This window comes from Iodobacter fluviatilis (genome assembly GCF_900451195.1).
Taxonomy (GTDB): domain Bacteria; phylum Pseudomonadota; class Gammaproteobacteria; order Burkholderiales; family Chitinibacteraceae; genus Iodobacter; species Iodobacter fluviatilis.
This window is the reverse complement of the sequence record NZ_UGHR01000001.1, coordinates 115,344-173,014: the sequence shown is the minus strand read 5'-3', so window position 1 is coordinate 173,014 and position 57,671 is coordinate 115,344. Positions and strand designations below refer to the sequence as shown.

At 50.5% G+C, this 57,671-nt stretch carries 46 protein-coding genes (2 of these 46 cut by a window edge); 21 read left to right on the top strand and 25 right to left on the bottom strand.

Annotated elements, in window-relative coordinates; translation table 11 throughout:
* The 8 genes from DYD62_RS00730 to DYD62_RS00695 form a co-directional block, all read right to left on the bottom strand.
* Positions 1 to 392, bottom strand: partial view of a type I restriction endonuclease subunit R gene (locus DYD62_RS00730; protein ID WP_115225617.1) — the start only. The gene continues 2,845 nt to the left of window position 1, outside the view; only the first 392 of its 3,237 coding nucleotides appear in the window; the start codon lies at positions 390 to 392; the stop codon falls past the left edge of the window.
* A 151-nt stretch (positions 393 to 543) separates the two neighbouring features.
* Complete coding sequence (locus DYD62_RS00725) at positions 544 to 1,218, bottom strand: DUF6933 domain-containing protein (RefSeq protein ID WP_115225616.1); 675 nt, start codon at positions 1,216 to 1,218, stop codon at positions 544 to 546.
* Between the two features lie 242 nt (positions 1,219 to 1,460).
* Positions 1,461 to 1,970 carry a hypothetical protein gene (locus DYD62_RS00720; protein WP_115225615.1) on the bottom strand — a complete coding sequence of 170 codons (510 nt, stop codon included), beginning with the start codon at positions 1,968 to 1,970 and terminating at the stop codon, positions 1,461 to 1,463.
* Positions 1,967 to 2,668, bottom strand: a complete 702-nt coding sequence (locus tag DYD62_RS00715) for a DUF3800 domain-containing protein (protein WP_115225614.1) — start codon at positions 2,666 to 2,668, stop codon at positions 1,967 to 1,969. The genes DYD62_RS00720 and DYD62_RS00715 overlap by 4 nt, the downstream gene beginning before the upstream one ends.
* Positions 2,665 to 4,131, bottom strand: a complete 1,467-nt coding sequence (locus DYD62_RS00710) for a restriction endonuclease subunit S (RefSeq protein WP_115225613.1) — start codon at positions 4,129 to 4,131, stop codon at positions 2,665 to 2,667. Before DYD62_RS00710 ends, DYD62_RS00715 begins: the two co-directional genes overlap by 4 nt.
* Positions 4,121 to 5,818 (bottom strand): class I SAM-dependent DNA methyltransferase, encoded by a 1,698-nt coding sequence (locus DYD62_RS00705; RefSeq protein ID WP_115225612.1) that lies wholly within the window; start codon positions 5,816 to 5,818, stop codon positions 4,121 to 4,123. The genes DYD62_RS00710 and DYD62_RS00705 overlap by 11 nt, the downstream gene beginning before the upstream one ends.
* A 195-nt stretch (positions 5,819 to 6,013) precedes the next feature.
* Positions 6,014 to 6,517 carry a single-stranded DNA-binding protein gene (ssb, locus tag DYD62_RS00700; protein WP_115225611.1) on the bottom strand — a complete coding sequence of 168 codons (504 nt, stop codon included), beginning with the start codon at positions 6,515 to 6,517 and terminating at the stop codon, positions 6,014 to 6,016.
* A gap of 22 nt (positions 6,518 to 6,539) precedes the next feature.
* Positions 6,540 to 7,928, bottom strand: coding sequence for an MFS transporter (locus DYD62_RS00695; protein WP_115225610.1), 1,389 nt, complete (start codon positions 7,926 to 7,928; stop codon positions 6,540 to 6,542).
* Between the two features lie 185 nt (positions 7,929 to 8,113).
* On the opposite strand from DYD62_RS00695, the gene uvrA reads away from it, so the two are divergent.
* The gene (gene uvrA, locus DYD62_RS00690; RefSeq protein ID WP_115225609.1) at positions 8,114 to 10,975 is read left to right on the top strand and encodes an excinuclease ABC subunit UvrA; all 2,862 of its coding nucleotides are present in this window, start codon (positions 8,114 to 8,116) and stop codon (positions 10,973 to 10,975) included.
* A gap of 96 nt (positions 10,976 to 11,071) precedes the next feature.
* Here the strand turns inward: uvrA and DYD62_RS00685 are convergent, their stop codons facing one another.
* The 3 genes from DYD62_RS00685 to DYD62_RS00675 form a co-directional block, all read right to left on the bottom strand.
* Positions 11,072 to 12,985, bottom strand: coding sequence for a type IV pilus assembly protein FimV (locus DYD62_RS00685; protein ID WP_115225608.1), 1,914 nt, complete (start codon positions 12,983 to 12,985; stop codon positions 11,072 to 11,074).
* A gap of 8 nt (positions 12,986 to 12,993) precedes the next feature.
* Positions 12,994 to 14,130 (bottom strand): PilT/PilU family type 4a pilus ATPase, encoded by a 1,137-nt coding sequence (locus DYD62_RS00680; protein ID WP_099397903.1) that lies wholly within the window; start codon positions 14,128 to 14,130, stop codon positions 12,994 to 12,996.
* Between the two features lie 224 nt (positions 14,131 to 14,354).
* Positions 14,355 to 15,395, bottom strand: coding sequence for a type IV pilus twitching motility protein PilT (locus DYD62_RS00675; RefSeq protein ID WP_099397904.1), 1,041 nt, complete (start codon positions 15,393 to 15,395; stop codon positions 14,355 to 14,357).
* Between the two features lie 275 nt (positions 15,396 to 15,670).
* Between DYD62_RS00675 and DYD62_RS00670 the strand changes: the two genes are divergently transcribed.
* From DYD62_RS00670 to DYD62_RS00660, 3 genes are all read left to right on the top strand, one after another.
* Positions 15,671 to 16,381, top strand: coding sequence for a YggS family pyridoxal phosphate-dependent enzyme (locus tag DYD62_RS00670; RefSeq protein WP_115225607.1), 711 nt, complete (start codon positions 15,671 to 15,673; stop codon positions 16,379 to 16,381).
* A 101-nt stretch (positions 16,382 to 16,482) separates the two neighbouring features.
* Complete coding sequence (gene proC / locus DYD62_RS00665; protein ID WP_115228164.1) at positions 16,483 to 17,301, top strand: pyrroline-5-carboxylate reductase; 819 nt, start codon at positions 16,483 to 16,485, stop codon at positions 17,299 to 17,301.
* Positions 17,302 to 17,310: 9 nt separating this feature from the next.
* Positions 17,311 to 17,904: a YggT family protein gene (locus tag DYD62_RS00660; RefSeq protein WP_115225606.1), complete on the top strand. Its 594-nt coding sequence runs from the start codon at positions 17,311 to 17,313 to the stop codon at positions 17,902 to 17,904.
* Positions 17,905 to 17,957: 53 nt separating this feature from the next.
* Here DYD62_RS00660 and DYD62_RS00655 read toward each other — a convergent pair whose 3' ends face one another.
* Positions 17,958 to 18,395, bottom strand: coding sequence for an FxsA family protein (locus tag DYD62_RS00655; protein WP_115225605.1), 438 nt, complete (start codon positions 18,393 to 18,395; stop codon positions 17,958 to 17,960).
* Between DYD62_RS00655 and cutA the strand changes: the two genes are divergently transcribed.
* Genes cutA through DYD62_RS00640 form a run of 3 tightly spaced genes read left to right on the top strand, consistent with a single transcriptional unit; the run spans position 18,394 to position 20,716 of the window.
* Positions 18,394 to 18,723, top strand: coding sequence for a divalent-cation tolerance protein CutA (gene cutA / locus DYD62_RS00650; protein ID WP_115225604.1), 330 nt, complete (start codon positions 18,394 to 18,396; stop codon positions 18,721 to 18,723). The genes DYD62_RS00655 and cutA overlap by 2 nt on opposite strands.
* Positions 18,720 to 20,252, top strand: coding sequence for a protein-disulfide reductase DsbD (gene dsbD / locus DYD62_RS00645; protein ID WP_115225603.1), 1,533 nt, complete (start codon positions 18,720 to 18,722; stop codon positions 20,250 to 20,252). The genes cutA and dsbD overlap by 4 nt, the downstream gene beginning before the upstream one ends.
* Positions 20,249 to 20,716 carry a TlpA family protein disulfide reductase gene (locus DYD62_RS00640; protein ID WP_115225602.1) on the top strand — a complete coding sequence of 156 codons (468 nt, stop codon included), beginning with the start codon at positions 20,249 to 20,251 and terminating at the stop codon, positions 20,714 to 20,716. The genes dsbD and DYD62_RS00640 overlap by 4 nt, the downstream gene beginning before the upstream one ends.
* 53 nt (positions 20,717 to 20,769) lie before the next feature.
* Here DYD62_RS00640 and DYD62_RS00635 read toward each other — a convergent pair whose 3' ends face one another.
* Positions 20,770 to 21,075: an ArsR/SmtB family transcription factor gene (locus DYD62_RS00635; protein ID WP_046352391.1), complete on the bottom strand. Its 306-nt coding sequence runs from the start codon at positions 21,073 to 21,075 to the stop codon at positions 20,770 to 20,772.
* Between the two features lie 190 nt (positions 21,076 to 21,265).
* On the opposite strand from DYD62_RS00635, the gene gpmI reads away from it, so the two are divergent.
* The 6 genes from gpmI to trpS all read left to right on the top strand — a co-directional run bounded on the left by gpmI (position 21,266) and on the right by trpS (position 28,597).
* The gene (gene gpmI / locus DYD62_RS00630; RefSeq protein WP_115225601.1) at positions 21,266 to 22,804 is read left to right on the top strand and encodes a 2,3-bisphosphoglycerate-independent phosphoglycerate mutase; all 1,539 of its coding nucleotides are present in this window, start codon (positions 21,266 to 21,268) and stop codon (positions 22,802 to 22,804) included.
* A 257-nt stretch (positions 22,805 to 23,061) separates the two neighbouring features.
* A complete protein-coding gene (locus DYD62_RS00625) occupies positions 23,062 to 24,345 on the top strand; it encodes a murein hydrolase activator EnvC family protein (protein ID WP_165928569.1) in 1,284 nt (427 codons plus the stop codon).
* 45 nt (positions 24,346 to 24,390) lie between these two features.
* Positions 24,391 to 25,854, top strand: coding sequence for a S41 family peptidase (locus DYD62_RS00620; RefSeq protein ID WP_115225599.1), 1,464 nt, complete (start codon positions 24,391 to 24,393; stop codon positions 25,852 to 25,854).
* 106 nt (positions 25,855 to 25,960) lie between these two features.
* The gene (locus tag DYD62_RS00615; protein WP_115225598.1) at positions 25,961 to 26,362 is read left to right on the top strand and encodes a hypothetical protein; all 402 of its coding nucleotides are present in this window, start codon (positions 25,961 to 25,963) and stop codon (positions 26,360 to 26,362) included.
* Between the two features lie 187 nt (positions 26,363 to 26,549).
* A complete protein-coding gene (locus DYD62_RS00610) occupies positions 26,550 to 27,347 on the top strand; it encodes a HesA/MoeB/ThiF family protein (RefSeq protein ID WP_207916253.1) in 798 nt (265 codons plus the stop codon).
* Between the two features lie 251 nt (positions 27,348 to 27,598).
* Positions 27,599 to 28,597 (top strand): tryptophan--tRNA ligase, encoded by a 999-nt coding sequence (gene trpS / locus DYD62_RS00605; protein WP_115225597.1) that lies wholly within the window; start codon positions 27,599 to 27,601, stop codon positions 28,595 to 28,597.
* Positions 28,598 to 28,773: 176 nt separating this feature from the next.
* On the opposite strand, the gene DYD62_RS00600 is transcribed toward trpS, so the two are convergent.
* The 6 genes from DYD62_RS00600 to ppc form a co-directional block, all read right to left on the bottom strand.
* Complete coding sequence (locus DYD62_RS00600) at positions 28,774 to 29,535, bottom strand: TatD family hydrolase (RefSeq protein WP_115225596.1); 762 nt, start codon at positions 29,533 to 29,535, stop codon at positions 28,774 to 28,776.
* Positions 29,536 to 29,806: 271 nt separating this feature from the next.
* Positions 29,807 to 30,823 (bottom strand): UDP-N-acetylmuramate dehydrogenase, encoded by a 1,017-nt coding sequence (gene murB / locus DYD62_RS00595; RefSeq protein WP_165928568.1) that lies wholly within the window; start codon positions 30,821 to 30,823, stop codon positions 29,807 to 29,809.
* A 128-nt stretch (positions 30,824 to 30,951) separates the two neighbouring features.
* The gene (locus DYD62_RS00590; RefSeq protein WP_233702850.1) at positions 30,952 to 32,892 is read right to left on the bottom strand and encodes a glycosyl hydrolase family 18 protein; all 1,941 of its coding nucleotides are present in this window, start codon (positions 32,890 to 32,892) and stop codon (positions 30,952 to 30,954) included.
* Between the two features lie 761 nt (positions 32,893 to 33,653).
* Positions 33,654 to 34,145 (bottom strand): hypothetical protein, encoded by a 492-nt coding sequence (locus DYD62_RS00585; RefSeq protein WP_115225595.1) that lies wholly within the window; start codon positions 34,143 to 34,145, stop codon positions 33,654 to 33,656.
* A 114-nt stretch (positions 34,146 to 34,259) separates the two neighbouring features.
* On the bottom strand, positions 34,260 to 34,604 hold the full coding sequence (locus DYD62_RS00580; RefSeq protein ID WP_115225594.1) for a hypothetical protein: 345 nt from the start codon (positions 34,602 to 34,604) through the stop codon (positions 34,260 to 34,262).
* 337 nt (positions 34,605 to 34,941) lie between these two features.
* Entirely contained in the window at positions 34,942 to 37,719 is a 2,778-nt protein-coding gene (gene ppc, locus DYD62_RS00570) for a phosphoenolpyruvate carboxylase (RefSeq protein WP_115225592.1), read from the bottom strand.
* 411 nt (positions 37,720 to 38,130) lie between these two features.
* Between ppc and DYD62_RS00565 the strand changes: the two genes are divergently transcribed.
* Positions 38,131 to 38,973: a PhzF family phenazine biosynthesis protein gene (locus DYD62_RS00565; RefSeq protein ID WP_115225591.1), complete on the top strand. Its 843-nt coding sequence runs from the start codon at positions 38,131 to 38,133 to the stop codon at positions 38,971 to 38,973.
* 145 nt (positions 38,974 to 39,118) lie between these two features.
* On the opposite strand, the gene ubiB is transcribed toward DYD62_RS00565, so the two are convergent.
* From ubiB to DYD62_RS00540, 4 genes are all read right to left on the bottom strand, one after another.
* The gene (gene ubiB / locus DYD62_RS00560; protein ID WP_115225590.1) at positions 39,119 to 40,633 is read right to left on the bottom strand and encodes a ubiquinone biosynthesis regulatory protein kinase UbiB; all 1,515 of its coding nucleotides are present in this window, start codon (positions 40,631 to 40,633) and stop codon (positions 39,119 to 39,121) included.
* A gap of 410 nt (positions 40,634 to 41,043) precedes the next feature.
* The gene (locus DYD62_RS00550; RefSeq protein WP_115225588.1) at positions 41,044 to 41,595 is read right to left on the bottom strand and encodes a ubiquinone biosynthesis accessory factor UbiJ; all 552 of its coding nucleotides are present in this window, start codon (positions 41,593 to 41,595) and stop codon (positions 41,044 to 41,046) included.
* Positions 41,595 to 42,332 carry a bifunctional demethylmenaquinone methyltransferase/2-methoxy-6-polyprenyl-1,4-benzoquinol methylase UbiE gene (ubiE, locus tag DYD62_RS00545; RefSeq protein WP_115225587.1) on the bottom strand — a complete coding sequence of 246 codons (738 nt, stop codon included), beginning with the start codon at positions 42,330 to 42,332 and terminating at the stop codon, positions 41,595 to 41,597. Before ubiE ends, DYD62_RS00550 begins: the two co-directional genes overlap by 1 nt.
* 75 nt (positions 42,333 to 42,407) lie before the next feature.
* Positions 42,408 to 42,782 (bottom strand): gamma-butyrobetaine hydroxylase family protein, encoded by a 375-nt coding sequence (locus DYD62_RS00540; protein WP_115225586.1) that lies wholly within the window; start codon positions 42,780 to 42,782, stop codon positions 42,408 to 42,410.
* A 215-nt stretch (positions 42,783 to 42,997) separates the two neighbouring features.
* Here DYD62_RS00540 and phoB point away from each other — a divergent pair, with 215 nt between their 5' ends.
* From phoB to DYD62_RS00520, 4 genes are all read left to right on the top strand, one after another.
* Positions 42,998 to 43,690, top strand: coding sequence for a phosphate regulon transcriptional regulator PhoB (gene phoB, locus DYD62_RS00535; RefSeq protein ID WP_046352408.1), 693 nt, complete (start codon positions 42,998 to 43,000; stop codon positions 43,688 to 43,690).
* Between the two features lie 151 nt (positions 43,691 to 43,841).
* A complete protein-coding gene (phoR, locus tag DYD62_RS00530; protein WP_115225585.1) occupies positions 43,842 to 45,131 on the top strand; it encodes a phosphate regulon sensor histidine kinase PhoR in 1,290 nt (429 codons plus the stop codon).
* Positions 45,132 to 45,523: 392 nt separating this feature from the next.
* The gene (gene tal / locus DYD62_RS00525; protein WP_115225584.1) at positions 45,524 to 46,603 is read left to right on the top strand and encodes a transaldolase; all 1,080 of its coding nucleotides are present in this window, start codon (positions 45,524 to 45,526) and stop codon (positions 46,601 to 46,603) included.
* A gap of 149 nt (positions 46,604 to 46,752) precedes the next feature.
* Complete coding sequence (locus DYD62_RS00520; RefSeq protein ID WP_115225583.1) at positions 46,753 to 47,253, top strand: metal-dependent hydrolase; 501 nt, start codon at positions 46,753 to 46,755, stop codon at positions 47,251 to 47,253.
* A gap of 65 nt (positions 47,254 to 47,318) precedes the next feature.
* Here the strand turns inward: DYD62_RS00520 and DYD62_RS00515 are convergent, their stop codons facing one another.
* A complete protein-coding gene (locus DYD62_RS00515) occupies positions 47,319 to 47,765 on the bottom strand; it encodes a hypothetical protein (RefSeq protein WP_132038585.1) in 447 nt (148 codons plus the stop codon).
* A gap of 203 nt (positions 47,766 to 47,968) precedes the next feature.
* On the opposite strand from DYD62_RS00515, the gene DYD62_RS00510 reads away from it, so the two are divergent.
* The 3 genes from DYD62_RS00510 to pbpC all read left to right on the top strand — a co-directional run bounded on the left by DYD62_RS00510 (position 47,969) and on the right by pbpC (position 57,591).
* Positions 47,969 to 53,764 carry an alpha-2-macroglobulin family protein gene (locus tag DYD62_RS00510; RefSeq protein WP_207916251.1) on the top strand — a complete coding sequence of 1,932 codons (5,796 nt, stop codon included), beginning with the start codon at positions 47,969 to 47,971 and terminating at the stop codon, positions 53,762 to 53,764.
* A 416-nt stretch (positions 53,765 to 54,180) separates the two neighbouring features.
* The gene (locus tag DYD62_RS00505) at positions 54,181 to 54,771 is read left to right on the top strand and encodes an IMPACT family protein (RefSeq protein ID WP_115225581.1); all 591 of its coding nucleotides are present in this window, start codon (positions 54,181 to 54,183) and stop codon (positions 54,769 to 54,771) included.
* A 474-nt stretch (positions 54,772 to 55,245) separates the two neighbouring features.
* A complete protein-coding gene (gene pbpC, locus DYD62_RS00500) occupies positions 55,246 to 57,591 on the top strand; it encodes a penicillin-binding protein 1C (protein ID WP_207916249.1) in 2,346 nt (781 codons plus the stop codon).
* A 31-nt stretch (positions 57,592 to 57,622) separates the two neighbouring features.
* Here the strand turns inward: pbpC and DYD62_RS00495 are convergent, their stop codons facing one another.
* Positions 57,623 to 57,671 carry the 3' portion of a type I secretion system permease/ATPase gene (locus tag DYD62_RS00495; RefSeq protein ID WP_115225580.1) on the bottom strand. It continues 2,084 nt past the right edge of the window, so the window shows 49 of its 2,133 coding nt (coding positions 2,085-2,133); its start codon lies off the right edge, out of view; the stop codon is at positions 57,623 to 57,625.

Sequence of the window (57,671 nt, the reverse complement as noted above, 5' to 3'; positions counted from 1 at the left end):
CCCGCGAGGGAGAGGGCACGGGGTGAGGGGGCGTCTTTTTCATCACCGCCCCAATCAATCAGCCGCACAAAATCACCACGCGTTTCGCCGTCCTTCTGGTATTGCACCGGCACGCCATTGACCAGCAGGCTGTGAAAGTAGCGATTGGCTGACAACAGCGATGGGATTCCCAAATCCAATACTTGCTGCACCGCATCGGTCTGCGCAACTAGCGGAATTTGTGGGTTCAAACGCGAGATTGCCGAACGAAGCCGTTCAATCAGCACGGGCTGCACATAATCGGCGCGCTCAGGGGTAATCCCATCCGGCGCAATATCATAGCCACAGAGATGGCGATAACCTGTTTCAACGAGCCAGCTCAGTGCTTCTTGTTCTAATTGGTCTTCGGTCATTCACGCCTCCCAGCGTTTCCCGATTTGGGCAGCAGCCTGCAGCCTAAATTGCCACCTAATATGTCGAAATAAATCGTTAAAATCGACACATCAAAAAAACGCGTTTAAAAATCACGCAAAAATCGACACGTTCATCCAGTCACGAAGGCGCTCAGCCTTCATCCGCAATGAAGTTTTCCGCAAAAATGGCCGATTTGGCACGATGCAGTTGGGTAAAACGCTGCATCAATTCCTCGCACTGCGCTGATGTTGCCCCAGCATACTCACGCACCCATGAGCAGAAAAAAGCTTCAAATGGCCAAAAATAAGCACCACCGCGCACACTGCGTAGCGTGTTATTGGTCTTCATATCAAAGCTTGCCGCTTCATCCTCGGGATTGGGCAGGCAACCATGAGTATGAAAGGCATAGTCACAATCACGCGCCACTTCATTGATATGCGTTTGCGCGCTGCGGTCAACGCCAGCCACAAAGCAATATCGCTGGCCACGCTGCAAAATTTGCTTAATCGCCGCATCCGCCTCAGCAGCATTCAGCCAATTCACATCTTGGTTAATCCACAGCAGCAAATTCACCAGCCGCTCGTAAAACTGCTTCAGCAGTGTTTCACCATCGCCTTTTTTGATGCCCCAGAACACCATAGAAAAACGCGTTTCGCGTTCCATCACGATAAACACATTCTGCCGCGCCAACTTAATCGCATGCACCTGCCACACCCACGGCCCCGCCGCCTCGGGAACGGGCGCAGCCTCCAGCCACGACTTCACCAAACCCTTTTGGGTCGTTTCTAGCGCCTCAGCGGCGGCTTTTGAGCAATAAAATTGCATGTTTAACTCCGACTCCAACAACTCGACGACATTCATGTCGTCGAGTTAAGTTAATCCATTGATTTAATATGTATTTACGGAACAAAACTAAGCGTAAAGACTCAAACAAAAAAGTTGGCAAAGTTCACTAGTAGTCAACTTATGTTGACAAGGTATCTAAGAGCATCTATCTTTGTCATCAGTCTCATCCACCAAGTGTGGAAGGAGCATCAGAAGCCCTTACGTAGCAATGCATCGGGGCTTCAGTCATTTCTAGCGGCCCAAAAAGCATCTCGTTCTTTGGCAAACGTAGCAATACGGTGCGGCTTCAAGCAATACGCCGTTTTCAATAAGTAATACTTTGGGCCATCCTGAGTATCGCGCTTCGCCAGTACGATGGCAAAATCACATTCTTCGGCCCAAATCACAACGTGAGTGTCTCTTCCACGTTTGTTTTCCCACCATGAAAAGCCATCGTTTCCAACATTCTGAATAAGCCAAGCCACCCAACGAATCCGCGCGCAACGGTCTAAATCAGGAATGCGGTCGTCTTCATTCCGGTTCTTCTTATCTGGCGCTTCAGAAATCAGATGCCAGAAACTAAAACCCTTTCCTCGAGTATCGGGGCGAAATTGCGCGCGTATCGGTACGCCTTGAAACACTAAGCCAGCATGAACTACGGTATCCAGATAAATCTGATACAAGTCATTCTCATAGCGCGCCCAGTCACCACCGTAATGATTAAAGGGCAATAAATCAGGAGGCAAACTCAAGCTTGTGGCCTCCAGACAAATACATTGAATTTTTCTGCGCGTACCAAAGAACTTTGCAGTAGGTTTAGTCCAGATTGCTCCCTTATCCGCGCAATGACGGCCAACTTAGCAGGGCTTTCAGTCAAACCTCGATGCACATAGCCCAATGCACCAATCAACAAATCAGCCAGCTGCAGCAACAGAACATCGTGCGAATGCACCAGCTCAATCGACTCAATCACGGCTCTGTCAAAATCATAATTGGCATTGCACAGCACATCATGCAATTTGCCAACTTTGGCTTGGCCTTGCGTATCCTTGATATCCAGAAAAATGCGATATCGCTCTTCGGGGCTAATCAGGCGATTAAGCAAGTGATACCACATCTTGTAATAAAACTCGTCGTGACTTTGGCCAAATTTGTCATGCTGCAAACACGATTTATCCGGCACCACCAAACCACGAAAATGCAACAAGGGCTGCGCAAAAAACAGGTCAATCACTGCCAGATAAAAATCCAGTTTGCTTGGGGACACCTTCACCCATTTGATTTCAAAGTTCGGAGCAAGACCATACTGCTTTTTTAACGCTTTCAACTCACGCGCCAACATTTGCCGATGGGATGCCGGACACCAAACAGCCCCCAGCACCATCGCCTTGGCTGCATCGTTTTCCAGATGGCACGACTCATCGCAGTAGACATGAAATAGCTCATTCATACGACGGCCTCCATCAGTAGCGCTTCGGCTTCGGGCAGGCGGAGCTGGCCGGAGATTAGGCGCGGCAACAAGGTGTCGCGCAGGGTGGCGAGGGTTTGGGCTTGCTGACTATTGGTAAAAATTGTTTCCCGTATCGCTGCCGCCGTTTCATCAAACGCGTTGAAAACTGCATCGGATGGAATCACCACAGGCAAACGATATACGTTATTTCTATTCAGCCCCGGAACTGCCCCGTCGGTGTTCATATCGTGGAGCCCAAGTGTTTGCAGCAAATAAAAGCAGTAGCTCAATGGCTTGCTGGTTTTAACATAGAAAACTGTATCAATCGGAAAAAATGGGCGGTCTTCCCAATACAGGCTGCCGACGGTTCCTTTTCGCCCAACAATCACTGATGGTCCATTCACCAAGGCTTGATTATGTGACCCAGTAATGCCACCCGAACCATAAACGGGAATGTCGCCGTCGATTCGGTCTGTTGCCTTTAATGCCTTGCCATAAGCCAGCTCAAGTAAATCCTCGACTTTGCCAATGCTCCACCCCTCCGGCACCAAGCCTTGCGGGGAAGCGGTGAAGGTGGCGGGGAAGAGGGCTTGGAGTTCGAGCGGGAGCAGGCCGTCATTCCCGCGCAGGCGGGAATCCGGTGGCGCGGCTAGATTCCCGACACCATCACTCGGGAATGACGCGGTGTTGGCGATGGACTGGGCGTTGGCGTGGACGGGGTCGAAATCGACAAACCACGACTTAAACAGCGCCTGCGCCATCGACTCCAGTGTCGCATTGGTCTCGCGCAACAGCACAATACGGTCGTCGAGAGCGCGCAAAACAGTAGTTATTTTCTTTTGCTCAGCCAAGGGCGGAACTGTTACTGGAACGGAGGACAGAATCGAAGTATTCAAATTGGGCATGGTTGCGCCAACAGCGTGTCGAATCAGCCACTCTTTGGTTTCAGGTAATCGCAGGCAATATGAAATGAATTTTGCATCAGCTTTCGATTCATTCCCCAAGCGAACTTTCAAGCACCCCGTCCCACAAAGCCAGCCAACCTGATGTGGCTCAACCAATGCATTTCTAGTTACATCGCCTCGGCGGCTAAAAATAACATCACCAATTTGAAGCTTATGTTGAGCAAGTCGATCTGCGTCGGCCTGTTGAATTCTTGCAATGCCATCCTCAGAGATGCCACCTTCTGCGCCAATATTCGCAGGCATTACAACAGGAATTCCCACCTCTACATAATCAGAAGCATGAAGTTGACTACCAAATGGTCCAGTCTGAATTGCGCCTTTTTGTAATGCGCAAATTTCACCCAACGTCGTATCAATCCATTCAGCCCCGTAGGGCGCAATCACCGAAGGTATTTCGCCGCAAGCATTATCAATAAAATTGTTCAGAGCTATACCCTCACCCGGCGCATTGCCGCTGTGCGGCGAATGCGCCTTACCCGTTTGCAGTTCAGAACTCATACCCCAGCCCTCCCAGTTTCTGCCGGATTAGCTGGTCGAGTTCCGCGCCCTTAGCCATTTGCTCGCCGAGTTTTTCGGTGAGCGTGGTCATTTTGGTGGCGAAGGCCTCAAAGTTTTCTTCAATCTCTTCCGCGCCAACGTAGCGGCCGGGTGTGAGCACAAAGCCGTGTTCGGCGATTTCAGCGAGTTTCACGCTGCGGCAGAAGCCGGGGATGTCTTGGTATTCGGTGATGGGTTCAGCGGGCGCAGAAATACCCCCTGGCCCCCCTTTTGCAAAGGGGGGAACAGATGCCTCGGGCTCCCCAAGTGCAATAAGCGGAGCCGATGCAGTGGTTTTAGCTTCCCCCTTTAACAAAGGGGGATTGAGGGGGATTTCCTCTGGTATACCGCGCCACGCTTTGACTAGATTGGCGATGCGCTCAATACCCTCATCATCCAATTCGCATTGCACACGCGAGATCATTTTGCCGAGTTTGCGCGCGTCGATGAACAGCACTTCGCCTTGGCGCGTGGTTTTGTTTTTGGCTAAAAACCACAAGCAGGCAGGGATTTGGGTGTTGAAGAACAACTGGCCGGGCAGCGCAATCATCACTTCGACCACGTCGGCATCGACCATGGCGCGGCGAATGTCGCCCTCGCTATTCTGGTTGGACGACATCGAGCCATTGGCCAGCACAATGCCCGCGCGGCCATTCGATTTCAGGTGGTAGAGCATATGTTGCAGCCACGCGTAGTTGGCGTTGCCTTGCGGCGGCGTGCCGTACACCCAGCGCGAATCGCCTTCCAGACTGCCATGCCACCAGTCGCTGATATTGAACGGCGGGTTGGCAAGAATGTAGTCGGCGCGCAGGTCGGGGTGCTGATTTTTGGTGAAGGTGTCGCCCGGTTCCTTGCCAAGGTTGAAGTCGATGCCGCGAATGGCGAGGTTCATCGCCGCCAAGCGCCACGTGGTGGGGTTGGATTCCTGCCCGTAAATCGACACATCACCGAGCTTGCCGCCGTGTGCCTCAATGAATTTTTCCGATTGCACAAACATGCCACCCGAGCCGCAGCAGGGGTCGTAGACCTTGCCCTGATGCGGGTCGAGCACGGCGACCAGCGTTTTAACGATGGATTGCGGCGTGTAGAACTGCCCGCCCTTTTTGCCTTCGGCGCTGGCGAACTGGCCGAGAAAGTATTCATACACTTGCCCCAGAATATCGCGGGCTTTGCCTTGGTCTTCGCCAAAGCCGATCGTCGAAATCAAATCAACCAATTCGCCGAGCTTGCCATCAGGCAAGGGCGCTCTGGCATAGCGTTTATCTAAGATGCCTTTCAGGCTGGAGTTTTCTAGCTCCAAAATCGCCAGCGCGTCATCGATGCGTTTGCCGATATCGGCTTGCTTAGCATTGGCCCGCAAAGCTTCCCAGCGCGCGCCTTCGGGCACCCAAAATACATTCACTTCTTTGTAGTAATCGCGGTCTTCCAGCTCTTCAGCCAGTAATTCATCGTCGCTATCGTGCAGGAAGTAATCGTCGTTTTCATCCGCAAAGCGGCGCGTGAGCTCAGCGCGGCGGGCAGAGAAAGAATCGGAAATAAATTTTAGAAAAATCATGCCAAGTGCGATGTGTTTATATTCTGCCGCATCGACATTGGCACGCAGCTTATCCGCTGCCGACCAGAGGGTTTTTTGGATATCTTGGAGCATGTTTAATTATTCTTTATGTCTAGCGAAAGGTTGCGTCAGATTATAACTGGCAAAGCACAGTATGAAGCGAGGATCTACGAGGATTTAGACCGAATTCAAAAGCTTAATGACCCGATATCCATTTCCCATTGCTGAGAAAAAGAAAAACCCCTCAAAAGAGGGGTTGAAATTTTTACACTCAGGCAATACCGCGTATTAGAACGGAATATCATCCTCAAAATCATCAAAGCTCTTAGGCGCAGCTGCAGCCGGGGCGGGTGCCGGGCGGCGAGCTGGAGCTGGGGCGGCTTGTTGGTAGGCGGGTTGCTGGTTAAAGCCGCCGTCGTCGTAGCCAGTATCGGCTGGGCCACTGCTATTGCCGCTGCGCCCACCCAACATTTGCATTTGGTCGGCGATGATTTCGGTGGTGTAGCGGTCTTGGCCGGTGGTTTTGTCTTGCCATTTACGCGTTTGCAGACGGCCTTCGATATAAACTGACGAGCCTTTTTTCAGGTACTGCGCGGCGATTTCGGCCAGGCGGTTGTACATGGTGATATTGTGCCATTCGGTTTTTTCTTGCTTTTGACCGGTAGCTTTGTCTTTCCAGCTTTCGGTGGTGGCAATGCTGAAGTTACACACTGCGCCGCCCGATGGCAGGAAGCGGTTTTCAGGGTCTTTACCCAGATTGCCGATCAGAATTACTTTATTCAATGAAGCCATGGTTGATCTCTTGTTTTATCTTTTACGGGGCAGACGGGGTAGTCAAACCAGCCGTCTCTTCAATAAGTTGCCGCGCCGCAGCTTCGTCCCAGCCGGTTTGCAGGACTTTCAGCAAGGCCACGCGTTCATCAATTAACACGACGGCTTCTTTTACGCCGTCAATAGCCGCAAGTTTAACAGACAGTGCCTGCCCGTCGCCTGCCCAATTATCGCCGATGTGGAACATTTGTGTTTTTACGGGTAGCGGCGGCTGCATGCCTGCGGCAAAAAACAACCAGATCACCATCAGTGCCGCACACATTAAAAATACCCCGGTCACGCTGCCGTGCTGCTGATAGAGCCAGCCTGCAATCGCGGAACCTAAAAACATGCTCAGGGACTGGCAAGTGTTGTACACCCCCATCGCCGTGCCCTTGGCATCGCTCGGGGCAATTTTGGAAATCAGGCTAGGTTGAGTGGCTTCTAAAATATTAAACGCAATAAAGTACACCGATAACCAAACCACAATCATGGTCAGATCAGGCATATAGAGCGCCATACCCAGCTGGGCGAGCAGCATCAGGCTGATGGCAAAAATAAACACTTCTTTCAGGTGTTGTTTTTTTTCACCATAAATTACCGCAGGCACCATCAGCACAAAGCTGACCAGCACCACCGGCAAATAGACCCACCAATGATGCTCCAGACTAATTCCGCCCAGCTTAGTTAACAACAATGGCATCACGGTAAACATGGCCATTTGCGCCGCATGTAGGGCAAATACACCGTAATTCATACGTAAAAGCTGAGGGTGGCGCAATACAGCGGGCAAACGGGTGGCGCTGATTTCTGCATCAGAATGAAAGCGCGAAACAATCGGATCAGGAATAATTTGCCGCACGCCAATCATCGCAGCAATGGTCAGCAGCGCCGTCAGCAGGAAGATACCCGGCAAACCGATCCACGCTGCCAGGGTGGGTGCTGCCACCAAAGAAATCGCAAAGGTGCTGGCAATACTGCCGCCTATCATCGCCATGGCCTTGGTACGGTTTTCTTCGCGGGTTAAATCGGCCAAGAGCGCGGTAATCGCCGCCGAGATCGCGCCTGCACCCTGTACAGCACGGCCCACAATCAGCCAGGCCACATGATCGGCCATGGCACACATCACACTGCCAAGAGCAAACAGAGCAAGGCCAATATAAATCACTTTTTTGCGGCCAACCCGATCCGACCACATACCAAAAGGCAGTTGCAATAAGGCTTGCGTCAGGCCATAAGCACCAAACGCCAAGCCAACCATGGTGTGATTATCTCCTCCGGGGAGCTTGCCTGCGTAAACCGCAAACACAGGCAGAATAAGAAACATTCCCAGCATACGCAGGGCATAAAGCCCGGCTAAGCCAAGCGAAGCACGTAGTTCTATAGGATTCATGGCAGCAATTTAAAGTGGGCTCTGGCGTATTGGGATGACATCGTTACCTGACGCGCGGGCATAAAAACAAGTAAACAATCGCGTTTCGATACAAATGTAATGGTCAAGTAAATGCTTCCAACACACTTTCAACAGGAAAGTCCGGTATATTATCTGATTCCTCTTTACTGCAGATACCGGCCTTTATGTCGTACCGTCGTATCGAATCATCCGAAGCCCCGCAAATTCGCATTCGCGGCGCTCGCACACACAATTTAAAAAACGTTAATCTCGACCTGCCACGCGGCAGCTTAGTTGTGATTACAGGCCTTTCCGGCTCGGGTAAATCGTCTCTGGCGTTTGATACCCTGTATGCCGAAGGCCAGCGTCGCTATGTGGAATCGCTTTCTGCCTATGCACGGCAATTTTTACAATTGATGGAAAAACCCGATGTCGATTTGATCGAGGGTCTCAGCCCGGCGATCTCCATCGAGCAAAAAGCCACCAGTCATAATCCGCGCTCCACCGTGGGCACGGTGACGGAAATCCACGATTATCTGCGCCTCTTATTTGCCCGCGTCGGCACGCCATTTTGCCCCGAGCATAAGCAGCCTTTGCAATCGCAAACCGTCAGCCAGATGGTTGATCACGTCTTAGCACTGCCAGAAGAAACCAAACTCATGGTGCTAGCACCGGTTGTGGTCGGCAAAAAAGGCGAAAACGTCGATCTGTTTGACGAGCTGCGCGCGCAGGGCTTTGTGCGGGTACGCGTGGATGGCGAAATCTATGAGCTGGATGAAACGCCTAAGCTAGATAAAAACAAGAAACACACTATCGAAGTGGTAGTGGACCGGCTGAAAGTGCGCGAAGACGTAAAACAACGTCTTGCCGAATCCTTTGAAACCGCCCTTCGCCACGCCGAAGGCCGCGCCATTGCTTTAGAAATGGATAGCGGTAAAGAGCATTGGTTCTCGGCTAAGTTTGCCTGCCCGATTTGCAGCTACAGCCTGCCAGAGCTGGAACCTCGCCTGTTCTCATTTAACAACCCGATGGGTGCCTGCCCTAAGTGCGAAGGCCTCGGCCAGATCACTTTCTTTGATCCTAAGCGCGTAGTGGCTCACCCTGACTTAAGCTTGGCAGCCGGTGCGATTAAGGGCTGGGATAAGCGTAATCAGTTTTACTTCCAGATGCTGACCAGCATCAGCGAGCACTATGGCTTTGATGTCAGCGAAGCTTGGACAGAGCTGACCGCCGAAGTGCAACAAGCAGTGTTGCATGGCTCAGGCACTGAGGAAATTGCCTTCACCTATATGAACGAGCGCGGCAATAAAGTATCGCGCTCACATGCCTTTGAAGGGATTATCCCCAACCTAGAGCGCCGCTATGTCGAAACCGACTCGATGGCCGTGCGTGAAGAATTAGCCAAATACCAAAACAACCAGCCCTGCCCGCATTGCGAAGGCGCAAGGCTGCGTGTTGAAGCGCGTAATGTGCGTGTTGGCGAATGTAATCTGCACGAAGTCAGCCGCATGGCATTAAAAGACACGGCAGTTTACTTTGGCGCTTTAACCCTGACCGGCGCTAAAGCGCAAATTGCCGAAAAAATTGTAAAAGAGATTCGTGAGCGCTTGGGCTTTCTGGTCAATGTGGGCTTGGATTACCTTAGCCTTGATCGCAGCGCCGATACGCTATCAGGCGGCGAAGCACAGCGGATTCGCCTTGCTAGCCAGATTGGCTCTGGCCTAACCGGCGTGATGTATGTGCTGGACGAGCCATCCATTGGCCTGCATCAGCGCGATAACGACCGCTTGCTGGGCACGCTGCGCCATCTGCGCGACTTGGACAACACGGTGATTGTGGTTGAGCACGACGAAGACGCCATCCGTATGGCCGATTATCTGGTGGATATGGGCCCAGGCGCAGGTGTGCACGGTGGTGAAGTAGTGGCTGCGGGTACACCCGAAGACATCATGAACGAGCCACGCTCGATCACCGGGCAGTTTTTATCCGGCGCGCGACGCATTGCTATTCCTGAAGTGCGCCGCAGCCCTGATCCGGAAAAATGGCTGTCGCTGAAAGGCGCTTCAGGTAATAACCTGAAACAAGTTGAGCTGAAGCTGCCAGTAGGCCTATTTGTTTGCATTACCGGCGTATCCGGCTCGGGTAAATCCACCCTCATCAACGACACGCTGTATACCATTGCAGCGAAAGAGCTGAACGGTGCATCGGGTGAGCCCGCGCCATTTGAAAGCATCAGCGGGCTGGATCACTTTGATAAGGTGATTAATGTCGATCAATCGCCAATTGGCCGCACCCCGCGCTCTAATCCTGCCACCTATACCGGCATGTTTACGCCGATTCGTGAGCTGTTTGCCGGCGTGCCCACCAGCCGTGAGCGCGGTTACGGGCCTGGGCGATTCAGCTTTAACGTCAAAGGCGGCCGCTGCGAAGCGTGTCAGGGCGATGGCGTACTGAAGGTAGAGATGCACTTCCTGCCCGATGTGTACGTGCCTTGTGATGTCTGCCACGGCAAACGCTATAACCGCGAAACGCTGGAAGTGCTCTACAAAGGCAAAAACATCACCGAAGTATTGGGGATGACGGTTGAGCAGGCGCTGGCGTTTTTTGAAGCCGTGCCAACCGTCGCACGTAAGCTTAAAACGCTGACCGATGTGGGCTTGGATTACATCCGCTTAGGCCAGAGCGCCACCACACTGTCTGGCGGTGAAGCGCAGCGCGTCAAGCTGGCGCTGGAGCTATCCAAACGCGACACCGGCCGCACGCTATATATATTGGATGAGCCAACCACCGGCCTGCATTTCCACGATATCGACCAGCTGCTGGCGGTGCTGCATCGCCTGCGCGAGCACGGCAATACCGTGGTGGTGATTGAGCACAATCTGGATGTGGTCAAGACGGCAGACTGGGTCATCGATCTGGGGCCAGAAGGCGGCGCGGGAGGCGGGCGTATCTTAATGAGTGGCACGCCAGAAGAATTGGCTGCCTGCACAGAAAGCCATACCGGGCTGTATCTGGCTAAAACCTTAGCAGCACACCAAACGCTGTAGTGGCAGCCGTTGCTTAATTAAAAAACGGCTTAAGCATGCTTAAGCCGTTTTTTTTCATTTGAATCCTGCGGCAACCCTTTTCCGCATGAAGCGCCGTCAGATTTGTAATGGAATCAGCACGTCCAGCCACTTGATAGCAGTCTGCCTTTGTTCCATCGTGCCACGGTAAAGCAGCTGCTCCAGCGTCTGGCAGGCCGTGTGTATGTCCTGCTGCTCCAGATGCTCCACCACTAACTGTAAAACCGGGTCTTCGGTCTGAAAAAAGGATAAATCCAAACCGGATATCTCTGGCAGCCTGACTTCAAGCAAAGATAATGGATCCGGCACGTCTACAGAAAAATCAATTTGCTCCGGCACGCTGCGCCAAGGGTCTTGTTTATACTCAACCAGCTCACCGGTTGCAAAATCCACATGTTCAATTTTGCTTTCCGGTGATGCAAAGCTCATCCCCTCTTGGGCAAACATCAGCGGGCTGGCCGTTTCATCAAGCGACAAATATAGCGGGTTATCTGGATCTAAAGCCCTGCCCATGCCCTGCACTTGCTGCCACAGCCCATCGCTGGAAAACTGTAAGCGAAAGCCAACGGCCCTGTTTTGAAACTCCTGACGCATACCCTGAGTCACATACACATCAAACAGCATCATCCATAAAGCTAAGGAGCTTGGGTACTGCTCAATCTCACTTTTCAACAGATTAACTGCCTGTGTCACTAGGCCATGATCCAGCAGCATCTGCGCTTCTTCTGATACATTTTTGGGCTGCACCACATCGACATCATCCCGGCTCCAGTCTGAAGCGGCCTGAGAAAAATTGCTCATTGCCCCCATCAGCATGCTTCGGTCTGGCACCGCGTCCATAAACCGCTCACTCAGCGGTACGCCGCCCGCTCCAGAGCTGTATGCATTCTGCCCCAACGGAAAAACATCCATATCGGCCTGCGCAATCCGGCGCTGCCGCTGCAATAAATAAAGAGGGGGAATAAACAATAAGAGCAGCAGCCACCATGCACTTGGCCAGCTGAAGCGATTAATTCCGGAAAAAACAGGGGTGCTATCACTGGGGATTTCAGCTTGAGATCTGCCCTGGACCATGGCTAATTGTTTTTCCAGCTGGCTAATCTGATATTTAAACTGCAATAGCTGTGCGGCCTGATCATCGCTCTCCAAAAGCTGCAAGCGCTCCCTAGCACGCAAGTTTTCATCCGGACTTAAAGGTGTTTTTGTCTGGCTGGATAAAAGCGACTCGGATAAACGCAGCTGAAAGCCACCCTGCGCAAGGCGGGGCAAAGAAGGCGCGGTAATTTGTAAAGACTCTTTGGCTGGCACAAGCAATTGCGCTTCAGGCTCTGGCGGCCTCTCATCACTGACGGCCGCATTAGGTAGTAATCGCTTGCGATCAGGCAGTCTCACATCGGTATTCAGCGGCAAGCGGGCGTAAGTATTTTGTGCCAGATCCGGATTTAAGCGGTAAATCTCATCCACCATCCGGGCCCGGCTGGCCTTGTCCTGTGGAAAATAGGCGCGGGCAATCCGCTCTACTGAATCCCCCTCCTGGCTTTGCCAAACCCCTGAAAAGGCAGGCAAATTACGGCGTGGCGCAGGAGCAAGCGGCGCTAAATCAGCACTTTGCTTGCCACGATATTCACGTGGATCTAGCAAAACATTGTAATCACGCTGAAAACTTGCACTTTTTTCACTGGGGCAGCGTAAACGAATCGAGAAATTAAGCAGAGGCTCCTGCAAAGCCTCATCGCCTCTCAAGGTAAGCACACCACCATTTTCATTCGATTCAAACGATAATCGGGCACTAAAATGCGGAGTACCCGCTTCGTAAACAGGCAACAACCGAAAGCAATGAGTGCCCAGCTCCTCACTTTCGTTGGCAATAATATTAATCCGGGCATTAAAGCGCTCACCCAACGCAGATCTAAGCTGAATATCGCCCAGAACTGCAGCATGCGCGGGATGAGCAAGTAAACTTGAACAAATTAAAAATTGAATAAGTCGCATAAACGGGGTTAAACAATATCAAGATGATCAAGGCCAGAAAGAATATCAGTGTGTTTAGCCTCAGAACCTTGCAACTTAATACTCAAGCGCAAATCATTCACCGAATCAGCATTTCGCAAGGCATCTTCATAAGTGATTTTTCCGGCTTCATAATGATCAAACAAAGCCTGATCGAAGGTTTGCATCCCAAGCTCGCGTGATTTTTTCATAATTTCTTTGATTTCATGAACTTCACCTTTAAAAATCAGTTCTGAAATCAAGGGGCTGTTCAGCATCACTTCTACAGCGGCCACGCGGCCTTTGCCGGTACGGTGCGGAACCAAGCGCTGCGATACAAATGAGCGCAAGTTTAATGACAAATCCATCAGCAGCTGCTGACGGCGCTCTTCGGGGAAAAAGTTAATAATACGGTCTAGCGCCTGGTTGGCCGAGTTAGCATGCAAGGTAGCCATACAAAGGTGGCCTGTTTCAGCAAAAGCAATGGCGTAATCCATTGTTTCGCGATCACGAATCTCACCAATCAAAATCACATCCGGAGCCTGACGCAAAGTGTTTTTAAGCGCAGCCTGCCAAGAGTCGGTATCAACGCCCACTTCACGCTGGGTCACAATACAGTTTTTGTGCGCGTGCACATATTCAATCGGGTCTTCAATGGTAATGATGTGATCATAACCATGCTCATTTCGATGGCCAATCATGGCGGCCAGCGAGGTTGATTTACCCGATCCCGTACCGCCCACAAAAATCACCAACCCGCGTTTAGCCATGGCGATATCGCGCAGCACCGGCGGTAGGCCTAAATCGTCAAGGGAAGGAATTTCAGAATTAATGGTACGCAGCACCATGCCCACATGGCCTTGCTGCATAAATGCATTCACCCGGAAGCGGCCAAGCTGGCCGGGGCTGATGGCAAAATTACATTCTTTGCTCGCCTCAAAATCTTCAGCCTGGCGATCATTCATAATCGCCCGTGCTAATTCTTTACTGTGCTGAGCCGTTAAAATCTGATTGGAAACAGGCGTTACTTTCCCATCAATCTTCATCGCAGGCGGAAACTCAGAAGTAATAAACAAGTCTGAAGCGCCTTTGCCACGCATGTGCCGCAAAAGATCATGCATAAATTTTGCGGCCTGTTCTTTTTCCATTTTTCTTTTTCCGCTATGCGTTAACCAAAAGGCTGTGAAGTCATTTTATTAAACCAACGATATCTTACTTGATTAATAAGTAATGTGATTAAAAAAATCTGCTAAACACACCCAGAATCACATTTCAGCCAATTGCTTAACAGGTTTATGACTAAAAAAACAAGGCAATCATGATTTAAGTAAAGATCTCGCTTATACCACCATTGCCTCTGATCTGAATTAAATCAACCGCGGAAATTATCAGGAATCGCCGCTTTCATTCTTGCTTCTGGTAAAGAAATAATGTTGCGTTGCAATAAACCCTGCAGACACTGATCCAGTGTTTGCATACCAAATTGCGATCCGGTTTGAATTGCCGAATACATTTGTGCAATTTTATTTTCACGAATCAGGTTACGAATCGCAGGAATCCCAATCATCACTTCATGCGCAGCCACACGCCCGCCTTCTTTCTTTTTTAGCAGGGTTTGTGAAATAACCGCGCGCAGCGATTCAGATAACATCGAGCGCACCATTTCTTTTTCTGCGGCAGGAAATACGTCAACCACCCGGTCGATTGTTTTAGCAGCAGAAGACGTATGCAAGGTACCAAACACCAGATGCCCTGTTTCTGCGGCAGTCAGCGCCAAACGAATGGTTTCCAGATCGCGCATTTCCCCCACCAGAATCACATCCGGGTCTTCACGCAAAGCAGAGCGCAAAGCGTTAGAGAAGCTCATGGTATGCGGCCCCACTTCGCGCTGGTTAATCAGGCACTTTTGCGAGGTATGAACAAACTCGATCGGGTCTTCAACCGTTAAAATATGCCCGTATTCATTGGCATTGATATAGTTAATCATCGCCGCTAGGGTAGTTGATTTACCCGATCCGGTCGGGCCGGTAACCAGCACGAGGCCCCGCGGTGTTTCGGCAATTTCCTGGAAAATACGCGGGCAGCCCAGCTCTTCCAGTGTTTTGATATCTGATGGAATCACCCGGAAAACGGCACTTGCCCCGCGATTTTGCACAAAGGCATTCACCCGAAAACGCGCTAAACGCGGTATTTCAAAAGAAAAATCGCATTCTAGGGTATCTTCGTAAATCTTACGCTGGCCGTCGTTCATGATGTCGTACACCATATCGTGCACGTCTTTATGGCTGAGAGCTGGCGTATTAATCCGGCGAATATCCCCGTCTACCCGAATCATCGGAGGCAAACCAGAGGAGAGATGTAAGTCAGACGCCTTATTCTTTACGGTAAAAGCTAATAATTCTGAGATTTCCATTGTTTAATCCTGTCCGCATAATAGGTTTTCGCGTAATAATGCCCAAGCAGCCTGTCGGACTGAAGACTGATCTACTGCAGAAAAGCACGTTTTGGCCATATCTAGAGAATTTTTAAATTGAAGAAGCCCGGCTTCAAAAATTCTCTACATATCACCCGAACCAACGATTTCCTCTTTTATGAACGCTCACAAGAAGACCTGCTGACAAAATAGATGATTAAATCTGTTCAAGCCCCGTCTTATGCAAAAGCACACACAAGAGTTGATAACCCATTATGGCAACGATATTTACAGCATGGCAAGGTGTGCAAGAGCGCATTGCAAAAGCCGCCGCCGCCAGTCAGAGACAAAGCAGCACGATCAGCTTACTGGCCGTGAGTAAGACATTTCCTAGTGAAGCCATCAGATCACTGTATTTATATGGACAGCGCGCCTTTGGCGAAAATTATGTTCAAGAATTAATAGATAAACATGCAGCTTTAAGCGATTGTAATGAAATCATCTGGCACTTTATCGGTCCCTTACAGAGCAATAAAACCCGATCTGTGGCAGAGTTGGCAGATTGGGTGCACTCTGTTGATCGTTTCAAGATTGCTGAGCGGCTTTCTGCACAGCGTCCGGAACATTTGCCCGATTTAAATGTCTGCATTCAGGTCAATGTATCGGGTGAAGCCTCTAAATCTGGTGTTGCTCCTGCTGAATGCATGGAATTGGCGACAAAAATCTGTCAATTACCTCGTATAAAATTACGGGGTTTAATGTGTATTCCCGAACCTACACAAGACTTAACGCAGCTGGCAAAGCAGTTTACTCTTCTGCGAAATTTACAAAATCAGCTAATCACCGCAGGCATGGACACAGATACTTTATCGATGGGAATGTCCGGTGATTTAGAAACCGCCATTAGCGAGGGTTCTACCCTCGTGCGGGTTGGGACCGCATTATTCGGCGCCCGCAGCTACCCGGATAATTCATCATTACTTTAGTGTCTGATCTGTCTGAGTGCCGTATTTATATCTGCCCTCAGGCATCACCCAAGCAGACTAGGTAATGCATGATTTTTTGGGCTAACCAGTGTAAGGAATTTATGAAAATCACTTTTATCGGTGGCGGAAACATGGCCATCGCGATGATAGGCGGCATGATCAGACAGGGCTTTACAGCCGCTCAGATTCATGTGGTTGAGCCTGATGCAATCAAACGTGAGCAGCTGAACGCCGACTTTGGCGTGAGCTGCAGCGATCCGGAAACGGCGCTTCCTCAAAGCGAGGCCATTTTATTCGCAGTAAAACCACAGCAATTACAAGCTGTCGCCAAATCTGTGCGACAGCAAATCAATGGTGCACTCGTTATTTCTATTGCTGCAGGCATTAGGGTAGAAACACTATCGCAGTGGTTGGACGCTTATCCGCGCATTGTGCGTGTCATGCCCAATACACCGGCGCTGGTTCAGGAAGGGATGTCCGGGGCCTATGCCACCAGCGACGTAAATGCTGCCGACCGGGAATTAACCGAGCGCATGCTAGCTGCTATTGGCGAAATGGTTTGGGTAGAAAAAGAAAGCGATATCGATGGAATCACGGCAATTTCGGGCTCTGGCCCCGCCTATGTATTCTATTTTATGGAAGCCTTACAAGCGGCAGCCCGCGCTCAGGGCTTTGGCCCCGAAATTGCCCGTAAACTGGCCTACCAGACCTTTGCAGGAGCCGTAAAACTCGCACTGCAAAGCGAAGACGATGCTGCCACATTAAGGCAAAAAGTGACCTCCAAAGGCGGGACCACCGAGCGAGCTATTAATGCACTTGAAACCAGCCAAGTACGCACAACCATTATTGCAGCAGCTTCTGCCGCAGCGGCCCGCTCCCGCGAGTTGGGGGAAGAATCCACACGCAGTCTTGAAGTCTGAGGATTTACAATGCTTGCAAACACATTCAATTTTTTAATTCGTAATTTATCAGAATTTTTTATTCTGCTTTTGCTGGCCCGCTTTTTTTTGCAAGCCGCAAGGATTCCATTCAAGCACCCGCTCACTCAGTTTGTTTTATCGCTGACCAACTGGGCCGTCATCCCTGTTAGGCGTATCCTGCCCCCCTTTCGCGGGCTGGATAGCGCCAGCCTGATGCTCGCTTGGTTGGTGGCCCTGCTGATGCATGCTGTGCTACTGGCCTTATCTCCATGGCCTTTTGACTTTACTGCACCGTTTTCGCTGTTTTCACTGGCACTAGCAGCCCTGCTTGAAATCTGCAAGATGTCGTTATATCTGCTGTTTGCTACTGTAATCGGCCAAGCGCTGATGTCCTGGCTTGCGCCGTATAACCCGCTGATGCCCATTCTTACCGCACTGACTGCGCCTTTTCTGCGCCCATTACATCGCTTTATCCCACCTATTGGTGGTGTGGATATCACCCCTCTGGTGCTGATTCTGGCTATTCAGCTGGTGCTGAATGTGATTGTGCCCAGCTTAGAGCAGATTATTTTGCAAGGCGTCAGCATGATTATGCTGAAGTAAAAAAAATCGCCGCAGGCAGCTGCCCGCGGCGATTTTTAAATGAACGAATTCAATTAACCTTGTAAGCGATCCGCATCAGGCTTTACCTGGCGATACTCACCATCAATCACATCACCCGTTGCGCCGGGCGAAGAATAAGGCCCTGATGCCGGAGAAGCCGTATTTTTTCCTGCCAGTTTGCCCCATGGCAACAGTAAAACCAGCGCAACCACATCGCCCAAAATACCGGGCAGTAATAATAAAACGGCGGCAATGTAATACCGAGCCACTGCAAACAAGCTGTGAACCGACAAGCGACCTGAGCGTAAATCGCCAAATAAAGCAGCACCCACCGCTAATTTATGGTGGCGCAGCATCAGCAGGCCGCCAAAAAAAGCCGCAATCAGCCACAGCACGACCCAAAAAGTACCAATGGCTTTTGCCAGCAAAACAATCGTGATAATTTCAGCAATCGGGTACGCCACAAAAAGTAATAACAGCAGGTAAGGCATGACAACTCCAGAAAATATTTTGATCGTCCTGTGCAATTGCCCGGACGAGGATGTAGCAAATCGTTTAGCCACCGGCCTTGTAACAGCCCGTTTGGCCGCCTGTGTGAACCAATTGGCGCCAGTACAATCTACATACCGATGGAATGAAAGAATCGAAATCGCCCGGGAAGTTCCCCTGCTGATAAAAACGACCCAAACCGCTTATCCGGTTTTAGAGGCCTGGCTGCAGGAAAATCATCCCTATGAAGTCGTCGAAATTATCGCCCTGAGCCCTGTAGCGGGATTACCCGCCTATCTGAACTGGCTTAGTAAAGAGGTGCAGGCATGATGCTGCGTATTATTTTATTTTTCCTTGCCCTATTGGGCACAGCCAACGCTGCAGATGATTTACTTGCTCCTGAAAAAGCGTTCCAAGCTTACATGGTACAGATTGATGACCATACTCTGGAAGCGCGTTTTAAAGTGGCACCAGGTTATTACCTCTACCGTGACCGGATTACTTTTAAATCGGATCAGACAATCCAGCCCCAGCTGCCTGCGGGCACGGAAAAAAATGACCCCAGCTTTGGCAAAGTGCAGGTTTACAAGCACGACACCACGGTACAGATCAAATCCAGCACCCCATTTCCCATAAATGCGGCCATTACTGCAAAATTCCAAGGCTGCGCCGAGGTGGGCGTTTGCTATCCGCCTCAGACACAGATTCTAAAACCAGGAGAGCCGCCAAAAGATGCGCTGGATCAGCTGTTTGGTAAAAGTACGGCTCCTGCTGAAATCGGCCCCGGCGGGGCCGATGTTTATTTCAGCGGCGGGTTTCTTGCCACACTCAGCGTGTTTTTTCTGGCAGGCATTGCACTTGCCCTTACCTCATGTATGTACCCCCTGATCCCTATCGTATCCGGCATCGTGCTGGGCAATGGCCAGCAAGGCAAAATGCGCGCCCTGGGGCTAACGTTTACCTATGTGCAAGGACTGGCCCTGAGCTACACACTCATCGGGATTGCTGCAGCGGCAACTGGCACACTGCTTGTTGTAGCCTTACAACAACCGTTTGTTATTGCACTATTCGCGCTGTTTTTTGTTCTTATGGCGCTGGCAATGTTTGGCTTATTTGACCTGCAATTATCCGGCAGCATTCAAAGCAAAATGAATGAATGGTCAAACCGCTTGCCAGGTGGTCAATTTACTTCGGTGTTTGCCATGGGAGCCCTCTCCGCACTGATTGTTGGCCCCTGCATCGCTCCACCCTTGGCCGCAGCGCTGGCTTATCTGGGGCAAACCGGCGATTTACTGCTGGGCGGCAGTGCACTCTATATGCTGGCACTGGGCCTTGGCCTGCCTCTGCTCGCGATTGGTGCCTTCGGCGGCAGCATCCTGCCAAGGCTATCAGGCCGGATTATGCGCGGCGTAAAAATTGTATTCGGTGTATTACTTATGGCAATGGCCGTTTGGGTTGCAAGGCCTTTATGGGAAAAATCTGGAACAGAAAACGGCCCGCACTTTGCCACGATTAAATCAGAACAGGAATTAGACCAAGCAATTAACCAGGCCAATGGCAAAATGGTGATGCTCGATTTTTACGCCGATTGGTGTATTGCCTGCAAAGAATTTGAACGCGACACACTCAGTGATCCGAAGATTCAAAAAACCTTAGCAGGCATGGTTTTACTCAGGGCCGATGTGACACAAAACAATGCCGCAGATCAGGCACTATTAAAGCGGTTCAAGCTGTTTGGTCCCCCTGCAATTCTATTTACGGGAAGTAATGGCCATTTTCTGAATGAACGCGTGATTGGCTATCAAAATCCGGCAGCCTTTAAAGCCACTTTAGAACGGCTTCAACAGGAAAAACAATGAAAAAATACTTCATTATTTTAAGTTTACTCAGTGGGTTTGCTCAGGCAGAGAGCGCTATTTTTTCAGCCCAACTCCCTGATTTACAAAACAAAATGCAATCTTTTGCTCAGTGGAAAGGCAAACCGGCCATTATTAATTTCTGGGCAACATGGTGCAGCCCCTGCAGGGAAGAAATACCAGAATTTATTGCATTACAAAAACAATACGCAGGAAAAGTACGGTTTATTGGCGTAGCCATTGATGAGCAAAAAGATGTTGCTGCATTTGCAAAACAATACGGTATAAATTATCCGGTTTTATTTGGGGAAGCCAATGCTATGGAATTAATGCGAAAAGAGGGCAATCAGCTGGGCGGATTACCCTTTACAGCAATATACAATGCAAAAGGTGAACGAATTGCAATTGAGCTGGGAAGGCTTAAAAAAGAGAAGCTGGAGAATTATTTAAAAGAATTAACACGCTGATCATCAGCAAATTATAGCAATTACATCGCGTAATAAATACGCGATGTAAAAATCTAAAAGCCGCAAAATACGTTTCTTAACATAACAATCACTTCCAGCGTCCGTAAATCACCCACACGGTAGTAAACCCGGTTGGCATCTTTACGTGTACGCAGCACCCCTTTTTCCCGCATCAGTGCAAGATGCTGGGAAATATTCGACTGAGTCGTACCAACCTGCTCAACGATATCCTGCACGCTGACTTCTTTGTCGCCCAGTACGCAAAGGATTTTCAAACGCAAGGGGTGTGACATCGCCTTCATCGCACGCGATGCCTGATCAATGTGGGGGTCGTCCATATGCTCAATGGAATTGGCCATAATCGCTATCTGAGATTAAAAAAGGTTTGAGGGGATATTCTAATTATTTCTTGCTTAATTTGGTAGAAATATTGCCAAACGTCATAGAGGCTATTATGCAATAGGTTAGAATACTAGCGATATTTAAAATTTGTTTGTCTGCTGAGCAAGCATTAAATACCAGCAGCATCCATCACAGGGATAAATAAATATGAGCCAAAACGTCAAGCCCGTTCTTTTGCTGATTTTAGATGGCTTCGGTTACCGCGAAGAGACAGCGGATAATGCCATTGCTGCAGCAAAAAAACCGCACCTTGATCGCCTGTTTGCCACCTACCCGTGGACCACGATCAATGCATCTGAAGAGTATGTTGGCCTGCCTAAAGGCCAGTTTGGTAACTCTGAAGTTGGCCACCTTAATATTGGCGCTGGCCGCGTGCTGCAGCAAGACATCAGCCGTATCGACTGTGATGTGGCAGATGGCTCTATTGGCCAGAACGCTGTTTTTGCCGCCGCAATTGAACAAGCGAAAAGCAGCGGCAAAACGCTGCACATCTTAGGCCTGATCTCTGATGGCGGGGTTCACAGCCACGAAGCCCATATCCATGCCCTAATTGCTGCAGCCAGTGATGCGGGCGCAGGTCAGATCAATGTTCATGCCTTCCTAGATGGCCGTGACACACCACCTCGCAGCGCAGCCGTTTACCTAGAAAAATTGCAGGCCGTTTGTGACAGCCACCCTGCAGCACGGATTGTTTCGGTCACTGGACGCTATTGGGCCATGGACAGAGATAAGCGCTGGGAGCGTGTTGAGCCAGCCTACAACGTTATGGTTGAAGGCAAAGGCCTCTACCATGCAAATAGCGCCGCCGAGGCACTGGCAGCCGGTTACGCCCGTGATGAAAACGATGAATTTATTTCCGCCACCGCTATTGGCAAGCCATCGTCCATGCAAGACGGCGATGTTGTGATCTTTATGAATTTCCGTGCCGACCGCGCCCGCCAGATCACCACAGCACTCACCGATGCCAGCTTTGATGGCTTTAAAGCGCGTCAGCCCCAATTTGCTTCATTCAGTACGGCAACCAATTACGGCTCTGCCTATCCAACGCTACTGGTGGCTTATGACAAGCCTAAGGTACAAAACAGTTTTGGTGAGTACATTGCCAATTTGGGCTTAAAACAGCTTCGCATTGCTGAAACTGAAAAATACCCGCACGTCACTTACTTCTTCTCAGGTGGCGAGGAAAAAGAATTCCTAGGTGAAGACCGCATCCTGGTGCCTTCACCTAAGGTAGCCACTTACGATTTACAGCCTGAAATGAGCGCTCCGGAAGTCACCCGCCGGATTGTCGAGGCGATTGAATCCAAACAATATGCAGCCATTATTTGTAATTATGCCAATGGGGATATGGTTGGACACTCAGGTATTTTTGACGCTGCGGTTAAAGCAGTTGAAGCTTTAGACCAGAGTGTTGCACAATGTGTTGACGCCATGCTTGCAGCCGGTGGAGAAATCCTGATTACGGCCGATCATGGTAATTGTGAGCTGATGTTTGATCACACAGCACATCAGCCACACACCCAACATACAACAGACCAAGTTCCATTTGCCTATATCGGCCGCCCGGCAACAATGGCAGCACGGGGCAGCGGTGCTTTACGCGATATTGCCCCTACCATGTTGGCATTAATGGGGCTCGATCAGCCGGAAGAAATGACGGGCAAATCCTTGGTACACTTATCCTGAGCGGCTTTTGGCATTTGGTAAGATAGTCAGGATGTAATCCGTAAAGCGACTGACCACCAGCAAGTGGTCAGATCGCTTATATTTTTGCTTTATGATGCTTAAAGAATAAGAAATCAGGGAAGTAAGCGATTCATTTGCAGGTATTACACCTGCCATACTTCACTCTCATTTTTAAGCCTAGGCAGGCTTAAACCATCCCTGAGTAAGGGTAAATTCTTGGTAAACTGATAAGAATGCTCAGAGCGCTTTTTCTTTTAATGCTTACAAGCTGTGCACTTGCTGCACCGTCTCCGCCTGCCGCGCCTAAACAGGAATCCGAAGCGAAACAAGCTGAGTTAAAAGACTTACGTGGGCAGTTGCAAGAGCTAAAAAAAGACCTTGCAGCCAATGAATCGCAGCGCAGCGAAGCCAGTGACGCTTTAAAAGACTCTGAAACAGCGATTTCCGATGCAAATCGCGTTCTTAGCTCCATGCAGCAAGAGCAAGCCCTCACCAGCGCTGAAATTTCCCGCCTTGAAAACGATATCAGCAGTACCCGTAAAGGGATTCAGGCCAGCCAACTTCGCCTAGGGAAAATCCTTAAAACTCGCTACAAAGCCGGGCAAATTGAAGCATGGCGTCTGCTGCTCAATCAGCAAGACCCTAATCAAGTCAGCCGCGAGCTCACTTATTACCGCTATATCAGCCGCTCGCAACTTCAACTGGCAAATAAATTGGAAGCGCAGCTGAGTGAGCTTTCCCGTTTAAGTGAAGATATCCGGCAAAAAAATGAAGCTTTGCAACAGCTTGCGCAAAGAAAAAAACAGCAAAAAGAAATGCTAGTTTCCGAGCAGCAGGAAAAACAGCAAATCGTGAGTAACCTCTCACAAGAAATCAGCAGCCAGCGTAATCAAATCCAAAAACTGGCCGCCGATGAGAAACGCCTGACTGGGCTGGTTGATAAGCTCAACGCCATTATCAAACGCCAAGAACTGGAGCGCGCAAAAAAAGCCGTCCAGGCCAAGCTGCTTGCTGAGAAAAAAGCCAAGGAGCGCGCCGCACGTAATGCGGCAGCTCAGGCCAAAGCAAAAGCCGCAGGAAAACCCGCACCCAAGGTAGAGCCCGAGCCAGAAGTCACGACTGCGTTGCCAGATGCAGGCCAATCAGGACAAGCCTTTGCATCGCTCAAAGGTAAGCTGCGCTTACCGATCAAGGGAGAAATCACCGGCCGTTATGGCACGGCACGTGGCGAAGGCGGGCAATGGAAAGGTGTATTCATCCGTGCAGCATCCGGCCAGAGTGTCAAAGCCGTAGCCAGTGGTCGCGTCGTTTTTGCCGATTGGTTACGCGGCTTTGGCAATATGCTGATCGTCGATCACGGCGGTGGCTACATGAGTATTTACGCTGCGAATGAGAGCATTCTTAAGCAAGTCGGTGATACGATTAAGGCTGGGGACAGCATTGCCACCAGTGGTAACAGCGGTGGAATGGCAGATTCCGGCTTATACTTTGAATTAAGACAAAACGGCCGCCCCGTAGACCCATTGGCGTGGGCTGGCTAACAATTACGACGCCCTTATCAGCAAGCCTATAACAGGAAAACACGGATGTCCTCGAGCAACAAAAAACCAAAGCTCCAAAAGATTGCCTTGCTACTGGCAGGTGCAGGTCTGGGCATTGCCCTGAGTCTTTCCTTTAACGCAGTGGCTGATAAAGATGCGGGAGGCAACCCCTTACCCGTTGAAGAGCTGCGTGCATTTTCTACTGTTTTTGGCCTAATCAAGCAGAGCTATGTAGAGCCAGTCGAAGATAAAAAACTCATTACCGAAGCCATTAAAGGCATGGTATCCGGTCTTGATCCGCACTCTACTTATCTGGATGCCGAAGCCTTCAAAGATATGCAGATTCAAACCCAAGGCGAATTTGGCGGCCTTGGAATAGAAGTCAGCATGGAAGACGGGCTGGTACGCGTTGTGTCGCCCATTGAAGACACCCCTGCCTATCGTGCAGGAGTAAAAGCGGGTGATTTTATTGCCAAGATTGATGAAACACCGGTACAAGGCATGTCGCTCAATGATGCCGTGACTAAAATGCGCGGCAAAATTGGCTCGTCGGTGACGCTGACCATGCTGCGTAAGGGCGAAGGCAAGCCGATTATCCTGACGCTCAAGCGTGCCGTGATTAAAGTACAGAGCGTGAAATCCAAACTGGCCGAGCCGGGCTATGGCTACATTCGAGTAGCACAGTTCCAGGAGCACACCACAGAAAACGTAGCTCAGGCCCTTGATGCGCTGTACAAAGAAAATAAAGCGCCACTTAAAGGCGTTGTGCTCGATTTACGGAATGATCCAGGTGGCCTGTTAAATGGTGCCGTGGGTGTTTCTGCTGCATTCTTACCTAAAGATGCTTTAGTGGTTTATACCGAAGGCCGTACGCCTGATTCCAAAATCAAGCTGACAGCAAGCAAAGAAAACTATCTGCGTCAGAATGGCCGAGAAGATTACTTTAAAAACACACCTAAAGAAGTGAAAAACGTCCCGCTGGTGGTCTTAGTGAACGGCGGCTCTGCTTCGGCTTCCGAAATTGTAGCGGGTGCATTGCAAGACCATAAACGCGCTATTGTGGTGGGTACGCAAACCTTCGGTAAGGCATCGGTGCAGACCATTATGCCTATTGATAACAAAACGGCGCTGAAGCTGACCACCGCTCGTTATTTCACGCCACTTGGCCGCTCAATTCAGTTAAAGGGCATTACACCGGATATTGAAGTCGAAGAAGCAGTGCTTAACGGCAAGGAGCAAAGCGCCTTCCGTATTCGTGAAGCCGATTTGGGCCACCGCTTAGATAATCCAAATGACAAAGACGCTGGCAGCAAAAAAACAGCATCTGAAACCAAAACGGAAATCAAAGCAGAAATTAAAAAGCTGAAGCCAGCCTCAGCCAGCGAAACAGCTGAAGACAATCCTCGTGAAATTGCTTCGAAAAACGACTACCAGTTGCAACAAGCGCTGAATATCCTGAAAGTGCAGCAGATTTTGCAAAATAAAAATGTAGCCGCGCCTGCTAAATAACAGCCGCAACCTGCATCTGATCAGACAGCTCCTCCGGGAGCTGTTTTTCATTGCGTGCAAAGTAAGTTTCATCGGCCTAAACTAAAACATCCTCAGGAGGATCGCGATGAAACCCTGCTTAAGCAACGGTGCCAGGCATCATTTGATTCAGCTCTATCCGCTTCCGCCAGATCAAGCCCTGCATGCCGTACTCTTTTTGAATTCTTTAGAGGGAGTTATTGCACATGACTCAGATCATAAGCACTGTATCAGCGTGCTCTACCACTTACCCCAATACCGTTTACTGTGGTTGGAAAATCAGCTAAAACAAGCGGGTTTTCATTTAGATGAAAGCATCCTGAGCAAAATCAAACGCGCCCTCGTCCACTATTGCGAAGATATTGCCTGCAGCAATTTAGAAATTCCCGAACACAATGTAAAAAGCCGTGATGTCTACGTTAAAGTATGGGAAAAACATCCTCACGGCGATCACGATGAAACACCCGAAGAATTACGGCGGTATTTATAAGGGAGTGCTGTGTTAAAACCCCTAGCCCTGAGTATGGCTAGCGCAATTTTTGACGAAGCAAAAAAAGTTTAAAAAAAAGCGTTTCGCCGCCTCATGATCTAGCCTTACCCTCCCGCTTTTTAAGCCCAAACACACAGCAACCGCCTCCATCTCGTATAATTTCTCACCCTAACTGCGATTTTCAGCCATGCGCTTCTGCCCAAACCTTTCTGCCAGCACCGAAGACACGCTGGATGATCAAGCCCTGCTACGCTACAGCCGCCATATTCTGCTCGATGAAATGGGCATTGAAGGCCAAGAAAAAATCAGCCAAGCCCATGTACTGTTAATTGGTGCCGGAGGCTTAGGATCACCAGCGGCACTATATCTGGCATCGGCGGGCGTGGGGACTCTCACCATTGTGGATCATGATCAGGTTGATTTATCAAATTTGCAGCGCCAGATCATCCATAGCACCGCCAGTCTGGGCCAGAATAAAGCGCTATCTGCCGCTCAGACTATTTATGCACTGAACCCGCACATCAAGGTTAATGCTCTGAGTACAAGAGCAACAGACAAAGAGCTGGATCAGCTTGTTGCCGCCGCTGATATCGTACTAGATTGCTGTGATAATTTTGCAACCCGCCATGCCGTAAACCGCGCCTGTGTGAAGCATAAAGTGCCACTGGTTTCTGGTGCTGCAGTTCGCTTTGACGGGCAGCTTACGGCTTTTGATTCGCGGCTGGACAACGCTCCTTGTTACCACTGTTTGTTTGGTGAGGAAGGCGAGGCCAGCGATGGCCCATGTGCTACTTTTGGGGTTTTTGCCCCTCTCGTAGGGATGATTGGAGCCGCACAGGCAGCAGAAGCACTCAAACTGATAATTGGCCTTGGCAGCCCGCTGATAGGACGTTTACAGCTGCTGGATGCGCGCAATATGCAATGGCGGGAAATGCGCTATAAGCGTGATCCGGCCTGCCCTGTCTGCGGCTGTAACAAAACCTAAACAACAATAGTTATCATTAAGTAACCCAATACGCTAGACAGACGGCATGAAAGCTGCAATAGTGATGGCCATGAAAGCAACTCAAGCCACCCTTTTCGCTACACCCCCAGCCCAGAGCTGGTACTACCGCCAATATATGTTACTGGCGGCTTAAGCTCATTTTATTGAACAATGCCGCCGGTCCAGGCGGCATTGTTATATCCACATACCCCATGGGCTCGGCGGCTTTAATCCAAACAAGGATCGAGTACATGACTTCGCATATTATTCTGACTGGTGACCGAACAACTGGCCCGCTGCATTTAGGCCACTTTGTAGGTTCATTGCAAAACCGCCTTGCCTTTCAAGACAAACATACACAATTTTTAATGCTGGCTGACGCCCAGGCACTGACCGATACCGATCATGATGTGGTACATCGAAATGTGCTGGAAGTTGCGCTCGATTACCTCGCTGTTGGCCTCGATCCTGCTAAAAATACGATCTTTATTCAATCGCAGGTGCCGGAATTATCCGAGCTGACTTACTACTTTATGAATCTGGTGACCGTCGCCCGCCTTGAGCGCAATCCTACGGTTAAAGAAGAAATTCGCCAGAAGAACTTCCAGCGGGATATTCCGGCTGGCTTTTTAGCCTACCCGGTAAGCCAGGCTGCAGATATCACGGCATTTAAAGCCACCGCCGTTCCTGTAGGCGCAGATCAAGCCCCGATGATTGAGCAAACCAACGAGATTGTTCGTCGCTTCAATGCTCTTGCTGGTAAAGATGTTCTGCTGGAAACACGAGCCATCATTCCGCAAACGGGCCGCCTGCCCGGGCCGGATGGTAAAGCAAAAATGAGTAAATCTCAGGGCAATGCGCTGCATTTATCGGCCAGCCCGGATGAAATTACTCAGTTTGTAAAAAGCATGTACACCGATTCAAAACACTTAAAAATCAATGATCCTGGCCAGGTGGCTGGCAATGCCGTATTTACCTTTCTGGATGCGTTTGAGCCGGATATCAGCTTTGTGGATGATTTAAAAGCCAAATATCGCAAGGGTGGTCTGGCTGATTCGGTGATTAAGCAGCACCTAGAAGTACGCCTGCAAGAATTGATTGCCCCTATCCGCAATCGCCGCCTGGAGCTTGCAAAAGACCCGGCGCACGTGATGCAGATTTTAAAAGCCGGTACAGCCCGTGCCCGCACCGTAGCGGCAGCCACTCTGGGCGAAGTCAAATCGGCACTGGAGTTGGACTATTTTAGCTAACTCGGCAACGGCAAAACCTAGTAGCAATAAAAACTTCAAGCGCTTAAAAAAAACCAAGTCTTGAAACACGTAGAACACAGAGTTTCACGGAGAAAAACATACCGGGGGTTTTCTCCTTGATTCTCTGTATTCTCCTAATCTCTATGGTTCAAGATTTGGGTTTTTTAAACTGCCGCCTACAGCAATCTAGGCAGTACGGCCCTTGCATTGGCACTTGTGGCGGCGGCTAGTTCTTCAAGGCTAATCCCGCGTAACTCGGCCAGCACCTCTGCCATCCTGACGAGTTCGCTGGGTTGGTTGCGCTGGCGATCCAGCCAAGCGGGCGGAATATCCGGGGCATCGGTTTCCATTACCAGTGCTTCTAAAGGTAAATCACGGGCCAATTTGCGTATCCGCTGCGAGCCTGAATAAGTCATCGCCCCGCCAAAACCCAGCTTAAAACCCAATGATATAAACACTTCGGCCTGTTGCAGGCTGCCATTAAAGGCATGGGCAATGCCGCCTTTAACCCGCCATTTACGCAAATATTTAAGTAGCGGATCCTGAGCGCGGCGCAGATGCAGCAGCACCGGCAGATCAAAATCCCGTGCCAGCTTAAGCTGGGCTTCCAGTAGCTCTACCTGCCTAGTGGCATCCAAATTGGGCACATAAAAATCCAGCCCAATTTCCCCCACCGCCACTGGCTGATGCTGTTCCAGATAATGCTGCAAAGTCAGCAAATGCTCATCCCGATGCACCGCCGTATAAATCGGGTGCAGGCCAAAAGCCGGAAAGCAGCCATAGCGGGTGCGCATCGTCAGCGCATCGGCAAAAGTCGCCTCACTCACCGCAGGCACCACTATCTGCTGAACCCCTGCCAGCCTTGCTGCCGCCACCACCTCATCCCGGTCTGCGGCAAATTCAGGGGCATCCAGATGGCAATGAGTGTCTATCCACATATGATTTCTCTCGGAAAATCGGCTTAGTCACATCTGTAGGGCGCACTCGAAACTCTGCATGCAACTCGAATAGTTATACAGTGAATGTGCAGTGCGCCATCTCAATAGGCGAAGCACAGCACGCCCTACATGCGGTAATACCGTTCACTTGAGCGGTTTTGACCTTAGCCTCCCCCTTTGTAAAAGGGGGAACTTAAACCAAACGGCTTAAGTGAACGGCATTTCCCTACAAGCGGGGTTTATTTCGAGCAAAAAGCTAAAACAATCAAACTCACCACCAAACTGGCTCAGCCTCTAATGTTACGCCAAATTTTTCTTTCACATCGGCCTGTACGGCTGCGGTGAGTTTAGCTATGTCGTTTTGCGTTGCGCCGCCATGATTGACCAGCACCAAAGCTTGTTTCTGGTACATACCTGCCGGCCCCAGCTGACGGCCTTTCCAGCCAGCACGCTCAATCAGCCAGCCTGCGGCCAGTTTGTAATGATCCGGCCCTGCGGGATAGGAAACCAGCTCTGGATGCGCGGCCAGCACCTGCTCGCGCAGCTCAGCCGCCACGATCGGGTTTTTAAAAAAGCTGCCCGCATTACCAATCACCGCCGGATCAGGCAATTTGCGCTGGCGTACATTAATCACCGCCTGAGCCACTGCGCTGGCCGATGGAGGCAAGTCCAGCGCGGCCAGCTCCTGCCCGATATCGCCATAATTGGTTTTAATGCTGACAGCCTTTGGTAATTTAAAGACGACTTCGCCAATCAGCCATTTGCCTGCTTCGGCCTGCTTAAAACAGCTGTCCCGGTAGGAAAACTGGCATTCTGCCGCGCTAAACACCCGTGCACTGCCATCTTCAAGGCGATAAGCCGTCAGCTCAAACAGGCAATCTTTGACTTCCACCCCATAAGCACCAATATTTTGCACAGGAGCTGCGCCCACTGTGCCGGGGATCAGCGATAAGTTTTCTAAGCCTGCCCAGCCCTGAGCTAAAGTCCAGGTAACAAAGTCATGCCAGTTTTCACCGCCTGCTGCAGCGACATACCATGCTTCATCGTCTTCCCTCAGCAAACGGCGGCCTTTCAGAGCAACAGCAATAACCAATGCATTGATTTTCTCTGGCAAAACCAAATTACTGCCGCCCCCCAGAACGCGCCATGGCAGTGCTTTTAAGCCAGAATGCTGACAAAGTTCAATGAATTGGGCGGGATCAGTCAGCGGAAGAAAATGGCTGGCAACGGCGGGCAAACCGAGGGTATTGGCGTTTTTCAGATCAAAATTATATTGAATGGGCAGCATGGGGAGATCAAATCAAATCAGCAAAGTGGGGATTATCCCCCACTCAGGCAAAAAAAACCCCCATGCCTGAGCACAGGGGTTAAAAGTCTAGCTAGCTTGCTAATTTCACTGACTAGATTTTGTGAGTCTTACTGACGAACCTTGCTCATTGCATTCATCAATGTGCCGGTGCTGTCATCACCATCCAGCGACCAGCTGAATGCGCCACCTAAACCATTGGCTTTAACATAATCAAGCTTGGTCTGGATTACATCGGTTGTATCGTAAGACCAGAATGTATTGCCATCATATTTCCATGATTGCTTGGTAATAGGATGAACAAACACAGATCCCGCCGCATTTTTCAGAACGCGATAGTCCTCAATCCCTGCTTCGTATGTACCCTTAGCCGGGCCTGTTGCAGACTGATACAAGCCATTGTTGACATTAGGCACGCCTGTCCAGCCACGGCCGTAGAAAGGAATACCTAATACGATTTTGCTGGCTGGTGCGCCTGCTGCAATCAGGTTTTTCACTGCGCTGTCGATATTGTATTGCGCTGCTAAACCTGGTTTACCGGTTTTAGGATCGATATAACGCGGGCTGGCAGGATCATTGTAAAGATGCGACTGGAAGTCTGTCGGCCCCTTGGCATCCCAACCGCCATTGAAGTCGTATGACATCAGATTGATCCAATCCAGATACTTGGTGTACTCACCAGGCTCGGTCATGGCAATTTTTTCAGCCCCTGCACCAATCGCTACGGTCAAGCCATACTTCTTGCCTGTTGTTGCGGTCAACGCATCCAGCTGAGCACGGAACTCTTTCAGCAGCAGGGTGTTATTTTGCTTATCGTTCGGTGACACGGTGTTGGTGCCGATCCCTTGCACGCCAGGGTATTCCCAATCGATATCAATCCCATCGAACACGCCTGCAGCTGTGCCTTTACCACCAGCATTAGAGCCTGCATCAAATGGAATATTGCCCTTGATGTAAAGATCGATACAACTGGAAACCAGTTGCTTGCGGCTTGCATCGGTCGCGGAAGCATTCGAGAACCACTTAGACCATGTCCAGCCACCTAAGGAGATAAACACTTTCAGGTTCGGGTTTTTGGCTTTCAGTTTTTTAAGCTGGTTAAAGTTACCTTTCAGGCCACCTTTGCCATCTTCACCCCAAACATCACCCACGCCATCCACGGAATCACTTGCGCCGAAACCTTTCTGGAAGTCGGCCCAGCCATCGCCACCGTCTTGCGAGCCATTTTCTGCCTTAGTCACGATGCCACATTCGTAGCCGCCGTTTTTGGCATAGATATTACCAAAGGCATAATTCAGGAAAGTCATCTTCGCTGCAGAGCCGCTGGTCTGAACATGCTTTACCAGATAGCCACGATCGTAAATGCCCCACTGTGCAAAGTAAGACCCAACTTGCATGCTGCCTGATGGCGTTGGTGCAGGTGTTGGTGTTGGTGTTGGAACTGGCGTTGGCACCGGAGTTGGAACGGGTGTCGGTACTGGTGTCGGTACTGGTGTTGGCACCGGAGTTGGAACCGGTGTCGGAACTGGCGTTGGCACCGGAGTTGGAACAGGTGTCGGTACTGGCGTTGGAACAGGTGTTGGCACCGTTGAGCAAGCACCTAAATCCAGCCATGGCTTACCTGCACCCACATTGGTCGTTGGATCATCGCCCTGAGTCCACCACTGAGCTTTGTAGTTACGGCCTTTATAAGTAACCGATTGTCCGCCGGTATAGGCCGTCGTTGCTGTCCATGTCTGGTAGCAAGCCGATGGTGCGGGTGTAGGAGCAGGCGTTGGCACTGGCGTAGGGCCAGGTGTAGGAACAGGAGTTGGAGCAGGTGTAGGAACGGGCGCAGGTGTTGGCGTACCTGATTGCAAAGCCCAAGGGCCCCACTGATCAGCACCTGGCACATTACCCTTAGTCCACCATTGTGCTTTCCAATCCTTACCACCGTAGCTCACCACTTCGCCACCGGTATAGGTGGTTGCGGCATCCCAAGCAGGCGCCGCAAAAGCTTGCATCACAATAAACGCAGCAGGAATTGCTGCTAAACGACTGTAGTTCGACATAAAGGGAGTCTCCATCCTCTTTAGACTGATTGGCGTTATTCACGCATCTCAACTGGTATTAGCGCCTTCCTACAAGCTGTCAATTCTGCGAAAGCTTCACCTGTATTCAGAGCAGTATCAAGCCAGTTCTCTTTGTAACCGGTCATGATGGGTTTCATTACTCACCATTCTATTTTTCTTGTCAAGCCCTCAATTGTGAATAAAAAAACACCCTCCTGCTTTCACTGCACAGCAGTCTGTTTTAACTACATAGCCAAGCATCATAATCATTGACGCAATGCAGCATTTCATTCAAAAAACTCTGTTTTATATTTAAAATAGCGTTATTCATAAATATTGCATCGCAGCATAATTTTTATTTTTTGTAATTTATATGATTTTATTGGTGTAGTTTTCGCATCAGAATTACATAAATATTTCAATAAAAACCTGTGTGTTTAGCAAAAAAAGTATACATTAAACTGCTTATACTTAATATTTGCTTTCTTGAGTCATACAGAAAAATTCCAAACTTGTAATTAAATACAACAAATTCCTTCCGCCCTGTCAAACACCACTGCAAAAAAGGGCAATTGCAATAATTGGTATTAACTAGAATGAAATATTGATTCAAAAGAAAATAGCAGCAGCGATCACAAGCTATAAAAACAACCATTTAAGTAAATAATATGAAAGAAATTAATTATTTTTTAAATACACTTCTACATTTAATCTTTCTTATTTGGAAAGATTAAATAAGGGGACAGCTGCACTTTGCAGCATCAGGGACGATTGCCCAAATTCCAGCGTGCGCAATACCACTTGCTTTGATTATTAGGAAGCCCAACCAGAACGCTGCCAAACTTGGACAGAAAACGAGGATAGCTCCCCGCCAGCGGGACAAAAGCAAAGCCCATGCTTGCTTCAATATTTTTGCGAACAGTTTCAACTTGATCAGGGATCAGCGCCCCCACCATTAAGGCTCCCGAACTGGGCAAACTCACAAAGACCTCACTGACTTTATTGCCGCCCAAAGAGGCATTCTGTGCTTCAAACCACTCTGCCTCTCCCCATACACGCAGAGGATCGCCTAAATACTGCCGGAAATAACTGCGCCACCATTCATTCGACCATTCACTGCGGCAAGACAAAGCCGCCTCCATCTTATCGCCAAAATGGGTAGGCAATTTTCCTGCTGCGGCAGCGGGCAAAGCCATGCTGAGCAGCAGGGTAAACAATAAATAGCGGCAGGTGATGGCTTTCAATGCAGGCATTGTCCTGATGAATAAATTAAATCGAAAAACGATGACTGCACCGATGTCATTTTTGAAACGCCAAAATCAGGCATTTTCCATAGTGCATGCATTTCGCATCTTTATGATGCAAGTTTATAGTGTGCTGCATCGCCCGGTGGAATCGATGACCGACTGCGCCTTATTTAGCTTAAGAAACACATCATTTATATTGATTTCATCATCTGAAAAGCAATAAGAAACATTGTGCTTAGTTTCAATGTGCAGGTATTTTTTGGCCTGTGAATTGCCTTTTTTTCGAGCGAGATATGTACTCACTACACCAGCAATCAGTAAAGAAAATGCACTAGCCAAATAGTTGTTTTCCTGATTATCAACCCTGCTTTTCTTTTCCTCAGCCGGTTCACCATCAATCCAGTATTTTTTAATGTCATGACAATTAAGACGACAACGCCCCATTTCTACAAAATATTCGCTCATTTTAATACCCTTTTAAACATCTTCTGGCGATAAGCAAAAACAATCAAGTACAAATATTATTAACTTTAATTAAGCCATTTATTGATTTACTGGTGACGATCAGGCTTAAAGACATTAAACACAATGCCCCCCAGCTGAAATTCAAGACCTGTTCCTCCGTGGCCACAATTCCTTTAGGACGAAGTGTTTCAAGATTTGGGTTTTGCCATGCCACAAAGCAAAACATTCCAAAAACTGAATTTAGTCTGACAAACTAGCACAGGCTCAATTTACACGCAAAAAAAAGCTGGGTCACGTGCTTGCACGCCAACCCAGCTTCTTATCATTTCAGTACGGCTTAACCGCTATTACGCAAACCCGCCGCAATGCCGTTAATAGTTAAGTGCACGGCGTGCTGTACATCTTCACTTGCCTCGCCACTGCGTAAGCGTTTGAGCAGCTCTACTTGCAAGTGGTTTAGCGGATCAAGATAAGGCAGTCGGTTATCCAGACTGCGGGCCAGCATAGGGTTATCTGCCAGCAATTCACCATGCTTGGAAATCGCTTGTACCGCATCAACGGTACGCTGCCATTCTGCTTTAATCCGCGTAAAGATACGCTGTGCCAGCTCCTGATCTTGAACCAGCTCAGAGTAACGGGCCGCAATCGCGATATCTGATTTAGCCAGCACCATATCCATATTAGAGATCGTGGAGTTAAAGAACGGCCAGTCACGATAGAGCTGCTGTAAAAGCGCCAAACCTTCATCGCCTGATTCTTTAAGATACTCACTGATTGCAGTACCAAAGCCATACCAGCCCGGCAACATTAAGCGGCACTGGCTCCATGAAAATACCCATGGAATGGCACGCAAATCGCCGATGCTATTGGTGCTCTTACGTGCTGCCGGGCGAGAGCCGATATTCAGGCTCGGAATCTCGTTAATCGGCGTGGCTTCGCGGAAGTAGGTAATAAAGTCAGGCGTTGCGTACACCAAATCACGGTAAGCCTGATAGGCGCTTAAGCTGAGTTTTTCCATCAGCTGACGGCGTTCCATCACATCATTTAATGGTGGTGAGGCCTCAGGGAAGCTGGCTTCCAGCGTGGCGGCAATCAGGATTTCCAAATTACGGCGCCCTACTTCGCGATCCGCATACTTGGCCGTAATCACTTCACCTTGCTCGGTAATCCGGATCTGACCATTCACTGAGCCAGCGGGCTGGGCCAAGATCGCATCGTGCGCAGGGCCACCACCACGACCAACCGTACCGCCGCGGCCATGGAACAAGCGCATTTTAAAGTTAGCCGCCTGAAACACTTCAACCAGCGTGAGCTCTGCTTTATACAGCTCCCAGTTAGAGGTCAGATAACCGCCGTCTTTATTCGAATCCGAATAACCCAGCATCACTTCCTGCACATTGTCCCGACAGCCCAAAAGATTGCGCCACTGTGGAATTGCAAACAGCTCAGTCATGATTTTGCCTGCACTGCGCAAATCAGGAATGGTTTCGAATAAAGGAATGATATTAATTTTGGAAGACAGCTTAGGCGCAAGCTGCACTAGGCCCACTTCCTTCATCAGCACAGCCACTTCCAGCATATCCGAAACCGAATCACAGTTAGAGATAATGTAATTTGGCAGTACCGATGCACCATAACGCGCTTGCACTTCGCTTGCTGCGCGATAAATATCCAACTCTTTTTGCACATCTTCGCTGTATTCAACATAGGCCGAGGTCAAAGGCCGGGCGCTGGATAATTCACGCAGCAGCACCGCACGGCGCGATGCTTCATCAAGGCGCATGTATTCTTCTAAGCCTGCATGGGTAAACAGCTCAGAAATCACTTTTTCATGCATACCGGAATACTGACGCATATCCAGCGGTGCCAGATAAAATCCAAACACCGAAACCGCGCGCTGCAAACGGCGCAAACGGCCATTGGCCAGCAGCGCCGCACCGTGCGCTTTAAGCGAAGCGGCAATCACCGCTAAATCATCCAGCAGCGCTTGCGCATTTGCATATTCAGCCGCATTGGCCACATCGTGCAATTGATGATGGAAAGTGCCAATTTTAACCGCGGTAGCAAAAATACGTGCGCGCACGGCAGAAACAGCCAAGCGATATGGCTCTTCTGATTTACGGTCTTTCTCATCTGTGGCCGAATTTGCCAAGGCCTGCAAAGCGGAATCCACATCCACAATCCTTGTGGACATCGATAATTCGTTTTCCAGCTTCATACACTGCTGGTAGTAGTAATCTAAAGCAATACCAGACTGACGCGACACGGCGTAGCGCAATACATCGCCCGTTACAAAAGGATTACCGTCGCGATCACCGCCAATCCAGCTGCCTACCTGAATAAAGTTAGGCAGGCTGATACTTTGCTCACAGAGCGCCGCAAGTTTGTCTTCCAAATCCAGATAAAGCCGGGGCAATTCGTGCAGGAAGGTATTACGGAAATACGCGGCACCGTTTTCAATCTCGTCCTGAACGGTCAGCTTGAAAGTGCGGATTTCGCGGGTTTGCCACAGGGCCAGTAAAACACGCTCAAGGGCTGCTTTATTATCACTTAACTCTTCCGGCGTCATCGCATAGCGATCGCGCTCGGCTAAAAGCTGCGCCACAGCACGGTGGGAATCCAGAATTGTTTTGCGCTTTACTTCAGTTGGGTGAGCCGTCAGCACGGGAGCAATTAAGCTTTCACCCAGCATGGCAATAATTTCTGCCGCCTTAACCCCCCTGCCTGTTAGGGTATTAATCGCTGCAGCAATACTGCCTCGCTGAGGGCCAGAACCCGCAATCTTGTGCGCGCGGCGGCGACGATTATGGTGTAAATCTTCAGCAATATTAGACAGGTGCGAAAAATAACCAAAACCACGCACCAGGGCAACGGTGGTGGATGGGTCGAGGCCAGATAAAGATTTGGCCAGCATTTTTCCCGCCTCCGGATTACTCCCTTGCACGTAAGACAGGGCGAGTTCACGAATAGACTCTATCTGCTCGGCAGTAGCAATCCCTGCTTGCTCGCGAATGGTCGCAGCGAGTAGTTCAGCGAGTAATTCAAGATCCCGTTTAAGGGGCAGATCTTTATCAGCAATCGTTTCGAGTACGGGCATCAGAGCAATCCAGTTCATGATTGAATCGGGCAAACGGTTTCATTCTAACAAGAACCTGCGGCTTTCACTGATAGATTATTACAAAAAAATATGTACCTGAAATACACGGACTACATTTCAAATAGATGTTTGATCTATAAGGAAATATCTGAAACCCCTCAATCGCACTAGGAAAAAAGTGTGGTTTTTAACACCCAATTTGCTACAAACAAAGCGCATATGCTCATTTAAATGAATAAAGTGCTGAATGCTAAGCCATTATTTAAATGTAAATTTTACAAATTGAGAATCACCTCACCAATAAAATCAAAGTAAATAGTAAGTTCTAAAAAATATAATGGAAAGATTCAATGGCATAATCATGTAATAAAAACACCTGTCGCTTTTTTCATTCGCAAATATTACTGCGCTCACTTTCAGGCTACTGCTATGACGTCTTATCCCTTTCACCTCATCAATACCTTTGCTGAACGGCGTTTAAGTGGGAACCCCATTGTCGTGTTTACCACCGAAGAAATGCCCGACGAGCCAACACGGCAAACGCTGGCATTTCAAATGGGCGTAGCAGAAACCGCATTTATTGCGGCAAACGACACTCAAGTTCATGTGCATTCAACGCAATACATGCTGCCTTTTTCAGTGCAAGCCATGCTGGCCACAGCCGAAGCCTCACACCCCGATGAAACAGGCCTTGCTGCACAGGCATTTAAAACCAATCAAGGGCAAACCTGGCTATTACGCCAGGGGGATCGCTGGTGGAGCCAGCTGGCCACAGCCCATACCCGCCCGGCCCAGCACAGTAATTTAGAAATTGCCTCGGCCCTTGGCATTGCAGCCACAGATATTATTGGCACGCCCTTATTTGTGGATTGCGGGCTGGAGCAGCTCATTGTGCAAGTCAGATCACAGCAATCTGTTTTGCAAGCCAATCCACAGGTCAGCTCGCTGTCTAGGCTGGCAGAAACCAGCAAAAACTTACCTCAGGCCGCCGTATGGTCAAGCGATGGCGACCACATCACTCTCCGTTTTTTTTCCTGCGATGCTTTTCAAGTTTATGAGGATTTTGGAGCAGGCACAGGTGCGGCAAATATTGCGGGATGGATGATGGCATCTGGGCAAAGCGCCCCCTTTAGCCTGAGAATCGAACAGGGGCTGACTATACAACGCCTGATCAGCCGTTTAAGCGTGATTCATGTAGAAGTGGATGCGCAGCGCAATATCCGTGTCGGTGGTAACACACATCGGGTGGGAGGAGGCGTAATTGAATTTTAAGTTTTAAACAGCAGAAACCCGAAGGGATTCGGGGTGGCGCAATAAAATAACAAAGCACTAAGCACCGCTCAGAGCCGGACAATCATGCGGTTAATACAATGCCGGGGCCTGAACAGCCCCGGCTTTTTTTGGCCTGTTGCGCGTCTTACTTCAGCCACCATGTCAGCAATAATCCAGCCAAAAGCGCGGCAATCACGCCCAGCAGCCAGTTACGTTTTTTCTGCTCCCACATCAGGCCGCTATAGCCCGCCATCAATAGCTCAGTGTGATTCTGATCGAGCAGCTCACCCAATTTACGCGGCAGTACCGGCAATAAAGCCGCCCATTGCGGCGCTTCTTTTTTTAGATTGCGCAGCATGCCACGCCAGCCAATTTGGTCTGTCATCCAGCGCTCTAAAAATGGCATGGCGGTTTGCCACAGATCGAGCTCTGGATCGAGCTGACGGCCTAAGCCTTCGATATTTAGCAGCGTTTTTTGCAACAACACCAGCTGCGGCTGAATTTCCACATTAAAGCGGCGCGATGTTTCAAACAGGCGTAGCAACACTTGGCCAAAGGAAATTTGCGAAAGCGGCTTATTAAAAATCGGCTCGCAAACGGTGCGAACCGCCGCTTCTAATTCCTCTACCCGCGTCTCTTTAGGTACCCAACCCGATTCAATATGTGCCGTGGCCACACGGTGGTAATCACGGGTGAAGAAGGCTAAAAAATTAATCGCTAAATACTGCTTATCGCTATCTGATAAGGTGCCGATAATGCCAAAATCCAAGGCAATATAGCGATTATCCGTCGCCACCAAAATATTGCCGGGGTGCATATCGGCATGGAAAAACCCATCTCTGAATACCTGGGTAAAAAAGATTTCCACCCCAAAGCGGGAAAGTTTTTTCAGATCCATCCCCGCCGCCAGCAGCTCGTCAATACGCCCTACCGGAATGCCATCCATCCACTCCATCACAAACACTTCCCGCGCACAAAAGTCGTAGAAGACTTCAGGCACCAAGAGCTGGTTGGAGTTTAAAAAATTACGCCGTAACTGGCTGGCGTTCGCCGCCTCGCGCATTAAATCCAGCTCATCATGCAGATAGCGGTCGAACTCCGCCACCACTTCTCTGGGGCGCAAACGCTTGCCATCAGCCGAGAGTTTTTCGAGCAGCACCGCCATGATGCGCATCAGTGCTAAATCAGATTCAATCACCGGCAGGATATCTGGGCGCAATACTTTCACCGCCACCTGCTGGCCATTATGTAAACGCGCCTTATGCACCTGCGCCACCGAGGCACTCGCCACCGGCGTTTGCTCAAACTCGGCAAACAGCTCATCGAGCTTACGGCCTAAGCTTGTTTCAATCACCGCAACGGCGGTCTCTGCTGCAAAAGGCGGCACATTGTCCTGCAGCTTCGCCAGCTCATCAGCAATATCCAGCGGCATCAGATCGCGGCGGGTGGACAAAACCTGACCAAACTTAACAAAAATCGGCCCCAGCTCTTGCAAAGCCAGCCGCAAACGCTCGGCCCGTGGCGCGCTTAAATCCCGGCCAGACAGCAAGAATTGAATCAGCTTACCCAAGCCACGCACACGCGCATGACCCAGTAAAAACTCATCCAGACCATAGCCAAAAACCACACGGACAATTTTAATTAAACGAGAAAGACGCATTGGTTCAACTTAAGAAAGAGGTGATGCAGGTAAAGGGTTAGCATCGTAGGGCGGGTGAAACCGCATGTGCGCTAAGCAGTTTGGCTCTTAGCAGCGAACAAAAACAAAAGATTATAACTACGCTCTCAATATGGGGCTTAAATCTCCCCTTGAAACACGCCGTAGCGAGGAACAAGCGGGGCGGGGTTTCGGCAAGGGAGCGAGGCAGCGAGCCAATCCCGCCCGCCGCCGACTCGATTGTCCGCAGCGAAGGGGCCTTCGTGTTTCGTGGGGTCGCCTTCTTTTGGTTCTTTTCTTGGCGAAGCAAGAAAAGAACGCCCCCGCGGTGGCTACCGCTCCTAAAATCAATGTGCCGAAGGCACCAAAAAGCTATTTGATTATGCTTAGCCCATTTATTTGAAGACCCCGCCCTACATTAACTTTGAAACCCGCTTTTCCAACCTTGCCAACGCATCGCGTAATTCATCCACATCATTACAAAACTGATTTACATCGCGTTTATGCGCTAAAAGTGGGGCTTCGTCGCGCCAGTATTCGGCTAAGTTCACCACTAATCTGGAGCCCATTGCGCCTGGAATGCCGCCCACTTTTCCTGCGATGCTCACCAGCCTTTGTGTCGCCACATCGCCAATCAGCTTAGATAGCTCTTCTGCCGCATCCCAGCGCAGGCCGCCCAGCACATGGCCAACACGACTGGCTAGCTCGCCATCACCACTGAGGCGCACATGGCGGGCAGCGGCGGTTTTATCCTGCATGCGGCGGGTAAAAAAGCTCAGAGGCAAATCCAGCGTGGCTTCTGCTTCAGCCATACTTTTTGCAAGGCGGCCATCATGCATCAGCACCAGCGTTTCGCTGACCATGGGCAAAGAAATTTTTATCGTACGACCAGCGAATTGCGCCAGCTCAGCCTTCGCTGCCGCGTCCTGCGCCAACAGGCGATTGAGTACGGCGGCCAGCAGCATTAGATTTTTGTCCCTTTATGCAGGGCTACCACGCCACCGGTCATATTATGAAAATCAACGCGGCCAAAGCCTGCATCTTTCATCATTTGCTTAAGTGTTTCTTGATCGGGGTGCATGCGAATCGATTCAGCCAGATACTGGTAAGAATCTGCATCGTTTGCCACCAGCTTGCCCATAAATGGCAGCAATTTAAACGAGTAGATATCGTATGCGGGCTTAAGCGGCGCCCATACTTTAGAGAACTCCAATACCAGCAAACGCCCGCCCGGCTTAAGCACGCGGCACATTTCAGCCAAGGCCACATCTTTGTGCGTCATATTTCGCAGGCCAAACGCCACCGATACACAGTCAAAATAATTGTCTGGAAACGGCAGTTTCTCTGCATCGCACTGCGCCACCGGCAGGGCATAGCCTTGGTCCAGCAGGCGATCACGCCCCACTCCCAGCATGGAGCTATTGATATCGGTTAGCCATACCTGGCCGGTTTTACCCACTTTTTTAGCAAAAGCTTTAGATAAATCGCCCGTACCACCAGCAATATCCAGCACCTTGTCACCGGCTTTCACACCACTGGTTTCAATGGTAAAAAACTTCCAGATGCGATGTAAACCACCGGACATTAAGTCATTCATCACATCGTATTTTTTTGCCACCGAATGAAAAACCTCAGCGACTTTCTGCGCTTTTTCGGATTCGTTAACCGTTTTAAAACCAAAATGGGTACTTGGATCGCTCATTATTTTCTCTCATCAGATGGCGGTTACACTCGCCATTGCACGTAAATCGCTTTAATTTCATGTGTTAGCGCCAAACTACAGTGTTCTTGAAGCCCCGGCCTCGACAAGCTTATCTAAATAGGCCTGCCAGTTTACCGCCTGATTACGCCCCAGCTCATAAAGATGGTCCCATGAGTAAAGCCCTGAATCATGGCCGTCATCAAATACCAGTTTCACTGCGTAATGACCCACCGGCACAATATCAATAATATTGACGTCCGCCTTCCCAAGCTGCAATGTTCCGGGGCCTGCTCCGTGGCCACGCACTTCAGCAGAAGGGCTGTATACCCGCAGATATTCACAGGGCAGAATAAAACAGCTGCCCTCATCAAAATGAATCTCCAGCTGCTTTGAAGCCTGATGAAGTTTTATCTCAACAGGCAAAGGGGTTGTTTTTGATAGTCCAGACATGGGCAGGAAAGCTCTTTGATGTAACCCCCGCATAATACCCCGCTTCAGTCCTTTGCTAACAGCAGCTTGCACGCCAATCCGCACGGGCAGAGTGTAAAAAATACGACACAGGCAATAAAAATAAGACCACTTTTGGCATACTTGTCATATTAAATACATATTCAGGCCTTAATCTTGCAACAAATGTGGAACTTTATTCCGCGAGGTCAATCGCTATGCCTGCTAATATTTTACTTGTTGAAGACGAACCCGCCATTCAAGAGCTGATTGCTTTCAATCTGTCTCAAGCAGGCCACCATGTGATGCGTGCCGACTCCGCAGAAAGCGCACAAAACATCGTTAGAAACGCCCTGCCCGATTTAATTCTGCTCGACTGGATGCTACCCGGCATGACCGGCATCGATTTTGCCAAGAAGCTGCGCTCTGAAGAACGTACCCGGCAAATTCCTTTGATCATGCTCACCGCCCGCTCGGACGAGCAAGATAAAGTCATCGGCCTTGAAACAGGCGCTGATGATTACATTACCAAGCCTTTTAGCCCGCGCGAATTGCAAGCACGCATTAAGGCAGTGCTGCGTCGCCGAGCACCGCAAATTACTGATGACACCGTTGAAGTGCAGGGCCTGCGCCTTGATCCTGCTACACACCGTGTCACCGGCAATAGCGAAACCATCGATCTTGGCCCTACTGAATTTCGCTTACTGCACTTTTTTATGACTCACCCGGAACGCGTGCATTCGCGTGCCCAATTGCTTGATCATGTCTGGGGCGATCACGTATTTGTAGAAGAACGTACGGTTGACGTGCATATCCGCCGCCTGCGCTCTGCCTTGGAATCAACTAACTTTGACCGTTTGATTCAAACTGTACGCGGTACAGGCTACAGACTGTCTGCTCACAATAATTAAGCATTCATTTAACGACAAGCCCTTGGTTTAGCGATAAAATCCTTACATAAAGCTTTAAAAGAAATACAAAATTCTTTATGGATAAAGCTGGACGCCTTGTAAGCCTTAGTATTTTTAAAAGGCGAGTGTTTTACTCTGGATATAAAACCGAATGCTTTGGCTACGATCTCTGATTCATTACCTGACAATGGCGGTTTTTTCTGCCTCCATTGGTGCTATTTTTGGTCTGACTTATGGCATGGCCACCGCGATAGGTCTTTTATCTTGTTCAGTTCTGTATCACTTGGTGAATCTTGGCCGCTTACACCGCTGGGTAGAAGACTCCCGGGTGGATAATGTGCCGAGTGGCATTTTGCTCTGGCAGGAAGTGTTCGACCGGGTTTACAACCAGGTCAGGCTGCAAAGCAAAATTAAGGAACGCCTCACCAATACGCTGGATCGCTTTACCAATGCCAGCGAGGCCCTGCCCGATGGCGTGGTGATTCTGGATGAGCACGACAGAATCGAATGGTGTAACCGGTCTGCCGCCCAGCATATGGCTATTAACCGTGTGAGCGATGTCTGGCAAGTGATCAGCAATATTGTCCGCCATCCATCCCTGCGCGAATATCTGCGCAGCCAGGATTTTGCCCATCCTCTGGTTTTACATACTCACCGCCCGCAAGAGCAGGTCTTATCCGTGCAGCTCGTTCCTTTTGATTCCAGCCGTAAGCTTCTTTTATCACGCGATATTACCCAGCTGGATCGCGTCCAGACCGTACACCGCGATTTCGTCGCCAATGTTTCGCACGAGCTGCGTACCCCGCTAACGGTTGTGGGTGGTTTTATCGAAACCATGATCGATATGCCCGATACCGATCCGGAAACACGCGGCCAGCATTTACAGCTGATGTACGATCAAACTCAGCGGATGCAGCGTCTGGTTGACGATTTACTGACCCTTTCCCGATTGGAAAGTGGCCAACAGATGCGTGAAGAAGAAGTCGATGTGCCGCAATTGATGCGCCTCTTGGCTGCCGAAGCCGAGGGCCTGTCGCAAGGCCGCCATATCGTGACCATAGGCCAACTCGATGCAATCCGTTTAATTGGCAATCACGACGAGCTGCATTCAGCTTTTGGCAATTTAGTTTCCAACGCCATCCGCTACACACCGAATGGTGGCGAGATTACCCTGTCATGGAATCTTAGCTTTGAGCACGGCTTATTCAGCGTAAAAGACTCAGGCATCGGCATCTCCCCCGAGCACCTGCCCCGCCTGACCGAACGCTTTTACCGGGTTGACCGAGGCCGCTCACGCTCCACCGGTGGCACGGGGCTGGGCTTAGCCATCGTGAAACACATCATCCAACGCCACCAAGCCCAATTACTGGTGCAATCCAAATCAGGCGAAGGCAGCGTGTTCTCAGTGAAATTCCCGCCACAGCGATTGATTAATAACTGATCAACGATGAGCCAGAGGCATCTGCACAACGCCGTGGCGTCAATCCGGCGCTGTAGAGCTTCCCCCTTTATCAAAGGGGGATTGAGGGGGATTTTCCTTTGGTTTTTTGCTTATTTAAGCCCAACATCAACTACAAAATCCCCCCTGCCCCCCCCTTTTTTCAAAGGGGGGCACAAGTACTACTGACTTGTGTAGATTCTTATCCCAAAAAACTGCCAGCCTGTTCTTTGTCCTTATTTATTAATATCTCTCCCTGTCAATCCCCATTCCCACAAAAAAATAGTAAAAAATAGTCAAAATTATTGCGTGATCACAAATGCGTAAGCCTCGGGGATAGGGGATAATTTAAATTGAGCATCAACCTTTCCCATCTCTTATTTGAGGCGTCACCCATGAGCAAAATCGCTGCTATTAAGCCCCTAGGTCAAAGCATCTGGCTGGATAATTTATCGCGTGGTCTGATTCAATCTGGTGAACTTGCCAAAATTCTGAAAGAAGACGGCATCATGGGGGTGACATCTAACCCGGCCATTTTCTATAAATCTATCAGCTCTGATCCGCTTTATACCGGCGACTTGGCAGAATTAAAAAAACAAGATTTAACTGCTGAACAACGCTACGAAGCGCTAGTGATTCCTGATCTGCAGGCTGCTTGCGATGTAACCCGCTCGATTTACGATGAAACCAAGGGTAAAGACGGCTATGTATCGCTGGAAGTATCCCCAACACTGTCGCACGACGCAGTCGGCACCATTGCCAACGCAAAACGCCTGTGGGCAGCCATTAATCGCCCTAATCTGATGATCAAAGTTCCAGCGACTTCCGCTGGCGTGATTGCGATTGAAGAGCTCATTGCCTCTGGCCTGAATATCAACGTCACCTTGATGTTTAATCTGAAACACGTTGACGAAGTACTCACCGCCTATATCCGCGGCTTGGAAGCACGCGTAGCCGCTGGCCAACCGGTTGATCACGTTCACGCCGTTGCATCGGTATTCTTATCCCGTGTAGACAGCCTGATTGATCCGCAACTGGAAGAAATCGGCACACCAGAAGCACTGGCACTACGCGGCCAAGTGGCAAAATCCTTTGTTAAAGTCTCTTACGAGCATTACAAAAAGCTCTTCCACGGCACACGCTTTGCTGCACTGAAAGCACTGGGCGCAAACCCGCAACGCATGCTGTGGGCCTCTACCGGCACCAAAAACAAAGCTTATAGCGATGTAATGTACGTAGCAGATCTGATCGGCCCAGAAACAGTGAACACTGTGCCAGATGCAACACTGGCACTGTTCCGCGACCACGGTGTAGCCGCGCTGACGCTGGAAACAGGGACAGAGCAAGCCATCGCCAATATGGCCGTACTGCGTAAACTAGGCATTAACTACAATCTGCAAGGCGAGCAGCTGCAAACCGAAGGCCTGAAGCAATTTGATGATGCCTTTATCAAACTGCTGGAACTGACTGCTTAAATCTGCATAATTTGAAGTAGCAGGAGCGCACAGGGTGCGCTCTTTTTTTGCCTGATAACAACAAGCTGGCTACAAATTTTTATCAAGCCCAGAAAATTAAATAACAACGATCAAAAACTGAATCAAAACTACATAAAAGTACAAAAACCATGTTCATTGCGCATATCCCTTCGGGCTATATTTACGCGGTATCTATTTTAAAAAATATTAAAAAAACAAAGATAGCAACACATCATATTATTCTTTCTGCCGTACTAGGGGCAGTCCTTCCTGATTTTGATCTTATATACTTTTATTTATTTGACCATCGCCAGACGCACCACCATAAATATATAACGCACTGGCCTTTGCTATGGATTTCTTTAGCTCTTATTTCGTATGCAATCTATGCCTGCTCTTCGCAAAAAAAGCTGGGATTACTCTCTCTTATTACTTGCACATCCTGCATCCTGCATATGGTTTTAGATACTGTTGTTGGAGATATCTGGTGGTTTTTTCCATTTATAGATCAACCCTTTGCTCTGTTTACCGTAAATGCCCTCTATAAGCCCTGGTGGCTTAATTTTATGCTGCATTGGTCATTCGCTTTAGAGCTGATCATTTGTAGCTTAGCAAGCTTCATTTACATTAAGCGTAAAAAGAACAATTGATTGTTTCTTCGCTGTGATCAGCCCAATATCTCCCCAGAAATTTGGGCTGACTGTGCTTTTCCACCCTAAGCACTCTTCGCTTTACGAATCAGCAGATAAAGCAAATACACCATCAATACCGGCACAGCCAATGAAATCAGCGCGGGTAGCAGGCAGGCCAAAACGGCGAACAGGCCAATGGCCAGAATAAGGATGGCTACACCAGAAAATACGAAGAATAAAATTGCGCCCACAATCAGTAATACGGGAATAGCGATCAGCAGATCAGCACCACTGCTTGTCCATTCCCAGCTATCCCCATCGCCGCTAAAGCTTAAATTCATACTGTGATTAAAAAAATCTGCCCCCACGTAAATGGCCAGCAACAGCAGCAATAATGCAATCAGTATATTTTTCATCGCTAAGCCCAATACCCTCTGTTGGAATAACTTCAGTATGCAATCACGGCGAACAGATGAAAACGGCAGAAAGACAGATTGCCATTTGAGCAGATCAGACTGCAAATTTCGCATACTGAAATGCAGCCAGTGGCGAATTTGCACACTCTTTGCCTGAAAAACGGCTTTCCCAAGCAGGGCAATAGATTAGCTCTTACAATTTCAATAGCTGGCAAATCAAGCACAGGTTGAATTTTACAGGCGGGGTGAAACCCGCTGTTTTCAATACTATTTATGCGTTTGGCGAGTCTCACCCGCCCTAACAATAGCCGAGCCCCATGATGAACAAAGCCTTGCAGATTTGCTTGCCCGCTTTCCAGCTTTTATCTCGCGGAATATCCTGGGTATTAACCCTGCTGTTTGGTGAAGTGAACTGGCAAGCGCCGGGCTGGCTCAAAAAACTAGCACGGTGGCTAGAGGCAGCAGTGAGCTGGATGCGTGCCAAGCCTAAGCAGGCGGGGATTGCCGCGCTGACGCTTGCCCTAATGGCAACGGGCGGAACCATGGGCTGGCGCTGGTATCAGGCTCAACCCAAACCGCAGCGGGTGAGCTATGTAGTCACAGCACCAGAGCTGACTCCTTATGACGAAAAAGACCGGCCGCAGCCTTTGCCGCTGGTGGTGGAATTTAACGAATCCGCAGCACCACTTAAGCAAATCGATCAACCCGCAGGCGATGGCGTGCAATTGTCCCCCGCTCTGGCAGGCAGCTGGGTGTGGGAAGGCGATAGAAAACTGGTTTTCCGCCCCAAGGCCGACTGGCCGATTGATGCCGAATTTGAAGTCTCGCTCGCCAAGAAAAAACTCTTTGCCGAAAGCGTTAAGCTCGAGGAATACAGCTTTACTTTCAAGACCGCGCCCTTTGCCGCCAATGTGGCGGAATCTCGCTTTTACCAAGACCCACGCGACGCTAATCTTAAAAAACTGGTCGCCACCTTACACTTCAGCCATCCGGTAGACCCTGCCAGCATTCAAAAAAACATCAGCCTGAAGCTCGGCGGCGGGCTGAGCTACCAAAGCGATAAAGTACCCCCCTATTCGATCAGCTTTGATAAAGCCAAGCTCAACGCTTTTATTCATTCCGCACCGCTTACCGTACCCAAAGAAGACAGCGATATTCTGCTCACCCTGGCAAAAGGCGCTCAGGCCGCGCAGGGCGGCAATGCACTGGATGCAGAATTAAGCAGCAAAATCAGCGTGCCCGGCCTCTACAGCCTGCGCTTTGATCAGGTAAAAATGTTGCTGGCCGACAATGAGCGCTACGAGCCAGAGCAAGTGGTCATGCTCAGCAGCAATGTGCCAGTTTCTGAAGCGGCACTTAAAGGCAAAGTACGCGCCTGGCTGCTGCCTGAATATCCACCTAATACGCCTAAGGAAGATCAGCGCGGCGTGTATCAATGGGGGGCCAGCCAAGTTGGGCAGGCTGTACTGACACAAGCCTTGGCGCTGAAAGCGCTGCCGGGTGAGGAAGAGTTCGGCACGCAGCATAGCTGGAAGTTCTCTGCCCCTGTCGGGCGCTCGGTGTTTTTACAAGTAGATGCCGGTGTGCAGGCCTTTGGCGGCTATCAGTCTGGCAAGGTAATGACGCAGGTGTTTCAGGTTGCGCCTTATCCCAAAGCCATCAAGCTGCTATCTAATGGCGCGCTGCTTTCTATGGCTTCGGATAAAAAAGTGGCTTTTGTGGCGCGTGGCCTCAGCGGCGTTCGTATCGAAGTGGGCCGCTTATTGCCTAATCAGCTGCATCATTTAGTCGACCAAAATAACGGCAACTTTGCCAAGCCGGAAATTGCCGATCAGTATTTAGATACTTTGGTTGAGCGTTTCACCGAAGAGCGTACCCTGCCCGCCACCGACCCCGGCAAGCCTTATTACGACAGCATCGACCTCACCCGCTATCTGGCCGATAAAACGGGCAACCGTCGCGGCGTATTTATGCTGAAACTCACGCCTTTTGATCCTAAAGCACCTAAAAACCGAGAAGACGAGCCGAGCGACAGCCGCTTTATTTTGGTTTCTGATTTAGGCGTGCTCGCCAAAACAGCGGTGGACAATAGCAACGATGTCTTTGTGCAATCCATCTCCAGCGGCGAAGCGATTGCTGCGGCCACAGTAGAGGTCATCGGCCGCAACGGGCAAACCGTGGCCAGCAGCCAGACCGATGCGCTGGGCCGTGCTCATTTCCCTGCGCTTAAAGATTTGGCACGCGAAAAAGCGCCGCTGATGTATTTGGTAAAACAGAGCGACGATGTGTCGTTTCTGCCGATCAACCGCTACGACAGGCAGCTCAATCTATCGCGCTTTGATATTGGCGGCGTGGCCAATGCCGTTTCCGCACAGCAGCTTTCCAGCTTTGTATTTTCAGACCGAGGCATGTACCGCCCCGGCGAAACCGCCCATATCCACAGCATTACCCGCACCGCCAACTGGGCAGGCGCTTTGGCGGGCTTGCCGCTGGAAATCGAGATCACCGATCCACGCGGGCAGACAGTTAAAAAAGACAAAATCAAGCTCTCTAACAGCGGCTTTGACAGCGTTGATTTTGCCAGCAGCGAAACCTCACCCAGCGGCGATTACCAAATCGGCGTTTATCTGGTCAAAGGCAAAGAGCGTGGCGAACAAATCGGTAGCGGCAGCATCAAAATCAAAGAGTTTGAGCCAGACCGCATGAAGGTGAACGCCACGCTGAGCAATGCGCCGGTGGAAGGCTGGATTAAGCCCGAAGACATCAAAGCCAATGTCAAAGTAATGCACCTATTTGGCAGCCCGGCCGGTGGGCGGCGCGTAGAAGGCGAAATGATCTTAACGCCCAGCGTGCCTGCCTTTGCAGCCTTTGCCCAATATCGCTTCAGCGAAGCGGGCCAGTTGAAAGAGCCATTCAGAGATGCCCTGCCATCGGCCACCAGCAACGATCAAGGGGACGCCGAGCTAACGCTGAATCTAGCGCGCTTTGCCCGCTCCACCTATCAGCTGCATTTAACTGCCCGCGCTTTTGAATCTGGCTCTGGCCGCGGTGTGGCGGCAGAAAGCGCCGTGCTGGTTTCATCTGCCCCCTATTTAGTCGGGGTAAAAAGCGATGGCGAGCTGGGCTATATCCAGCGCAATGCCAAACGTGCAGCACACTGGCTGGCAATAGCCCCCAACCTTAAACCGATCGCAGCAGATCAGCTCACCCTAAGCTGGGTAGAGCGCAAATATGTGTCGGTGCTGGTGAAGCAATCCGATGAAACTTACAAATACCAATCGCGAAAAAAAGAAATAAATCGCGAGAGCAAACCGCTCAGCCTACCCGCCAGCGGCAGCAATCTAACCCTACCCACCGCCGAGCCGGGTGATTTTGCGCTAGTGGTGAGAGGGCCGGATGGCGCAGAGCTAAACCGTATCGAATACACCGTAGTGGGTGCGGCCAATATTGCCCGCTCTTTAGAGCGCAATGCCGAGCTACAACTGACCTTAAATAAGAAAGACTACAAACCCGGTGACGAGATCGAGATCAATATCCGCGCGCCCTATACCGGTGCAGGGCTGATCACTATCGAGCGCGATAAAGTCTATAGCCACGTTTGGTTTAAGGCCGACACCACCAGCTCGGTGCAAAAAATCACCCTACCTAAAGACTTTGAAGGCAATGGTTATATCTCGGTGCAATTTATCCGCAGCCCAAGCAGCGATGAAGTCTATATGAGCCCGCTTTCCTACGGGGTAGTGCCGTTTGCGGTGAATTTAGACGCAAGGCGCTTAGATGTAAAAATCGCCAACGCCAAGGAAGTAAAACCGGGGCAAAAACTGGAGCTTAAAGTATCCAGCAATCAAGAAGCCCGCGTGGTGGTGTTTGCCGTGGACGAAGGCATCTTGCAGGTGGCGCGTTATAAAACGCCTCAACCGCTGGACTTTTTCTTCCAAAAACGCGCCTTGGATGTACGCACCAGCCAAATTCTGGATCTGATCCTGCCGGAATTCTCGCGCCTGATGCAGGGCGCAGCACCGGGAGGAGATGCCGCTGGCGCACTTGGCAAACACCTTAATCCCTTTAAACGTAAACGCCAGCCTGCTGTAGCGTGGTGGTCGGGGCTGATCGATGTGGGGCCGCAGGGCAAAACGCTGAGCTATACCGTGCCAGATACCTTTAACGGCAAATTACGGCTGATGGCCGTGGCGGTAACGGCGGATAAAATCGGCGTATTTGAAGGCGGCACGCAAGTACGCGGCGATTTAATCCTTAGCCCGAATGTGCCTTATGCACTGGCCCCCGGCGATGAATTTACCGTTAGCGTGGGCGTGTTTAATAATCTGCGCGCACCGGGCAAGGCCGCGGTGCAGCTGAAGCTAGACGCCGATGCCGCCTTTACGCTGATCTCGCCAGCACTTCAAAACCTGAGCATAGATGGGCAGCGCGAAGCCAATGCCGAGTTCCGCCTAAAAGCCAACGGGGTGCTGGGCTCTGGCTCGCTGCGCTTTACCGCCAGCAGCGGTGGTAAACAAGGGATTGCCCGAGACGCCGTCAGCATCCGTCCGGCTGTGCCCTACTCCACCAAGCTAACTGTCGGGCGCTTTGATAAGAGTAGCGAGGAAGTCGCACTCAGCCGCGTGCTATTTAACGAGCATCGCAAGGTGATCGCTGGCGTGGCAGGCTCGCCCTTAGTTTGGGCTCAGGGTTTGGCCGGCTATCTGGATGGCTACGGCTATAGCTGCACCGAGCAGGTGATTAGCAAGGGCTTCCCCGCCCTGCTGCTGCCTAACTTAGACAGGGCCAAAACGCAGGCCGCGTTTAGCAAGCTGAGCCAAATCCTTGCCGAGCGGCAAAATGACGATGGCAGCTTTGGCCTATGGGCCAGCAACCCAGATATCTCACGCTTTGCCTCGGTGTACGCTGTGCATTATCTGCTGGAAGCGTCTGAGCGTGGCCTGCCAGTCAGCCGCGATATGCTGGCCAGAAGCAATGCCTGGCTGGAGCAACTGGCCACCGGCAGCAGCCAGAATCTGGCCGAGGCCAGAGAGCGTGCTTACGCGATTTACCTCTTAAGCCGCCAAGGCACCATGACCAGCGGCATGATCGCGTCCTTACAACAGGAGCTGGAAGCGCATCACGCGAAGACTTGGCAGCAAGATCTAACCGCCGCCTATTTGGCCGCCAGCTATAAGCTGCTCAAACAGGATGCCTTGGCAAATAAACTCTTTAAAGCCGTGCCTTGGCGCTTGATTGGTAAAAATAATCAGGCCGTAACCTATTACGACCCCACCGTGCACGACGCCCAGCGCCTCTATTTACTGGCTCGCCACTTTAAAGAGCAGCTGGGCAGCGTACCCGCCAGCGAGTTGAGCGAATTAGGCAAGGCCATCAGCAGCCAAAACTATCACTCGCTGTCTGCGGCCTATCTGATGCTGGGTCTGGAAGCCTTTGGCGCTAATGCGGGCACATTTACGCTGGCCGAAGTGGATAAAAGCGGCAAGGTGACTGGTTTAGATATAAAGCGGTTAGAAAACAGCGCCGCACTATCCACCAGCGCCCACCGTGCTCGCTTCGGTAAAGAAGGCGCACTGCCCGGCTTTTATCTGCTCAGCGAATCAGGCTTTGATAAAACCCCACCAAGCGCCGCCATTAAGCAGGGCGTAGAAGTCATCCGTGAATACACGGATCTCACCGGTAAAGTGATCAGCAAGGTAAAAATAGGCGAAGAATTTTTAGTCCGCCTGCGTTTGCGCGCAGATCAGCCCGCTTCCCAAATGGCGATTGTTGAGCTGCTGCCCGGCGGCGTAGAAATCGTGCCATCGCCTAAAGAAGAAGCACCGGAAGCGATCGAGGTGGAGGGCGAAGGTGAGGGAGAAGCACCGCAGCGCCCGGCATGGCAAGCGCCGCTGGGTGAAAAGCAATCCAACTGGCGGCCGGATTACCTTGATATGCGGGACGACAGAATCGTGCTGTACGGCAGCATCAGCAAAGACGCCGCCACCTTCGTCTACCGCCTGCGCGCCACCCACGCCGGTGTATTTACCAGCCCGGCACCTTACGCAGAAGGCATGTACAGCAAACAACAAGGCCGTGGCATGGCCGGGAAACTGGAAATTGTGAAGCCTTGATATGGCGGCTTTTCTGGCTAATGCCGTTCACTTAAGGTATTGGTTTTGCTTCCCCCTTTGTAAAAGGGGGATTGAGGGGGATTTGCCTTTGGTTTTTTTCTGATTTAAGCCCAACATCAAAGCAAATCCCCCCTCGCCCCCCTTTTACAAAGGGGGGAACTCAAGCAACACTGCTTAAGCTCAGTGCACCCAGACAGTTTCAAATAAAGGTAGGGCGGATGCAACCCGCCGCTTTCTAACTCAAATAACCCTGAATATTGAAACGTAGGGAAAGCCTCGGGCTTACATATCAACTATCCCGTTGGGTATATGCAAGGATGGCAGCTTTCTCTGTGCAACTCTGTGGCCCTCTGTGTTCTCTGTGGTTCAAGATTTAGCACCGTGCTTCCCCTCCTGCTCCCTGTTAAAATCCCCCCATGACTACATCCCTTGCCACTGCCGTTTCTGCAGAAATCATCATTAAAAAAAGCCGTTTTATTGCTCATATCCACCCGGTGAGCGGCCGCGCTGAGGCGCTGGCCTTGGTCGATGGATATTGGAAGCAACACCCCGAGGCGCGGCATGTTTGCTGGGCACTGCTGGCGGGCGGTGAATCGGGGATGAATGATGATGGCGAGCCATCGGGCACGGCGGCCAAGCCGATTATGAATGTCTTGCAGCACAAGCATTTAGAAGGCGTTTTAGGCGTGGTGGTGCGCTATTTTGGCGGGATCAAGCTGGGCGCTGGCGGCTTAACCCGCGCCTACACCGATGCCATTGCCACCGCCCTGCTGGATGCCGAATACATCACCAGCGTCGCCCAAAATAATATCGAAATCGCCCTGCCCTTCGCCGACGAAGGCCGCATCCGCCGCTTCGTCGCCCAAAACGAAGGCCTTGTTTTAGGCGTGCACTACAGCAATATCGAAGCCTATTTACAGCTGCAACTTGCCACCGACAAAACCACTGCGCTGCTGGAAGAAATCAATAATCTATGCGCCGGGCAGGTTCGGCTTACGAGTAGCTGATTTGCAAATCTACTGCGGAAAAGTTCTGTAGACACAGAGCACACGGAGAAAACCAAGCATTCGTAGCTTGAGTTACGCGATAAGTATCTACATCAAATTTTGATGCACTTATTCCCCCTTTGAAAAAGGGGGGCTAGGGGGGATTTGCAGTTAACGCTGAGCTTAAATAAGCAAAAAACCAAAGGCAAATCCCCCTCAATCCCCCTTTTACAAAGGGGGAAGCAAAGCCAATACCTTAAGTGAACGGCATTAGGAGCTAGGGGGGATTTAACATTGCATACCTTTACAACAAGGCACCAAACCACAGCAAATCCCCCTCAATCTCCCTTTTACAAAGAGGGAGGCTGCAGTACTTAAGTGCCGCCTATTGTGTGTTGAGATTTATACTCTTACGGTTTTCTCCGTGTGCTCTGTGTTCTTAGTGATCTCCGTGTCTACAGACCTTAGGTTTTTTTTAGCCCCAGGAAACACCGCTTGTTAAAACATCGGCTTTTCAAACGCTTCATCCTTGCCCTGCTGATTTTCAGCCCGCTGCTGCTGATCCGCCTGTGGCCGCATGAATCGCTGGCTGTTGCGGGATCGACTGCCGTGTTGGCGCAAGATGGTAAATTGCTGCGGCTGACTCTTGCCCCCGATCAGCGCTACCGGCTGTGGCTGCCGCTGGAGGACTTTTCCCCCACGCTAATCGACGCGCTTAAATTGCAAGAAGACCGCTGGTTTTACTATCACCCTGGTATCAACCCCATCTCGCTGCTTCGCGCCATCACGGCCACTTACGGCGGAGGAGCCAGGCAAGGCGCTTCTACGCTGACTATGCAATTGGCACGGCTTAAATATCGTCTCAATACCAAAAGCCCCGCTGGCAAGCTCAGGCAAATTGGCCTAGCGCTGTGGCTGGAGGCGCGTTACAGCAAGCACGATATTTTGGAGGCCTATTTAAACCTCGCCCCCTATGGCAGAAATATTGAAGGCGCAGCGGCGGCCAGCCTTGCTTACTTTGGCAAGGCCGCCAAAACGCTCACCCTGCCAGAAAGCCTGACGCTGGCGGTGATTCCACAGCAGCCAAATCAGCGTTTGGGCAGCGGCGCATCGCTTACCGAGGCCCGCCAGCGCTTGTGGCTGCGCTGGCAACAGCGCTACAAAGTGAGCCCAGAGCAAATCCGCCTGATGACCCTGCCGCTACCGGTAAAGCGCCTTGAGCAACTACCATTCCGTGCGCCGCATTGGGTAGAGCAAAGGCTGGCCGATTCGCCAGAGCAAAGTACGCTGAACACTACGCTCGATCTGCAATTGCAAACCCTGCTGGAAAAACAAATCCGCCAATATCTGGCCCAAAGCAGCACGCGCGGCATTGTGAACGCCAGCGCCATGCTGGTGGATACCCGTGATCAATCGGTACGCGCCTTAGTCGGCTCGGCGGATTATTTCAACGCCAGCATCTCTGGGCAGGTGAATGGCACCGAGGCCAAACGCTCCCCCGGCTCCACTTTAAAACCGTTTATTTATGCACTGGGCCTAGATCAGGGCGTGATTCACCCGCAGAGCATTTTGCGCGACACGCCCAGCGCCTTTGGCCCCTATCAGCCGGAAAACTTCGACGGGCGCTTTGTTGGCCCCTTAAGCGCCACCGAAGCCCTGATCAAAAGCCGCAATATCCCCGCCGTATGGCTAGCCAGCCAGCTTAAAAACCCCAGCTTTTACGATTTTTTGCAGCTGGCTGGCATTAGTAAACTGAAATCAGAAAATCACTACGGGCTGGCACTCGTGCTGGGCGGTGGAGAAGTTAGCATGGTCGAGCTGGCCGGGCTGTATACCATGCTGCTTAATGAGGGTCGTTTAACACCGCTGCGCTACCTGAAAGAAAGCCCCAAGCCACGCGGTGACGTCTTAGCAGCACCCGAAACCAGTAGACTGGCCTTAGGCATGCCAAGCAAAAGCCCACGAGCAGATGGCGAAGTTTTACTTAGCCCCGAAGCCAGCTGGCTGGCGCTGGATATGCTAAGCAAAAATCCTCGGCCAGACGGCGGCACAAATGCTTGGCCGGTGGCGTTTAAAACCGGCACCTCATGGGGCTTTCGTGATGCATGGACAGCAGGCGTGGTTGGCCCCTATGTGCTGGTGGTCTGGCTGGGCAATTTTGACGGACAAGGCAACCCGGCGCTCATCGGGCTGGAAGCCGCAGCCCCGCTGTTCTTTCGCATCAGCGATGCACTGGCCCTGGCAAAGCCCGCTGATAAACCGCAGCCACGCAGCACGCCTCTGGGCCTAAAACGCATCAACATCTGCACCGCCAGCGGCGACCTACCCAATGCCTATTGCCCGCAGCAAAGCAGCACATGGTTTATCCCAGGCAAATCGCCTATCCGCGTCAGTACCCTGCATCAGCCGGTACACGTCGATACCCAAAGCGGCCTCGCCGTCTGCCCACCTTACGATCCTGCCCATACCAAAACCGAGGTGTTTGAGTTTTGGAGCAGCGATATGGCAAGGCTATTTAAAGAAGCAGGCGTCCCTCGCCGCAAACCACCGCATATCGATTGCAGCGGCATGGCAAGCACGGGTGACGCCCCAAAAATCAGCTCGCCCTTGGCAGGCCTCGCCTACACCCTGCGCCTATCCAAACCCGACGAAACCATCCCCCTGCAAGCCGCCGCCAGCGGCGAACAGCTCTACTGGTTCGATAATCAGATCTATCTGGGCAGCGCCAAATCAACAGGGCTCGCATGGCGGCCACAGGCAGGCGGCTGGCACCAGCTTAGCGTGGTGGACGATCAGGGCAGGAGTGACAGCAGGCAAGTGAGAGTGGAGTTGTTGCCTTGAGGCAAGCAGGGAGACTCATCACTACAAATGACTAACTGGCCTGCATGGCATGTAATCTTGCGTAATAGCCATCTTCCCTT

What these genes read in the sequence shown, in the direction of transcription:
- DYD62_RS00725 (WP_115225616.1), bottom strand. Translation starts at nt 1,218, where the DNA reads ATGCAATTTTATTGCTCAAAAGCCGCCGCTGAGGCGCTAGAAACGACC.
- DYD62_RS00715 (WP_115225614.1), bottom strand. Translation starts at nt 2,668, where the DNA reads ATGAATGAGCTATTTCATGTCTACTGCGATGAGTCGTGCCATCTGGAA.
- DYD62_RS00710 (WP_115225613.1), bottom strand. Translation starts at nt 4,131, where the DNA reads ATGAGTTCTGAACTGCAAACGGGTAAGGCGCATTCGCCGCACAGCGGC.
- DYD62_RS00705 (WP_115225612.1), bottom strand. Translation starts at nt 5,818, where the DNA reads ATGCTCCAAGATATCCAAAAAACCCTCTGGTCGGCAGCGGATAAGCTG.
- ssb (WP_115225611.1), bottom strand. Translation starts at nt 6,517, where the DNA reads ATGGCTTCATTGAATAAAGTAATTCTGATCGGCAATCTGGGTAAAGAC.
- DYD62_RS00695 (WP_115225610.1), bottom strand. Translation starts at nt 7,928, where the DNA reads ATGAATCCTATAGAACTACGTGCTTCGCTTGGCTTAGCCGGGCTTTAT.
- uvrA (WP_115225609.1), top strand. Translation starts at nt 8,114, where the DNA reads ATGTCGTACCGTCGTATCGAATCATCCGAAGCCCCGCAAATTCGCATT.
- DYD62_RS00685 (WP_115225608.1), bottom strand. Translation starts at nt 12,985, where the DNA reads ATGCGACTTATTCAATTTTTAATTTGTTCAAGTTTACTTGCTCATCCC.
- DYD62_RS00680 (WP_099397903.1), bottom strand. Translation starts at nt 14,130, where the DNA reads ATGGAAAAAGAACAGGCCGCAAAATTTATGCATGATCTTTTGCGGCAC.
- DYD62_RS00675 (WP_099397904.1), bottom strand. Translation starts at nt 15,395, where the DNA reads ATGGAAATCTCAGAATTATTAGCTTTTACCGTAAAGAATAAGGCGTCT.
- DYD62_RS00670 (WP_115225607.1), top strand. Translation starts at nt 15,671, where the DNA reads ATGGCAACGATATTTACAGCATGGCAAGGTGTGCAAGAGCGCATTGCA.
- proC (WP_115228164.1), top strand. Translation starts at nt 16,483, where the DNA reads ATGAAAATCACTTTTATCGGTGGCGGAAACATGGCCATCGCGATGATA.
- DYD62_RS00660 (WP_115225606.1), top strand. Translation starts at nt 17,311, where the DNA reads ATGCTTGCAAACACATTCAATTTTTTAATTCGTAATTTATCAGAATTT.
- cutA (WP_115225604.1), top strand. Translation starts at nt 18,394, where the DNA reads ATGACAACTCCAGAAAATATTTTGATCGTCCTGTGCAATTGCCCGGAC.
- DYD62_RS00655 (WP_115225605.1), bottom strand. Translation starts at nt 18,395, where the DNA reads ATGCCTTACCTGCTGTTATTACTTTTTGTGGCGTACCCGATTGCTGAA.
- dsbD (WP_115225603.1), top strand. Translation starts at nt 18,720, where the DNA reads ATGATGCTGCGTATTATTTTATTTTTCCTTGCCCTATTGGGCACAGCC.
- DYD62_RS00640 (WP_115225602.1), top strand. Translation starts at nt 20,249, where the DNA reads ATGAAAAAATACTTCATTATTTTAAGTTTACTCAGTGGGTTTGCTCAG.
- DYD62_RS00635 (WP_046352391.1), bottom strand. Translation starts at nt 21,075, where the DNA reads ATGGCCAATTCCATTGAGCATATGGACGACCCCCACATTGATCAGGCA.
- gpmI (WP_115225601.1), top strand. Translation starts at nt 21,266, where the DNA reads ATGAGCCAAAACGTCAAGCCCGTTCTTTTGCTGATTTTAGATGGCTTC.
- DYD62_RS00625 (WP_165928569.1), top strand. Translation starts at nt 23,062, where the DNA reads ATGCTTACAAGCTGTGCACTTGCTGCACCGTCTCCGCCTGCCGCGCCT.
- DYD62_RS00620 (WP_115225599.1), top strand. Translation starts at nt 24,391, where the DNA reads ATGTCCTCGAGCAACAAAAAACCAAAGCTCCAAAAGATTGCCTTGCTA.
- DYD62_RS00615 (WP_115225598.1), top strand. Translation starts at nt 25,961, where the DNA reads ATGAAACCCTGCTTAAGCAACGGTGCCAGGCATCATTTGATTCAGCTC.
- DYD62_RS00610 (WP_207916253.1), top strand. Translation starts at nt 26,550, where the DNA reads ATGCGCTTCTGCCCAAACCTTTCTGCCAGCACCGAAGACACGCTGGAT.
- trpS (WP_115225597.1), top strand. Translation starts at nt 27,599, where the DNA reads ATGACTTCGCATATTATTCTGACTGGTGACCGAACAACTGGCCCGCTG.
- DYD62_RS00600 (WP_115225596.1), bottom strand. Translation starts at nt 29,535, where the DNA reads ATGTGGATAGACACTCATTGCCATCTGGATGCCCCTGAATTTGCCGCA.
- murB (WP_165928568.1), bottom strand. Translation starts at nt 30,823, where the DNA reads ATGCTGCCCATTCAATATAATTTTGATCTGAAAAACGCCAATACCCTC.
- DYD62_RS00590 (WP_233702850.1), bottom strand. Translation starts at nt 32,892, where the DNA reads ATGTCGAACTACAGTCGTTTAGCAGCAATTCCTGCTGCGTTTATTGTG.
- DYD62_RS00585 (WP_115225595.1), bottom strand. Translation starts at nt 34,145, where the DNA reads ATGCCTGCATTGAAAGCCATCACCTGCCGCTATTTATTGTTTACCCTG.
- DYD62_RS00580 (WP_115225594.1), bottom strand. Translation starts at nt 34,604, where the DNA reads ATGAGCGAATATTTTGTAGAAATGGGGCGTTGTCGTCTTAATTGTCAT.
- ppc (WP_115225592.1), bottom strand. Translation starts at nt 37,719, where the DNA reads ATGAACTGGATTGCTCTGATGCCCGTACTCGAAACGATTGCTGATAAA.
- DYD62_RS00565 (WP_115225591.1), top strand. Translation starts at nt 38,131, where the DNA reads ATGACGTCTTATCCCTTTCACCTCATCAATACCTTTGCTGAACGGCGT.
- ubiB (WP_115225590.1), bottom strand. Translation starts at nt 40,633, where the DNA reads ATGCGTCTTTCTCGTTTAATTAAAATTGTCCGTGTGGTTTTTGGCTAT.
- DYD62_RS00550 (WP_115225588.1), bottom strand. Translation starts at nt 41,595, where the DNA reads ATGCTGCTGGCCGCCGTACTCAATCGCCTGTTGGCGCAGGACGCGGCA.
- ubiE (WP_115225587.1), bottom strand. Translation starts at nt 42,332, where the DNA reads ATGAGCGATCCAAGTACCCATTTTGGTTTTAAAACGGTTAACGAATCC.
- DYD62_RS00540 (WP_115225586.1), bottom strand. Translation starts at nt 42,782, where the DNA reads ATGTCTGGACTATCAAAAACAACCCCTTTGCCTGTTGAGATAAAACTT.
- phoB (WP_046352408.1), top strand. Translation starts at nt 42,998, where the DNA reads ATGCCTGCTAATATTTTACTTGTTGAAGACGAACCCGCCATTCAAGAG.
- phoR (WP_115225585.1), top strand. Translation starts at nt 43,842, where the DNA reads ATGCTTTGGCTACGATCTCTGATTCATTACCTGACAATGGCGGTTTTT.
- tal (WP_115225584.1), top strand. Translation starts at nt 45,524, where the DNA reads ATGAGCAAAATCGCTGCTATTAAGCCCCTAGGTCAAAGCATCTGGCTG.
- DYD62_RS00520 (WP_115225583.1), top strand. Translation starts at nt 46,753, where the DNA reads ATGTTCATTGCGCATATCCCTTCGGGCTATATTTACGCGGTATCTATT.
- DYD62_RS00515 (WP_132038585.1), bottom strand. Translation starts at nt 47,765, where the DNA reads ATGCGAAATTTGCAGTCTGATCTGCTCAAATGGCAATCTGTCTTTCTG.
- DYD62_RS00510 (WP_207916251.1), top strand. Translation starts at nt 47,969, where the DNA reads ATGATGAACAAAGCCTTGCAGATTTGCTTGCCCGCTTTCCAGCTTTTA.
- DYD62_RS00505 (WP_115225581.1), top strand. Translation starts at nt 54,181, where the DNA reads ATGACTACATCCCTTGCCACTGCCGTTTCTGCAGAAATCATCATTAAA.